Raw genomic sequence first — 57671 nt, forward strand, 5'->3', positions numbered from 1 at the left:
CATTCACAGACGACTACAACGTTAAAGATAAAGGCCGTAACTTCTGGATTGGCGTTACCGCTTACTTCTAAGAAAACTCCCTGAAAATAGACAGCATGCAGTCATGTGCTGTCTATTTTTCTTGCTGTCACTAAACTGCCAACTTCACACACTAAGCTGATGATACCTGCGTAAGCTTATTTGTCGGTCTATGGAACATGTCCTTACAGCCAGTGGTATCAGTATTAGTTATCAAGATGAAGGCGATAAAAATGCGCCGGTGATCATTTTAATTATTGGCTTAGGTGCTCAATTTACCGTTTGGCCAGAGTCGCTTTATTTTGGCTTGGTCGAAAAAGGCTTTAGGGTTATTCGTTTTGATAATCGTGATGCAGGGCTATCTTCATCGTTAGATGAGTTAGGCAAGCCGAGTCTTGTAAAGCATTGGCTTAGCCGCCGATTTCCCATTCGCGCAAAGCTGCCCTATTCGCTCGATGACATGGCTCGCGATGTAAAAGAATTAATGAATGCACTGGATATCAAAAAAGCACACTTAGTGGGGGCTTCGATGGGTGGCATGATTGCGCAAATTGCCGCGGCAAAGTATAAAAAACGTGTACTGAGCTTAACTTCAATTATGTCGAGCAGCTCGCCGTTATCGTTTTCGGGTTCAAACATTAACCTGTTGGTAAAGCTCGCTAAAATACGCCCCCGTAGCAGTAATAAAGAAGCTGCGATTGATTACAATGTTCGGCTAAACCAACTCATTGGCAGCCCGGCCTACCCACAAGATGAACACGCTTTATATGCCAATGCTGAGCGCTATATTGAGCGTGCCCACACGAATCAAACTGGCTTTAAACGTCAGCTTGCAGCCATTGCCGCAACGCCCTATCGCGAGCAACTTTTAAAGAAGATCAAAGCCCCAACGTTAGTGATCCACGGCAGTGCTGATCCTGTTATGCCACTGTCTGCGGGCATCAATACCGCTCTGTTAATAAAGCGCAGTAAGTTAAAAGTTGTGCCCGGAATGGGCCATGATTTTCCACCCGCTTTAATGAAAAAAATGACTAAGTGGATTGCCAAGCATGCTAATAAAGTGAACTGTAAGAATAAATAGAATTCATGGCTATGCGGACCAACTATATTAACAGCTTCCAGTAAATTGAGGCACTCATAAAAGAGTGCCTACAGAATTAAACACTAAAATGATGCCATGGTCCTGTTATAGCTAGTGTTTTAGAAGGTGAGTAAACATTTACAAACAAGGTGCTTCCATCCGGTGAAAAACAGGCACCTGCCAGCTCGGTTTGCGCAACCAAACGGGCAAAATTATAAACTTGGCCTTGAGGTGTAACACCACGAAGATGGTTATCAACCACATCGGTGTATTGGTCTTCACAGACAATTAAATGCCCATTAGGTGACACGGTTAAGTTATCGCCAAAGTTGTAGAGGGTTTTACTGGTACTTTCTACAAACAACGAGATTTTACCGGGTTGCTGTGCTTCTTTATCGGTGCCTTCAAATTCTGATGGTTGATATTTCATAACCTGACCAAGTTGTTTTTTACCACCATTGGTACAGCAAAAATAAAGCTCTTTATCACCCCAATGAATACCTTCACCGCGAGCAAACAGTGCAGCGCCTTGCTTGTATCCACGTAGCCGTAAGTCGTCTTTTGGGCTTTCTGGGTTATCTAGATTTACCCACTCAACCTCAAGCTCTTGATGTAGCCTCATGGCTTTATTGTTCCAGTTACGGCTATCGAATTGTGGCTTACCTTTTACCACCATAGCCTGTAGTTGCCCGCCTTTATGCAGCTTGCCATACTCTTTTGGAATAAAACGATAAAAGACGCTATCACCCTTGTCTTCAGTTAAATAAACAATGCCTGTGCGCGGATCAACGGCAGCCGCTTCGTGGTTAAATCGACCCATGGCTTTTAATGGCTCAGGTTTAATTAAGCCTTTGCTATTTGCGGGTACTTCAAAAATATAACCATGGTCTTGGTTAAATCCATCGGCTTTAGTATCGGTGGTTTCTTCGCACGTAAGCCAAGTGCCCCATGGCGTGATACCGCCAGAACAGTTACGAATAGTGCCGACCAATGACAAGTACTCTTGCTCTTTTTGATGGGTTTTTAAGTTATAAACGATATGACTTGTGCCACCGGGTAACGCCACCCCGTCACTGTTAGTATCAAAAGCCAGGGGCGTTTTATGGTTAGCAATACTTGCTTCAGCTTTCGTTAAATCTTTTGGTTTTAGCTCATGGTTTCGCACTAATACAACACGGTCATTACCAAGTGCAAGGCAGCCCATGCCATCGGCTTTATCAGGTACAGTAAAGCCATCAGACATTTTCTCACCTAAACTTGAAACGACTTGATAACTGAAGCCCTCAGGTAAATCGAGCAATTTATCTGGATCGGGAATTAACGGGCCAAAGCCGACAGCCGTTGTTTTTAAATCACCTAATGACACCTTTCCTATGGCACTTTTTGATAATCCTAAAAAGGCTAACGTGCCTGCCCCTACTAAAAAATCTCGACGTGAAACCATACTAACTCCAAGCTAAACCCAAGTTTATCATACAAATAAAATGGCATTATAAAGCAAAGAAACGATAAAAAGTTACATTATCACAATCTTCACGAAATTGTCATAAAGCTTGATTTTAGTGATTGAACCCGTGCAGCATTAAAAATATTGATTTAGAGTTTTCATAAAACGTGCTTTCTAGACGGCGCTTGCATTTAACACACGTTTTGAAAACTTACGTATAAAAGTTGAAGATGGCGACATGGCATTCCCAATGACGGCTAACGTTTTGATGCAAATTCAGTAACTGAGACATGGCTATGTATCTGCTTACTGCTGCCTATGTTTTTTTATAAATCAGTAATAACAACTAAAAAGCTTAAACTCTGTCGTTATGCACGTTCATCTTTGGGTGATTCCATTACTACATGCGTTGTAATGGTGCGTACTTGTGGGATAGAGCCGAGCACATCAGCATGAAACGCTTTATAAGACTTAAGATCTGCCGTCTCGACTCTCAGCAAATATTCAAACGAGCCAGTTACATTGTGGCACTCTTTTACTTCATCAATAAACTCAAGGGCTTGCTCGAATGCTCGCTGAGATACTGTTGAGTGCTCATTTAAGCCAACCCCAACATAAGCGATAAATCCTAGGCCCACAGCTTGGTTGTTAATCACTGCTCGATACCCCGCAATAACCCCAAGTTTTTCTAATTCTTGCACTCTACGAAGGCATGCCGATGGCGATAAACCCACTTTATCTGCCAGCTCCGCATTGGCAATTCGACCATTGTGTTTAAGCTCATGCAATATTCTGTCGTTAATTTTATCTTTTTTCATTTTACATTGTGAAATTTGAATACATATAGCAACATTAAGCGCAAAAATTGCGCTTATTTCAACTTATAATTGCATAAAATTAAAGTGGAGAGATAGCAATGAGTTTTGAAATTTTAACAGCCCTGGCGTTATTTGCCTTGGTGTCATCAATTACTCCTGGACCGAATAACTTAATGTTGATGAGCTCAGGTGCCAACTTTGGCTTTAAAAGAACCACACCACACTTACTTGGCGTGACGCTTGGCTTTATGTTGATGCTGGTTTTAGTGGGCCTTGGCATCATGCAGCTATTTGATTTATTTCCACCAAGCTACTTGATATTAAAAGTGTTTTGTATTGCTTACTTACTCTATCTGGCGTTTAAAATTGCCACAAGTAGCGCTCAACAAAAAGCCAATAGTGAAAGTAAGCCGTTTACCTTTATTCAGGCTGCACTTTTCCAATGGGTGAACCCAAAAGCATGGGCAATGGCATTAAGCGCAGTAAGCTTGTATGCCCCAGACAAAAACCTCACCTCTGTGTTAATAGTAAGCCTCATATTTGGTTTAATTAATCTGCCATGCGTCAGCTCGTGGACTCTACTTGGCGAAAAGCTTCAACACTGGCTTGCCAGCCCAAAGCGCTTAAAAGCATTTAACTACTTAATGGCAATACTATTAATCGCTTCAGTGATGTTTAGTTTGTTTTAAATGAGCAAGATTTGCTAGGCAGTATTACGTCATTACGTACATAGCCTTTGGCAGTCGTATTTTAAGATTTTAAGATGAGAAATTTACCCTGTGCTAAGATTTATTTATCTAGATCTTTTCAGTGCGATTCATGGCTAGTAACGTAGAGAATTACTTTTACCACGGCTTTTTCGTCTTCTTACTTATTACGGTAGTAACCTGCTCCATTATAGCTACGCGCCTGATGCGCAGTAGTTTTAATAACCGCTCAATTTACCTATTTAATCTATTCTTTTACCTCGGTGTAATTGGCTTTGCATGGCTTTGGATCCAAGATCTATTCAACCTTGCGCCGAGCTTTCGCTCTGGTGTGGTGATTTATATGATCTCCATGACATTGCTGCAATTATCTATTTATAACCACGACGAACTCTGTCGATTTAATAAGATAATTATTGCTCATGGGGCTATTTTTTCTGTATTTGCCATCCTTACTCAAAATATTAACCAACTGGCCTTAGTCGAAGCTTGTTATACATTAAGCGTGCTACCTGCACTGATTTACTACACAACAAAGCGTGCTGTATGTGAGAAAAATATAGGCAATACTGTGTTGTCGATGGCGCAATGTATCTTACTGTTAGTGCCCATTTCACAACTGAGTATCATTACCCATGAGCACAACTTAGCAACCCTTTATTCACTTACTGTAATTGCCCATGCAACTGTATTTGTTATGACAGGTCTTGGACTCATCACGACACTATTAGTTGACGAAAAGAAACGATATTTGGAGCTGTCTTTAAAGGATCCGCTTACCGGACTTTATAACCGCCGCGGACTGCAATTTATTATCGAACAACAGCAATTATTCAGCCCGAACCAAACTTCTAGCCTTTATGCCTGCGTTGTTGATATTGATTACTTCAAGCAAATTAATGATAGATACGGTCACGATGGCGGTGATCTAGTACTCGAAGTGTTCTCTGATTTAATGAAACACCATTTAAAAAAAGAAGACTTATGTTGCCGCCTTGGTGGTGAAGAATTCTTACTGCTATTCTTTGCAGCCGACATCAGCTCAGCGAGACAATTTTTAGACAGTCTTCGTAAAACCATTGAAGCCAGTCAAATAGCTTTTCAAGAGCATCGTATATCGGTTACCGCTAGTTTTGGATTAACTAACTGGCAAGTAAATGACAGCTTTGAAAGCTTAGTGAATCGCGCAGACAAAGCGGTTTATGAAGCGAAAAATAATGGCCGTAATCGAGTCGAAATCAACACCCAAAACCAGAACAAAGAACCAAATAGACCAAATTGGTAAATGCTTTTGTATTAATCTTGTAAATTCAAACTCTACCACTATAATTAGTGCGTGCTTATACTTAAATTGCAATATGTAGTGCTATGTCTTTAAAAGTATTATTAAATTTCAAATTAAACTGGATGTTTTTGTGCGCCAGTTTTTGGCTTTTTGCCCTGCCAATTCAGGCTAAATATGTGGTGGCTGTTGTGGGTAAAACCAAAAACGATAGCTTCTATCAGCAAGCCTTTAAAGGGTGTGAGCAATTTGCAAAACAGCATCTCGATTTTGAATGTATTTACGATGGCCCTAAAGACTTTCAAGATATTCGCACGCAAGTATTAGTGATCACCGACCTCGTTCGCAGAAACAACATTAGTGGTTTATTAATCGCTACTACAGACTCTAATTACCTTGTTGAACGCGCTTTAAAAAAGCTTAAAGACAATAATATTCCTGTAATTACCTTTGACTCTGATTTGCTCGAAGATGATCAGCAGTATCGTTTAGCCTATGTGGGTACTAATAATTTTGATTATGGTGTGGCCTTGGGGAACGAACTAAAAAAATTCACTGACAAAGAAATTAACCAAGTCTGTATTCAATCCGGACATTCCACAACACCTAATTTAAACAAACGCATTGAAGGTGTTCGTTATGCGTTATCAGGGCAAACAGAAAAACGTTTAAGCGGTGAAAATGGCTGGAGTGAATTTGACCGCTGCCCTTTATATAGTTTAGGAAAACGTGAAGTATCACTGGGTCAGCTCGACAAACTACTTAATATTGAAAACCCACCACTTTTTTTAGCTGTAGCAGGTTTTGCCCAATTTAATCCTAACTACGCAAAAGTGATTGCTAAACAGAAACAACGTATTGCCAGTAAAGAGGTGGTCATTGTTTCTGCCGATACAGAACAAATGCAATTAGAAGTATTAAAACAAGGATTATCATCGGCTAATATTGGTCAAAATCCATTTGAAATGGGACGCCTGTCTGCCGAATTGATGTATCAATACCTAACAAAAGGTGAGCGACCAGCCAAGTCTCACTATTACCTAGACTTTCATTATTGTCAGCAAAGTAATGCAGGTACATGCACAGTTAATCACTAAAACTTTGATCTCACTAAAGTGCAATTAACTCGATAAGCGCTAGACTTACCACAACTTGAATTAACTGTAAGGATTTAGCCATGACACACCTAGTTAGTGATTTAATGACGCCAGACCCATTTGCCATTAGCGCGCAAAATACCCTGCATGATGCTCATAATCTAATGAAAGAGAAAAATGTTCGACATATCCCAGTGATCAACGAACACGGCGGTTTAGTTGGCATGTTAACGCAAAAAATCATGATTGCTCAGGTAATGAATATCATGGCGAATTACAGCGCCAGCGCCCTTGAACGCAAAGAAAAGCAAACTAAAGTGGTTGATATTATGGCCACTGATTTTACCAGTATCTCGCCAGAGCAGCCGCTACACGAAGTTGCTAAGTTTTTTGTTGAAAATCGTCATGGCTGCATGCCGGTGGTTGATAAAGATAACAACTTAGTGGGAATTCTAACCTCATCTGACTTTGTTCGTTTAGCGGCGGCATTACTTTCTTAAGTCGTAACTTTGTATCTGCACACTGAATTTTTTACAGAAGGTGTGCAGAGTTTTCATACTCATACCTCATCACAACCACTCCACCTCAAAACAAAATAAAATTAACCCTATAAATTCAACCAGTTAACAAAATTCCATTTTAGGCACAACGTTTGCTTCTACCTAATCAAGCGCGCTTTTAAACTAAAAGCGAAAGGAAATTTATAGATAATCTCGGAGGAGTAATGAGTAATTCATCATCAAAAATCGCAGAATTTACAGCACCCGGTGTTAAAGACCAAGCTGCAGCTGACACGATTGCAATTTTAGACCAGCGTATGGTCGCTTTAATCGATTTACACCTCACTTTAAAACACATTCACTGGAATGTTGTTGGTCCTAACTTCATTGGTGTACACGAAATGCTAGACCCACAAGTAAGCGCAGTGCAAGAGATGACTGATACGATTGCAGAGCGAATTGCAACTATGGGCGGCGTACCTGTTGGCACACCGCAATCAATTGTTGATCGTCGCACTTGGCAAGACTACTCAATTGGCAAAGGCTTAGTCACTGACCATCTAACAGCGCTTGATAAAGTGTATAACGGCGTTAATAAAGATCACCGTGCAGCTATCGAAAAGCTTGCTGAATTAGACCCTGTTTCTGAAGATATGATCACCGGCCAACTGGCTGATCTAGAACAATTCCAATGGTTTGTTCGTGCGCATATTGAATCGTCTACTGGCGAATTGAAAGGCTAAAACCGCAAAGTCTATCCGAAGACCCCTTGCCCAGCATTTGCTGGGCTTTTTTATGCTTTGCTACAGCCAACCTTTATGTTTAAAGAACAAGTAAGGTGCAAAGCCAGACAGCAACATAATGCCAATTGCAAACGGGTAACCCCATGCCCATTGCAGCTCAGGCATGCTATTAAAATTCATGCCATAAATACTGGCGACAACGGTCGGCGGTAAAAACACCACTGAGGCAATAGAGAAGGTTTTTATAATTTGGTTTTGTTCGATGTTAATAAAACCCTGAGTCGAGTCCATTAAGAAATTCACCTTATCAAACAAAAATGTACAGTGAGACATAAGGGTATCAATATCAAGTACAATTTCACGTAGTGACTCGCGGTCTTCAGTTGGTGCACCTAAATGACGCAGTAAAAACGAAATATTTCGGCGCGTATCCATCAAACATAAACGCACCTTACCGTTGTTATCTTCAAGGCGCGAGATCCGGCTGACGGCTTCTTCTAAATCTGAGTCGTCCTCTTCAAGTACATAGGCACTGAGTTTTTCTAACTGGTGATGCATATCTTCAAGCATATCAGCGTGGTTTTCGACTTTTTGGTCAAACAGAGTCACTAAAAGTTGCTTGGGATTATCACACGCCACTTGCCCTTTACGAGCGCGAAGTCGTAATAAACGAAAATCGGCTAATTCATCATCGCGGATTGTCAGCAAACAGTTGTCTTTTAACAAACAAGCCACTGTCACCGTATTAAAGCGCCCTTCATTTGGTGACATAAAAAGCGCATGCACATGTAGGCCTTCGTGGTCGATAAAACAACGGGAAGATGCCTCGATTTCTTCAACATCATCAGCACCGGGTAAGGTGATATTAAGCGTGCTTGCCAGCGCTTGTCGCTCTTCTTCAGTCGGATTTATGGTGTCAATCCAGTGGGCATTTTTAATAGAAGTAACAAGAGGCGTATCTGCAGCTGGCTCAGTTTCTGTGATCACACCTTGGTCTATAGAAAAAAATCGTAACATTTGCCCTACCCTGATAAATCAATTTAAAACAAATACTATAGCTGTTCACGTTAATGAACAATGACCAATCATGTAGAAGAAAAAAAAAGCCCCAAACGGGGCTTTAAGCATATTCAATAAAAAAACTAATTACGAACCAAGCTGTTGCATTGGTTCAATTTCTTCTTTATTTGCACTGATAAAGCTTTCAATATTATCAACTTGTTCATGACTAAAGCCTAACTGCGCTTTTACTGCAACCGTGCCATCTTGTTTTTCAATTAAAATAAACTCATTCACACCTAGCGTTCTAGAAAAAACGGTATGCACTTGTTTTTTTATTAATATCTACAACTTTTACTTTTGTACTCGTTTTGTAGAATGCAAGAGGACCTGAAGGTGTATTAATCCAATCAATTGCCCAATAATAATGACTGTTGTTCTTGAATCCATTTTTTCTGTATAACGATTCTTTGAAAGATACATTGTCACACTCATTGTATAAACCTTTACTACGGCAGTTAGAGTGCTCTGCAACATTTTTACCCGAGATGCTCACATCTAAAGGAACAATCGTGCTGTCGTTAATGTTTAACAAAATATAATCATCAACTTTATTAAAGCCTAGTGTGTTTCCTAAACTCTTAGTTGACTCAAATAAACCTGTTAAAGGGTCATTGCTTTTAGTTTTATCTTTTTCTAACAAAATAAAATTTGTTGATGCAACATCACCATTTTGGTGTTTAGCAATATGGTAACCATCTAATATCGAAATTGATTTTACGTTGTTAGAACCAATCACATAGCGAAAAGCAGAGCCCGCTCTCCCCACAATAAAGCCATCGGATGTTGGTGTTACAGATGTACCTGTAAATGACTTACCTGTCACCGTTTTTACTTTGAATGAATCATTATCTTTAGTAACAGTTGCTAGTTTAACAGCACCTTCACTTGAACCTGCTTTACTGTATTTTAGAGTAAACGTGCCATCAAAATTCTCAATTGCATACGTAAATTGGCCAGTGAGACGATCAGCACCTAAGTTAGCCACTTCCCCTTCATAATCATGAAACATTGAACCATTTATCAAAATTCCATCTTTTTCACGCATAAATGTTGCTGGCCCACCGGTTTGATCAACGTTTTCTTTCTGAGCCAATAATTCACTTTCAGAAATAACAACTTCCGGCTTCTCAACCTTTTGCTGCTGATGTTGCTGGGCTTGTGGAATTACACTCGTTAAAGTTGAGCCCTTCAATTTATTAATAAAAGCTTGCTGCATTTCTTTTTGCATTGCTAGCTCTTCAGGCGTTGTGCCACAACCAGATAAAACAGAGACACTAATTGCCAATAAAGAAGGGTAAAGTACTTTTTTATACATCAAAAAATTCCATATTTTTAGGAGTGCTTAGTCAATCTGAACGGTTAAAGTACCCAAACAGAAAACATAACCAATTGATTGAAAAGGAATTATTGATTCACTGTTGCAAAATTGCAACAGGTACAACCACTTAAACTGAACAAGCGTTCAAAAAGACAGCAAAACATCTAAAATTTACATTGAATTCCCCACAAAAGGTTCAACCTCATGAAATAAAAGGGTTTTAAATTTTCCATAAGTTGATTCACTAAAGAATAGAGGGGTATTAAGCTAGGCTGAGCTTTCAGCAAGTATGGGAACGAGTTAAAAATGTGACAGTCAAACGTTGCTTATTTCGCTTTTTTGAAGCGCACCACAAGCATACCTATCAAGATGATGCCAAGGCCTATTAAGCAAGGTACAAAAGCGCTTTGCAGGGCAACATCAAACGCTAAAAAGTCGGGGGAACCGGTTTGCCAAAGCGTCCATTCATACCCGAGTTTTGATGCAATATGTTCACCACCGCTGCTAAGTACGATGATTGCATCATTGTTATCTGGGTTAATGCGAAGCGTGCTATTTATTGCCGGCTCATTTGCGCCATCATGGCCAAACACAAAATCTCCCGATGCTGTTGGTGCATAAAGCATGGTACCAAGCCCCCAAATTGGTGCGCCTAAGCTAATTGCCAAAGGCGCTCGCATGGAGCTGATCATTTGTGAGCTTAACTGTCCTTTTTGAGGTGATGTTAATGCGTTAACTAAAGCTATTAAATCATGGCTACTTGCCAGTAAACCTGTTGCCGCTGCCGATGCGTATTGAAAATGCCCAGCAGCTTGCCCGCTTTTATCATAAGCAGGTGCGATGCTATCTAACTCGCTAAGTACATCGTAACTGGCATCAGTCATGTTAACTGGCTTAAAGACGTTATCATTCATCCAAGTTGCAAAGTGTTGATTGGTTTTCTCTTCTACCAGCAGCTCTAGCATCAAATAGCCGCCCCCAGAATACTGAAAATCGCCCACAGGCTTGGTGACTTTAATTTCGCGCACACCTGTTGATGATAGCGGCTTGTTTAGCGACTCAAGCAAGCTTGGTACGGTTTCATTTAGCTCAATATCAGCAAAGCCTAAACCATCACCAAGCCCCGCAGTATGCGATAACAGATGTGCAATGCTAACTGTTTGATTATCAAACTCTGATTCAGGTAACTGCCAACCCGTCAGTTGCTCATTAATCGCGTGATCTAAACGAATTTGCTGTTGCTCTGCCAGACTCATCACGCCATAGGCAGTAATAAATTTACTGAGCGATGCTACGGGGAACAGAGTATTTGCGGTTATTTCATCTTTGCTTTTTGAGTAATCTTGAAAAACCACTTGGCCATTTTCAATCAAAACATAAGCGATGTTTGCGTGTTTGTTGGCAATCAGCGCCTGACTGTTGGCAATAAATTGCTCAGTGTTGCCCGTTTCGGCGATGGGTTTTAAAAACCAACCACTAACACCACCATACACACAGGTTGCAGCCCAAACAGATGACAAAAATAGTGTTAACAAAATTGTTTTAAACCAGCTCATACTCTATCCCTTGTATTACAAAGCGACCTTAAACTACTTCGATTTGTTCAGGTTTTTTGATAAAGAACACCATTAAAATTAATAATGCTGCTGGGAATAAGAACACATTCAAATAAGCAAAAATAACCGTTAGCTGTAAGATGCACATCAGTAACAGTAGAATAGAAAACACCGTTAGCAACGACGACATTCCATGGCGTTTTGTTAGTAATAACGCGGCGGTGATCAAACCCACTAGCGCATACAAGCCTAAACTCCCAGCCGAGACCACCATGGCAATAATTGAAATACTTTCAACCGCATCGCTCGATGCTTTATCGCCAGCAACGGCAAGATAAACATCGCATAACACAGTGGCATGAAAAGCCAATACCAGCACCGCAAGCACACATAGCAGTATGCGAACGCCTTCAACATCAAACATATCTTTTAGTGCCTTGCGTAAACTCAGGTACACATAGATTTCAAGTGCACCAATGAGTACAAACACAAGGTCTGAAAAGTTTAAGCTTTGCAAATCGAGCTTAAGCGCTTCGCCTAAGCCATCAAGTGTTTCGCCAAATACTGAAATCCAGTACATAGGAAAAATTATGGCAAGTAACCCCGCTGCTATGCCGGGTAGTAAATAGTCACGGTTGAGCATATGCCCTCCAAAATCCTGTTGCGTTGTAAAGTTATTCGCTATCGCGTTCGTACACCAAAATATCGCCGGGTTGGCAATTAAGCTCTTCACAAATAGCTTCAAGGGTACTAAAGCGGATCGCTTTCACTTTTCCGTTTTTTAGTAATGATAAATTGGTCATAGAAATACCAATGCGCTGAGATAGCTCCTTCAGCTGCATTTTGTTCTTTGCCAATTCTATATCTAGGTTGATTCGTATTTTCATAGCCTAAAAAGTACGCAATGGATTTATGATTGTCAAACTTTATTTTACGATTATCATAAAATAAAGAATGAAAAACATAATTAACACGTTTTATTTAACTCCGTTTTAAGACTAAAAACCCAGTTAAATCAGCAGTAGGTTCATTCATTGTTGTTTTTTGTAACACTTCTCACATTTTCTTTTCGGCGCGAATCACCTAACCTGAGAAAACACATGCAAGGAGAGAACAATGAAAGACTTACAAAAATTAGTGGGTAATTTAAATAAATCAGGTGCGCTGAGTGGTTTTTTAGGAGGTGTTGCTGGCGGCGGACTAACGAGCTTAATGGGCGGAAAAAGTAAAAAGAGCAGTAAAAAAGCTGTAAAATATGGTGCGCTTGCTGCTGTTGGTGGCCTTGCTTGGAAAGCCTATAAACAATACTCAGAACAAAAAGCGGCTCCAGTTCAGCAAACGAGTTCACGTGGTTTTGATTTTACCCCCGCTACGCTGCCTGAGCAGTCATTTACTGATGCAATCGACGATAATCACAGTGATGGGCAATTATTACTCATGCGTGCCATGATTGCTGCCGCCTATGCTGATGGCCACATTGATGAAACGGAAAGACAAAAAATTTTCGCACAAGTAGAAACAATGCAATTGTCTGTGCAAGAAAAGGCCATGCTGTTCGATGAGCTAAGAAAACCAATGCAACTATCAGAATTAGTTGCCGCTGTGCCAAACGCACAAATGGGTATTGAAGTCTATGCAGCCAGTGCCAGCGCAATTGATTTAAGCCAAGCAATCTCTAAACACTACTTAGATACGCTGGCTAATCAATTATGTATTCCTAGAGAATTGGTAATGAGCATTCATAGAGAACTTGCCGAGTACCAATAAAAATGGGGCCTACTAGCCCCGTTTTTAGTATTAAGCCTTTGCTAATTAGTGCGGTTTTTTAGTGCCGTAACGCACCATATCTTTACCGTTTTCATACACATCATTGCTTACGTAACGGCCAAGTAAAAGCTGATGTTTATCATCAAGTACCGCGATAAATGGGCGGCCATCACTATTGTTGGTTGCAAGGGCTACACCGGTTACATTCTCAAGTCCTAAACCGCCATTTTCAACTAGGCGTAAAAACGTTTCTAATTCGTCTAATGTTTCAATTACATCGTTATCGTTAATCATCTCAAATACTCAGTGATTGCTAATGGGCGTAGCATAGCAGGATTAAAAATAAGGTGCGAACCAGTGCGTAAATTTGCCACCATAAATGTCGATTTTTTGCAATATTTCGCCTATCGCCATCGTTACACTTATTGCTCTTCAAACAGCTTAGGAACCACCATGAACCGAGCCAATTATTTTGCTTTACAACCTCAATTAACAAAACATCTAATTGATCAAGAACAGTTAATTAAACAAGCAGCCGAGGCAACTTTCGGCTTAACGACTTGGGAACTAGTGAAATTAAGAGTATCGCAGCTAAATCAATGCGCGTATTGCATTGCTATGCATACCAAACAAGCCAGAGAGTACGGTGTAACTAACAACCGTATTATTGCTTTAAGTGCTTGGCAAGACATGCCAATTTACTCACAGCACGAGCGACTAGCCTTAGAATTGTGTGAAAAATTGACACAAGCACACACCATTGATGATACTTTCTACCAGACCCTAGAAAATCAATTTACAGAGCCAGGCTTGGTTGCACTCACCATCGCTATTAACGCGATTAATAGTTGGAATCGTGTAGTGAAGATATTTAAGCCTACTGTGGAGTTTAATGAATAACCATTTAACGCTAGAACTAAAAACCCCAGAGGGCAATCTTGCCGAGAGTATACAGGCTATATGGTATGCCAAAGCACACTTAGCAGGTGAACAATGGCTGGCTTGTGATGGTGCAACTGGGGTTATTTTTCCCGTTACAGGTGAAGTTTTATTGGATGATGAATCTCTTGCGCATCCCTATGCATTTCAACAAACCTCAACTCATGCTTCTAAGCTCAGCTTTTCTAAAGGTGCTCAATTTTGTGGTATTCGCTTTAATCCAACCGTATTGCCAGAGCTAAAAAGAAACGACCATCCGCTGATTGCTACGCCTTCACTGTGCGCCATAGCTGAAGGCCTGCAAGATAACGCCAGCTTAGCAGCGTTTGTTGCGCTTATTAGTCGCCACTTTACTAATAATAAAAACATTAACCAAAGTAACAAACACTCAAAACACTTAATCCGTAACCTTATTGAGTTAACACCACTTGAAACCGCTTATCAACTTGCCCCTCTCAGTCAACGCCAGCTTGAAAGGCAAGTAAAGGATCAATGCGGTGTCACCCCTAAGTATTTTGAGCGAATATACCGGGTAAAACTTGCTAAACAAGCGATTAAAGATAACCCTGAAATGAGCTTTGCAGATATTGCACTTGAGTGTGGCTTTACCGATCAGCCTCATTTAATCAAAGAATTCAAAGCAATAATGCACATTACCCCGGCAAAATACCGCAGATTACTGAAAGACTCTCAAACAAAACAAACAAAGCTCATTTTGCGTTAGTCATCCTCAAAACGCAGAATATCACCAGGCTGACAACCTAAGTGCTTACAAATTGCATCTAAGGTCGTAAAGCGCACAGCTTTAGCTCGTCCAGCTCTAAGAACTGATAAGTTTTGTGGCGTAATACCTATCGCTTCAGCTAATTCTGCAGACTTCATTTTTCGCTTAGCTAACACTACATCTAAATCAATAATAATCGCCATTAAATCACTAACTCTTGCTCTTTTTGTAGCTGCTGCGCTTGACCCATGATCCAACCAATAACATAAATAATTAATCCCATCACTAAGCCTATAATATCAGTATCTTGTATAGCCACGACCCTTCCGATATCTGATCCTGTTGCCAAGTTAAGAAGAGTTATAAGTAGTGACGGGTAGCACACAACTAGTGCAAATTGCGCCAATAATACGCCACCTAACCATTTAAAACATTGTATATTTTCAATAGCGAAGAAGGATCCACGTCGGTAAAGCAAAAATAACCGAATCAAAATTATGTTGATCAGAATAAACGGTAGCAATTGCACAAGACCAAGCCATAAAACACTATCAAAACCATGCTCATTTAATGTTTGTGCAACTCCTTGCCAAGAGCCGCTGACTTCAAGACCAATCCACATATGCGCACCATTACTTTGTGTAAAACTTAAAACATTACTGTCACTGAAAAGCACAATAATGCTTGTTACTAACAAGCTAATAAGCGTAAAAAATAGCAGGCTTAGGATAAACGAACTCATCCAAACAATTTTTTTCATGACGATTTACTCAATGTTATTTGTTTTAGAAGTTGCTCATAATGAGTCGCTAACTGCTTACCTGTTAACGCATTAGAATGGTGCTTCCCTTTTGCAATGTAAATCTGCTTTTGCTGAGATTTTGCATGTTGATATAGTGATTTAGCTAACTCAGGTGGAGTTTGGGTGTCTTTTTCACCGGTGATTATTAATAGCGGTGCTTGATAAACTTGTAACGCTTTTAAATTATCGACTTGTTTAATCTCTTCACTAAACTCAACACTAACAAACGGTTTAGCAAACCACGGAATTCGTACTGCTGTCATCTGTTCAACATTTGTCACACTCCCTTCGAGTACCAGAGCATCAACGTTACGCTGACTGGCAAGATAACCTGCAATCATACTTCCTAAAGAATGACCATGGATAACCACAGGCAAAGTATTTAGGTCTGATCTGCCTTTTACATAATCAAATACCTGTAATGCATCAGCTTGCAGATTAGCTACGCTAGGTACTCCAGAACTAAGCCCATAACCACGATGATCCATCATTAAAATATTAACTTGAAAAGGTAAAAGTAGCTTTGCCGGTTCCCCACCTGCGGCACTAACGCGAAACTGGTTACCACCGAAGTAAATTACCGTAGCACGAGCATCTGCAACTTTAATAAGGGTACCCTTAAGTCTAGTACCCTCATCGGTAGTTAAAGTTACCTCCTGCGTTTTGGCGGTGGCATTAACACTTTGTATATCCTGCATCGTTATTTTTTTATCCGGATATAAAAAGTGAGATTCCTCAACTTGAATTGTCGTACAACCAGTTAATAACAGCACAATCAGCGAAACCACTGCAATAGAACCAAATTTCATTTTCACGATCCTTCTAGTAAAAAAACTACTATGGCACTAGATAAGTTAAAAAACAAACTAAAATTATCGAAAAACGATAATTAATTATTCAATATCGAACATTAAAAGCCCTTCCTTTGAGAAATAACTTTGAGCAAAAGCGCTATCTCCTTTAATTCATTATTTTTCAAATTCTGTGTTGAGCGATTTTATTTGCGCTCGGCATTTATCCATAGGATAGTTAACGCAAGCCTACTAAACGTGCTGTAACTAAATAGGATAATCATGAAAAAAGTTTTACTTGCCACCAGCTTAATTGCCTCGTCATTTACTGCATTTGCAGCCAATTTAACCGTTGAAGAACTGCGTATTGAAAAAGCCAGCAAAGCAATGCCAAAGGTGTTGAGTGCTTTTTCTGATGAAGTGAATCAATTTGAAAAACAGTGGCAAGCTGCCGCCAGTTATCAGCAAGCAAGTGATCTTATTGATGATTACGCTAAACAATTATGGCGCGATGCCAAAGCACGTATCATTAAAACCAACAGCTTCGACGACCGAGAGCTGTATTGGGCTCGTTTACTTTCAAGCAAGATTATTCGTACCAGCAAACCCCAGTTTGCAATGACCGACAGCGAACAAACCGCGTTATTAACAATGCTCGAAAATGGCAGCCGTGGCCGCACCGACCTTGATTACAGTAAAAAAACCGACAAACGCATTTTAATTACCGGTTTTGATCCATTCTTACTTGATCGAAATATTAATCAAAGTAACCCGTCAGGTGTTGCGGCATTATTACTTGATGGCCAAGTTATTAATTACAATGGCATTAGCGCTGAGATCAATACTGTGATGGTACCAGTACGCTACGAAGATTTTGACCAAGGTATCATCGAGTCATTACTTGCGCCGTATTACGCACTTAATAATGTTGATATGATTGCCACTATCAGTATGGGCGGTAAAGACTTTGATCTTGAACGCTTTCCTGGTAAACGCCGCAGTGTAACGGCGCCAGATAACGCCAATATTGTTTATGGCGGTACAGCGACTGCACCAAAAATTTCAAGCCTGAATGATCGCCCTCTTCCGGGCAATGAGTTTGTGACTTTTAGCTTACCAGTTAAGCAAATGCAACAAGCCAAAGGGCCATTCCCAATCAACGACAATCATAAAGTTGTGACTCTAGAAAAAGCATTTGAGCCAAAATCACTTAAAGAGTTAGAAGGTGCGATTGCGGTTAAAGGTGGCGGTGGCGGCTACTTATCTAATGAGATTTCGTATCGTAGTATTCGCCTACGTGATGAGCTTAATTCAGACATCCCTACAGGGCATATTCATACCCCACGTATTCAACAATTTGAACCAGAAACAGAAGCTAAAATTGTTAAGCAAATTAAAGCCATGCTAGAGCACAGCTTAGTTGCAATTTAAAGCGTGAAGCTCAGCTATAAAGCAATAGCTGAGCTTCACCCTGCAACACAGCAGTTGCGGCTTTGCTTTTTCGCTTTATAAAGCGCGTCATCCGCTATTTTAAACAAGCTATCTGAATCAAACGCCTCATTAGCAGCCTTACTGGCAACACCTATCGATAAAGTAACATAGCTTAAGTCTGTGCGACCTTGGTGAGTAATGTGAGCTGACGCAACAGCAGTTCGTAGCGTTTCAGCCACTTTGAGTGCCTGATGCTTATCGGTATTGCTAAGCACAATTACAAATTCTTCGCCGCCATACCGGGCAACAAAATGGTTGTCTGGATTGGTATTATCTTTAAGTATATTGGCGACTTCACATAGCGCTTTATCACCTTGGTCATGTCCATAAAAATCATTGTAGAGTTTAAAATGATCAATATCGGCGACGATCATTGAGATAGGCTGCGATGCTAAATCAGCATCGCTGGCAAGCATTGTAAAATGTTTATCTAATGCACGACGATTGGCAAGCGTCGTCATTGAATCGGTGTTACTGATATGCTTTAACTTCTGGTGGCGCTCTAGTATTTCTGCACGTTGATTTTCTATCAGAGTGAATAACTCATTCATACCTCGCCCGAGCTGGTGCAATTCGTTATTACCAAAATACTCATCCCGAGCGCTAAAGTCGTTATTTCTTATTGCTGAATTTACCAATATGTATAGCTTTCTGAGTGGTCTTAAAACCTGTTGATTTATATATAAATAAAACAAAATAAACACAGAACCAGAAATCAATAAACCGGTAATTAGAGAGCTATCAAACAAGCTTCGGTCGTAAGTCCGTTCACGAGATGCGATAGATAGTACAAACAGTAAGTCCCCTGCTTGGTCATTGACTCCTAAGTAAAGCCGCCGATTGTATTGAGTAGTCTCGAGTGCACTCCTTTTTTCACCAAACACCCTAATTAGATGTTCCTTATATTTTGGTGCTTCATCAGTGCTATAAAAGCTAATATCATTTGCTAACCCTGGTGTTAGATTTTCGACAAAGTCTTCATCAATAAAGCTCCAAAGCAGTAACGTAGCCACAAATTCACCGGTGCCATCGGACTTCGTTACATTGTAAGCGACGGTCACGGCTGGCGTTTTATCTATGGTAATAAACCGGACTTTATGAATTAACTCAGATTGGCTACTAGCTATATCGCCAGATAAGATTATTAGATTGTTTTTTATCAACAAATTAGGGGTTTCTAAAATCGTTGGTGAGTAAGGCTTATAATCATTATTAAAACTGCCACCGCCGATAATATTTGCCTGTGTATCATATAAATACCAACCATTTACGTCTAAACGTTGTAATGCATCTGCAATAACATAGTCAGTATTGAACCACTGAGTATCACGTTGCTGTGCAGCTTTATACATGGTATCCCAAGCTGAGCTATCGAAGACCATTTTTGACAGCGCATCAACCTCTTGCTGGAGCTGTGACTCCACCCGCTGAATATCAATCCGATCATTTTGCCTTGTCATCGCTTCAAAGGTTGGCAATATCCAAAAGTGTCTGATGATTGTTTGCGCTAATAAAATAGCAAAGCAAGCAAAGGTAAAAGCAAGAAGTAAACGTTTTTTCAGTCTCGTTACTATAACCATAAAGCAGTACACCAACCACAAAAGAACAACTTAAGTACTACCAGTATAATCCCCTTTTGCCTGTTTGCTTGTTAGTCAGCTAATAATCTGTCAATAAAGGATAAAGTACGATGCCCCTTACTCGTATGAAATTGTAAATCTAATTTTTACATCTAAACTCTTATTATGAGGAATCGTTAGATTTACACATGAAAGGTATTATTTTTACTGAATTTATAGATATGGTTGAACATGAGTTCTCATATGAACTAGTGGATAAAATAATCACAGAAAACTCACTGTTCACTGATGGTGCTTATACGAGTGTGGGCAACTATAATAATAAAGAATTGATCATGCTAGTCACTTCACTAAGTAAACATATTGATAAGCCTGTTGATGAGCTTGTACATGCCTATGGTAAGTACCTGTTAGGTCGCTTCTTTGTATTATTCCCACATTTTTTCAAAAACGTCAGTAACACCTTTGACTTCCTTGATACTATTGACCGTCACGTTCATATCGAAGTCAAGAAGCTATACAGTGATGCAGAGCTGCCAAGCTTTTGGACACAACGTATTAGTGATACACAAATGCAAATGTTCTATCGCTCATATAACCCTTTTGCTTGTTTAGCTGAGGGGTTAATCGAAGGAGCATGCGAACATTTTAATGAAACATTGACCGTTAAAAGTGAGATTGAACCTGATTATCAATCGGCCATTTTTACCATAACAAAAGTAATCTAGCGTGGATGAGAACCTTTTTAAACGTCGATTAGAGCGAGAGCGCCGAGCTAGAATAGAGGCTGAAGCGCTTCTTGAGCAGAAGTCATTAGAGTTATATGAAGCGAATATGACTCTAAAAAAAGCAGCCGAAACACTAGAGCAAGAGGTTGCCCAGCGCACTGATGACTTAAACAAAGCCAAAATAGCCGCTGATACTGCAAATAATGCAAAATCAATGTTTCTAGCTAATATGAGCCACGAAATTCGCACTCCGATGAATGCTATATTAGGCATGGCTTACCTTGCCTTAGATACTGAGTTAACTGACAAACAATATGATTACATTGAGAAAATTCAATTATCAGCTAAGTCTTTACTAGGGATCATTAACGATATTTTAGACTTTTCAAAAGTCGAAGCGAATAAATTAGAATTAGAAAGTAATGATTTCAATATTAATGACCTTTTATCCACTTTGGCTAACTTAGCCAGTAGCTTGATTGAAAAACATAACATTGAGGTCATATTTGATATTGATGATAATATTCCCGAATACCTCATTGGCGATACGTTAAGGTTAAATCAGGTACTGTTAAACCTACTTAGTAATGCAATTAAATTTTCAAATAATAAAAATGTTAAGTTAACACTCTTATGTGTATCGCAAACTGATGAGAATATTCAAATTGAATTTAAAGTCACTGATCAAGGGATTGGTATGACTGAGGAGCAGGTCAAGACGATATTTAAGCCATTTTCTCAAGCTGATATTTCAACAACAAGAAAATTTGGAGGTACAGGCCTTGGCTTAGTGATCAGTAAAAAAATAGTTGAATTAATGGGTGGCAATATTCACGTTGATAGCCAGCTAAATGCTGGCAGCTGCTTTAGCTTCACCGCATCTTTTGGTAAGTCGGCTGTAAAAAGTAACTATAATACAAACGATTACAAAAACAAAAGTGCGCTAATAATTGAACAAGACCATGTAAAAGAAAGGCACCTTTTTAAATTACTCGAAAAGTTGGGCATAAAAGTTGATAGTATTTCTTATCATGATGACAAACTATTAAACATAGATCCCTGCCAAGACTATGACTTTATTTTCCTTGATTGGCATATTTTTAATGATGAACACAGCTCCCTTCTCAATAACCTAAAAAAACAACTTACTATCAATATTAAGAAAATAATTATTCTTGCCTCATTTGAAAATCAAAAAGTAAAAAGTAGCTTAACTAAGCTTGATAAAAATATTGATGAAATTTTATTAAAACCAATTATCAAAGCTAACTTATGTAAATCACTGGATCACGTCTTAGGTATCGAGAAAAAGAAAACAAACAAAATTGATACCAGCTGTTTTAAAAAACTCGCTGGTTCAAGAATTTTATTAGTTGAAGACAATCCGCTTAACCAACAAATTGCATCACAAATACTGCGCTCAAATGGCTTTATTGTTGATATTGCCGAAGATGGTATTGCGGCCATTGAAGCTGTCGAAAAAGACACATTCGATTGTATTTTGATGGACTGCCAAATGCCAAGAATGGATGGTTATACCGCAGCGAATAAAATTAAAGAGCAGTCAAAGTTTGCCCATATCCCTATTATTGCCATGACCGCCAACACCATGGAAGCCGACCTCACCAAAGCCAAAGAGTCAGGGATGCAAGGTTATATAGCCAAGCCTATAGAAGTACAAACTATGTTTGAGGTCATTGCAGAGCATTTAACTCAAAAACCACTGTGAACGCTAATCAGTAAGCTCCACGATTTGTTGTTCAACTAATGAGTTGTTCTGCTTACGAAACTCATTAGGGTTTACCCCAACAATGCTTTTAAAAACACGGTTAAAGGTAGCAAGCGAAGAAAAACCACTTTCCAATGCAATACTAAGAATACTCCAATGACTTGCTTCATCCTTTAGTAATAGCGTTTGTGCGTACTGAACTCGGTACTGATTTATAAATAAATTAAAATTAGTGGCTTTAAAATGATGGCGAATAGCGCGGCTAATCTTGTACTCAGGTACTGCTAATACTTGTGCAAAATCAGAGATTTTTAAATTACTTTGTAAGTAAAGCTGCTTGTTGATCAGTGCTTCTATACCCGTGATAATCTCAGGCTCTACCTCTTTATTTTCAGACAACTCAGTTTGTTTGTGGGCTGTGCTTGCATCTTCAGAGTTCACTACTTCAGTATCAACAGATTCAGGCACGCTACTATGAGCACGTTTTTGCAAAAACATCACTAACTGCATCGCAAGTACAATCAATAACGCAGATGAGGTAATTATAAGCGGCTCAAAGCGTTGAAATTCGCTTTCACTAAATAAAAACTTAGGCAAAATGCTGGCATTAAATACCGCTAAAAAGTAGCAACTAGCAAAAATTTTTGCCTGCAACTTATGTGTGTCGGTTTTATCTTTGTAACCTCGTAATGCTTCCCAAAAAGACAGCACCAGAATACTGGAAGATAGCAGCACTGTTATTTCGGCCATACCTTGCTTTAACCGCCACATAAATTGGCTATCAGGGAAAACCTGCACATCAATACTTACTAAATAATGCCAAGTTTGGTTGAACATAATTAACCCCGCAATCGCGCCTGCCACTGCAATATGTACGGTAGAAATAGGTTTGTGCTCACGAAATAAAGTACGTGAAATCAGCCAAGACATATTACAGGTAGCACAGGTAAATAAGCCAATTAAATAGCTGTAAACACCTATACTTGGTGCACTGATTTTTTGCACACCAACCATGCAAAGCGAGCCACAAAATACAGCAAACAGATAATGAATGAGCTGCTTATCCTTTTTCATGCCATTTAGCAGCATTAGCCCCATACAGACAAAAACGAGCACGTAATAAGGGGAAGTATTTTGCATAACTCGGCATACCTTAAATTGGGTGTTTGATGAATTATTTACCAATCAGACAAGTTTACTGTCTCAAAATCAACATAGCAAAAAGAGTTTGTTAGTGAATGTGTCAATCCCTGTTTTAGTAGTCATAAATAAATACAGTTTTTCATTGCTCAAATTTCGAATTTGAGAAGAAATCTTGCTCTAGCCCTTTATATTTGCGGTATTAGAAAAATGTAATGGAATTGGTTATGTCTAACAGAAATAGCAAAGTCACGCCTTTGAAGGCGCTCGAATACAGTAAAAAACTTTGGTTTACTAGCCTGCTAATGGCACAAATTTGCTTTGTGGTTTACCTCATTCTTGGTTATGGAATGACAGGATTAACAACAGGCCTATCAGGTTGGAACCGACTAAATAACACCGCCTATGTTGCCAATGATGCTACCGGGAATTTAATGTATGCAGTGCATGTATTATTTGCAGTCGTGATGATCCTTGGTGGAAGCTTACAGCTCATTGAAAAATTGCGAGCAAAATACAGAACATTTCATCGTTATAATGGCCGTGTCTTTGTTGTTTTAGCTTGCTGTATTTCATTTGCGGGCATGTACTTAATGATAGTAAGGGGCACCGTTGGTAATACCTTGATGCATGCACTGACGATGTTTGGCGGCTTTGTGGTTATTGTATCAAGTATATTCGCGGTTAAAACTGCGCGGGCTCGTGACTTCAACGCGCATAAAACTTGGGCGATACGCTTATACCTTGCAGCTAATGGTGTGTTGTTTTTTAGATTAATGATATTTGCATGGTTTTTAGTATTTGGCACCTTAGGCGTTGATACCGCGACCTTCACAGGGCCAGCAGTGATTGCCGTAAGCCTTTGCTCTTATTTAGTTCCTCTTTTAATCGCTGAGCTTGTCCGCTATGCAGAGCAAACTCCCCATACATCTATCACTCTCGCTACTGCATCTTTGATGGCGTTAATATCTGTCGTATTTTTAATCGGCTTATTTGGGGTGACGCTGGCAAACTGGTACCCTGCCATCACCGCTTAACCAAGCTTTAAAGCTAAAAAAGCCACCTATATAGGTGGCTTAATACTTTTAATCTGCATTACAGTAAATTAATACAATTCAAATAACGGGCGGCCGTTTTCGTCGAACTTAACTTCCAGAACACGAGCGTGGCGGTTTGGATCGTAAAGCGGATCTTTTACAATCTCTTCAAGTGGACGCGTATCTGTTTTTGGCACCACACTTGGCTCACCTACTGCGTGCTCATAGTCACGGGCATGGTAAACACACAGTGGTGTTTCTCCATCTTCAGCAACAGTAAAACAGTTATGACCAGGGCCGAAAATTTTCTTTTCAACACTTGTTTCAAGCACTGGCATACGTGTTTTAGTCCAAGAATTACGATCAAGCAAGTCACTGTTTTCGTCAGCTTCCATATAGCCCATGCAGTAACATGCACCAGTTGCGCTTGCAGAAAAAGCAATGAAGATTTTCCCGTTATTTTTAAGCACTGCTGGGCCTTCGTTTACCCAAAAGTCGACACGTTCCCAATCATAATCAGGGGTTGTTAGCATAAACTGTGCGGTTTTTAGCTTAATTGGCGATTCCATTTCAGCTAAATAAAGATTTGATGCCGCAAATTGGCCACCAGTTTTCTCTGCCCAGCAAAAGTAACGCTTACCGTTATTTTCAAAAATGGTGGCATCTAAAGAAAAATCAGTGAACGACTTTTCATCGCCGTCAGCTGCTTGCATCATGCCAAGCTCAACCCATTCGTCATTTAATGGATCTTGACCCTTACACTCAAGTACATACGGGCGTAGTGCCCAGATATCTTGTTCTTCGCTGGCTGCAAAATAGATATACCACTTACCATCGAGGTAATGAATTTCAGGTGCCCAAATATGTCGGCTCATTGGGCCGCTGTCGTGTTTAAACCAAATATCAAAGGTCTCAGCGTCTTTTAAGCCCTCTAAAGTCGCAGACTTACGAAGTTCAATGCGATCATAGGTGGGTACAGAACCGGTAAAATAATAAAAGCCGTCGCTGTGCTTATGCACAAACGGGTCGGCACGTTGCTCTACTAGCGGGCTATTAGTGTGTAATGTCATATTGAAACCTGATCATTGATTTTTATTTGTATTATTTTATTACTTTTGTAAGAACCACAAATATAGCATTATTTTTAGCAAACGGTAAAAGGAAATGTAAGGTGCAGCAGATTTTTAGAGGTAAACTCAATATAGACAAGAAAAAGCAAGCTTAAAAACGCACAATTTAGACGACTCTAAGCTTGCTCTAGAATAAAAAGGGGGACATCACTCCACCCTTGATTTAGGTATCGCTATTGCGATTTGGCTTTATATTCTTCAGGTTTTTTCGATAACACAACATCAACGGGCATAACATCACCCGAAACTTTCTTAACGGTTAAAGTATGTGGCCCCGCTGCCAAGTCATGCTTTTCAAAAACAATGCTTTGTACTTGTCGATAATTGTTACCGTCAAAAATTGAATACGTCCCTTGTGATTGACCATCCAAGATCACTTCTACGTCACCTTGGTTTGCAGCTTTTGAAGTAGCAAAGACAATACTCGAGCCAGTAAACTGGTAACTAAAATAAGCTCCATTTACTTCGGTTATGTGCATATCTTGCTTATACTCTCCAGTATTCGTTTGGCTTACAGATTGCCAGTTCCCATTCTCACTGTATTGGATACGTGGATCATCATCGTTGACTAATTCAAGGCCTGAGTAAGTTGTATCTTGCGTTGTACCCACTGTATTACCGACTGTTTGGATCTGCACCAAGCGGTCGACTAACCAAGTGCCATTTGGATTAATCGCAACATCTAAAGTGGTAACGCCCCCGACTTGCGAAATAGCTTTCACCCGCTCGGCGACTTCTTCATTGCTGTATTTTAGGCTTCGTTTTACTTGACCCCAACCACCAAAAAGTGGGTCTTCCAGTGATGTATATGTAAAGCCATGCCACTGCACTTTAGTGCCAAGTGCTGTTGTCACTTCGCCTGATTCAGGAATGGGCGGAAGCTCATTATGCTCACCTTGGGTGTAGTTACTTTGTGGGTCATTTGGAATGAAGCTATAGTCAAATCCATCACTAATAGTGATAACAGCATTAGGATTACCACTTCGCACTGACTCAGCTAACTTATCAGCAACTGGGTAAGCATTGTTTGCAGCTAATTCTTGCTCTGACTCATCAGCTTGGTACCAACCATCAAACCACCAACCAGCAATATTATCGCCCCATTTTTTTGCTCGCTCACTAATAAACCCTTTTAAAAACCAATCTGGATAAGGCGCTTTCACTTTTGTGCCCGTCCATCTATCTCCTAAATGAGAAGGTAGATATGCAATTAGCTTGATGCCTTTTGCTTTAAGTGCAAGCGCCAAATCCAAAACAAGGTCTCGTGATGGGGTGTAATCAGCTTGATTCGAGTTAAGTTGAGTTTTACAACCTGGAGCAACCTCAACCTTTGGACAAGCAGGTGAATGTAAATCGTATATCTCACTGGTTGTAGACAAATAACCGCGATTCTGGGTCAAGGTAAAAATCACATACCTGTAACCTAGTTTTTCTGCCTTTTGTGCATAAGCGTCAACATCAAATCCATTTACATAGTTATTCCATTCATCATAATCGGTAATTTGATACCAAGCGTTATCTAGCGTCCCACCTGCCAGATAATGATGGCTAATGCCCCACTTGGCATCTTGCATCCACCTAACCTCTTTAGGTAACTCTGATGAGCAAGCGCTCAATGAAGCAAAAGCTAGAGCAATGCTTGGAACGACTTTGAGGAGTTTATTATTCATTATTTCTAAACCACTGATGATTAAAGGCTATAATATGAGTCTACACAACCGCTTTTAATTAACAAATAAATTACAAAGTTACACATCACTATTCTCTCTATGTTTTATCTGTAAGACATTAAAAATAATTACGTTTCAGATATAAAATGGCTATAAATAAACAGTATGCTGAAGTGTTTAAAATCTATTTTTTAAACAAAAAAAAGCCATGCAAATGCTCTTTACAAGAGCACTGCATGGCTTGCGACACAACTAAAAAACTCTTTTGTTATACTTCTTGCCTTAATGAAGCTATTACTTTTGGCATCTTAATTTTTACCACCCAACCAGATGCAATTATGAATATTAAGTAATAACCAAAGGTAGACCAATCTTCAAACAGGGCGTTACCTATGCCAAGCAGTAGGGAATAAATAAAGATAATACTCGCGACACAGGCAATAGCATTATCTTTAATTCCAGCTGCTATTGGCTCTATACCTGTGATGTCTCTAACTTTTTTCCATCCTCTACCGTGAATCTTAAGGCGGCTATAAAATTCAATTGTTTTCGGGCTGGGTGTTTTGCTCGTTGTAAGCAATGTCACAATTAAGCTAATAACCAAAGTTGCGCATGTGGTTATCAGCATACGAACAGCAAACCATTTAGCATCGCCTTCATCAGGTAAAATATACATCATTGCATTACCTACAATTACTGCAGATAAAAGTGCACTTATTTCTGACCAAACGTTAATGCGCCACCAATACCAACGAGCTATTAATACAACTGAAATCGGAATAATGATAACGGTAATATACTCATAGGCTCCCAAAATACTCTCCAGCTGAGTCGTGACTATTAGAGCAAACAGAGTTAGTGCTAGCATGCTGATGCGTGCAACTTTAATATAATGCGCTTTTTCACGTCCTTTCACTAAATAAGGCTCGTAAACATCGTTGACCAAGTATGACGACCCCCAGTTTAGCTGCGTATCTAAAGTACTCATGAAGGCAGCAAGTAACGACGCCACCATAATGCCTTTTAAACCTACAGGTAAAAACTCATCAATCATCATAGGATAAGATTGTTCGGCATCGGCGATCGCTGGGAAATACACTAATGACGCCACACCCACAATGATCCACGGCCAACTTCTCAATACTAAGTGACAAAACGCAAACCAGTACAAGCTCAGCATGGCATCTTTTTCGCTTCGCGCAGCTAATGTTCGCTGAAGGAAAAAGCCAAACCCTGGGGCATAGTTTAACCAGCCTATGCAAACCAAAATTAAGAAAGTGGCTGTTTTTAGATCCCACTCAAAATCAGGGATCATTTTTAACGTATCACTATTAAAGCCAGGTGACGCTTCAACTGCAGCTACGATACCTCCATGATCTTGCAAATCAACATAAACGATAACAGCTAAAACCATCGAACCAATGATAGCGAGCGCAAATTGAATTAGGTCGGTGTACACAACACCATATAAACCCGACATAGCGGTATAAACAACAGCAGCAACCGCTAATACTATAAGAATTAATGTCGTCGCAGTAATGTCGCCAAATAAAGGAATTGCAAATAAGGGCTCTGGTGAGAGCCCTAAAATTACCACTATAATTTTTGACATTGCTAACGTAACCGAAGCAATAATGATGCAGTTTACAAATACACCATCAAATATCGCTTTGAATATACGCAAAAAATCTGTGGCTAAGCTCTTATCATAACGCTGTGAGATTAATTCAATCTCTGTCAGTGCTTTAGAGCGACGCCATAAATTAGCAAAGAAAAATACAGAGATAATTACCCCGATTACGCTAACCCACCAGATCCAGTTTGCATAGATGCCCTGCTCACGCACGGCCCCTGCCACAAACAAGGGGGTGTCTGACGAAAACGTCGTTGCCACCATGGATGTGCCAGCGATGTACCAAGGTAATGATCGACCTGCAACAAAAAAATCAGCCGTACTTTCACTGGCCTTTTTTGTAAAGAGCATCCCTATAACAACGGCTGCTACTACATAAAACGCAACTATTAACCAATCAATTAAGACCATGTGAATCTCCCAATGCTTTTAATTTTTATTTAGGTAGCTATCAAATTTTTTCCATGTTTCAGTCATGTCTATAATTGTGCCGGTTTGGCGAGCTTCATCTAGCTTGATAGCCGTTAAGCCAGCCTGTAAAGCATCAACAATTGAAACTGGTAACGGTGTTCCATTTTCAAAGTAAGCAATCCAATCGGCAGCCATTTCCTCTTCAGCACCGTAGTGCATAGAAACTGAATCATCATGTATGTATGACTTATCGATAAGAGCGCCTGAGGTAATACAGTCATGTACTTTAAAGTAATTTCGTACAAAATCCCCTTCAGCCATACCAATCGTGCCAAACACACTGAAGTGACGATAATCATTCGGTACGTTCAAATTTGTATGAAAACTTAAATTTATGCCGTTTTCATACTCAATCAGCGCTGTTTGGTGATCCACCAACTCCGAGTCGTTATCAAACACTTCATCAATACCATTCCAACGTGACTTACGTTGATGATAAACAGGGTGTTTACCAAGGTGTTTGTTTTCTGGCGTAAATGTTTTACGACCACCAAAACTAACAAGTTTTTTTGGACGGCTCTTCACAAGACCTTGGTAAAGATCAAGATCATGACAACATTTCTCAAGTAAGAAGCCCCCAGACAAACCATGGTGTCTACGCCAATCACGCATAAAAAATGCACCATGTTCTGGTGGAATATGCTCAGATGCTTCAATACTTGTAATGTCACCCAATAGCTTTGAAGAAACTGCTGCAATTAAATCTTTGTATAAAGGAGCATAGCGTAAAACCATGCCTACCAGAATTTTATCGAACGCATTATGCTTAGCGATAAGTTCAAGTACGTCATAGGTTTGCTGCTCTGACATGACAATTGGCTTTTCTGCAAAAATCAGTAAACCTGCTTCAATTCCTAATCTAAGGTGCTCTAAATGCATATGATTGGGTGATCCAATCATCAACATATCTAGCTGCTCATTAGCTAACATATCCGCAAGATCATCATAAGATCGCATTGAAATACCATGGGACTCCATGTACTCAACTTTTACAGATTCCGGATCAGCAAAAGCGACCAAATTAAAGTTTGGGATTAGCTCATGCATAACTTTGGCGACATAACTCAAACGGTCACCTAAACCACAAATACCTACTTTCACAATTTTATTCCTAGCAACTGATGCACTGTTACTTACGTTAGTAACGGACGACTTACTAGGTCAATCACTTGTGACTTTGACATGAATGAGATTTTTTTAATGAAACTAAACGCAAGCAGGGTTTCAAATACAAAACATTCACATTTAAAACATGAAATTTACAAAGCAGACTGTTAACTATTGCCTAGCTATGTTTTGGTTCAATGGAGACTAAACGTTGTTTAAAAAACGTTTGATGAATAATTTATAGGCAGCTTAACGCTATAATTTTTATATAAAAATAAGAATTGGTTTATTGACCAAAACGAAATAGATGAGATATACACATACTTTTACCGCTTTTTTCAGCGATATAAAAGTGCATAAGTTAACAAAAAGTCTACACTTATGTATGACCACCAACCTCTTTTTATAAGTGATTAGACGTACCCAATGACTGAGAAAGATACCAAGTATAAAGCACCTGCTCTTGAGAAAGGCATGGCCATTATAGAATTACTGGCAAAAACTCCTGAAGGCCTTAACCTTACGCAAATTTCTGATTCATTAGGGAAATCTAAAGCTGAAATATTTCGTATGGTCGCAGTACTAAATGATTTACATTATCTTGAGTTTTTTCAGCAAGAACGTGTTTACAGACTGTCCCTAAAACTATATCGACTAACCCACCGGTACGCCCCAGTCCACCATTTAAACAACGTTGCATTTCCGATCATTCAAACGCTGTGTAGCGAAATTCAACAATCTTGTCATTTAGTCGTGTACTCCGATGGCGGCGGTTTAATACTTTCGCACCAAGATTATGACACCAACAGTAACTGCTTAACCTTACCAGTCGGAGGGCGAGGCCCGCTCACTGATAATTGTGCTGGTCATGTGTTACTTGCTTTTGCATCTTATGATAATCGCGAGCGCATGCTTAAAGCATATCAAGAGAATCACCCCGAGGTTTCACTTGATTTGATGGCACTGCGAAATATTTGGTTAAGGGTAAAAGAGCAAGGCCACGAAGCTATGCCGAGCCCTGTTTTGACAGGCGTATACGATATCGGTGTGCCTATATTTGATTACTACCATAATGCAGTGGCCGTATTATTAACATCGATACTTATGTATCGTGATGAATCTCGTAATGCTAATTTTGATGAGGTAATTAGAAAACTTAAAGACACGTCATTGTTAATCTCAAAGAAAATGGGCTTTAACGACGAGAATTGACGGATGCACAACTAATTATGCACTTACCTCACCTCCCCACTTTTAAATACTTATTTGTCTTTTGGTACGTGCTGTTTTTCTGGTGAAAAAGCGTTTTTCAGGAATATTCAGAAAACGTCCTGTTAACAGGTTTGCAACCAACTTGTTTCATTTATAAAACATTAATCTTGGCAAAATTTTAACTAAGAAATCTAAACAACGTAATCACTAAAGCGCGTTGACGGAATTTTAGTCTTTATATATCACTGAATGGACATTTGAACATTCACGATAACAATACGCTTAGAGCGATGGGGGTCAATATGATGAAATTCACCAGAAGCCAAATAGCCTTATCTGTAGCGCTCTCTCTAATGGGAAGCACAGTAGCGGCGGAGGAGAATACACAAGCACAGGATGCTAAAAATGATGATATCGAAGTAATTGCAGTCAGCGGCGTAAGATTGAGCTTGAAAGAAGCCATCGCGACAAAACGCGGTTCGGACAAAATTCTTGATTCAATTGCTGCTGAGGATATGGGTAAATTTCCCGATGAAAACGTCGCGCAGTCGCTGCAACGTGTTCCGGGTATTTCGATAGACCGTCCTCGTGGTAGCCCAAATGGTGGCACGAATGGTAGTACAGATGGTCGCCTTGGTGGTCAATATGTACAAATCCGTGGCTTACCAGTTGACTTTACACAGGTAACACTAAACGGTCGTTCGTTATCGTCTGGCCGTAGTATTGGCCGTCAATTCTCTCTTGATGTACTTCCTTCTGAGTTAATTGGACAACTGGACGTGTATAAAACCGTTTCAGCAGACCAACTTGAAGGCGGTATTGGTGGTAACGCAGATATTAAAACGCGTAAACCGCTTGATGCTGATGAAGTAGGCTTTTCGGGTGCTTGGTCAGCCGAAGGTGTTTACAGTGAACTTGCAGATTCAACAGATCCTCGCTTGTCAGGTATCGTGAACTGGAAATCTGACGATGAAAAGTTTGGTGTACTTGTAGGTGTTACCTATTCAGAACGTCAAACGCGTGAAGATGAATACTTCTCTTGGGGTAATGTAAACTTTGGCCCAGGTACAGGAGACGGTGTTGAAATTCGTCCTGATCTTGCCACAGTTCCAGGTGGTACTAACGATGGTAGTATCGATTACCCTAACTCTCTATACCCAATTGAGCCACTAACTCAATACTATGGTGATGAGAGAACTCGTACAGGTTTAAATGCAGTTATTGAATTTCAGCCAAGCGATGAGTTGAACATTACATTCGATGGTTTATATGCAACATTCGATGTTGATGAGACAGCACTGCAACTGCCTGCTCGTTTCCAATTCCGTGGCCCACAAGATCCAAGTCAATGGGTAGCTGCCGATATTAATGATCCTAACGGTCGTGGTGTAGGTGGTATTTTCCCATTCTTAGTTACTGAAGCTGTTGTTGAAAACGATAATCTTGTTTATGCCGTTGCACCACAAACACAATTCCGAAGTGTATCAGAATTAACTAAACTTGAATCAGATACTCTAGCACTTGGTACACACGTGAACTGGGCACCAAATGAAGATTGGGTACTTGATTTTGATATCGGCTATTCAAAAGGCGAGCAAACACGTGATCTGAAGAGCGTACTACTACAAGCCTTTGCAGACGTAGTATATGACGCACGTAATCCAGATAATGGTATTCCTGATCTATATGTTACAGGCACTGATCTGAATGATCCTGACAACTACCGTGTTGCATTTGGTAATTCAAATGCCCGTGATGTAAAAGATACGTCTTTATCATTCGCTTTTGATGCCAAATACTTCTTAGACAATGACTATTTCACAAGTCTTGAAGCTGGTGTACGTTACACACAACGTGCAAAAGAGATCAAAGCATATGTAGGTAATAGCTTTACAGGTGCTAATGGTGTTCCTGCGGTACTACCAACATCTGCAATCAACTTACTTGATTTCCCTGTTGACGATTTCTTAGGTGAAGCGCCAGATGCAAATGTAATACGTAGCTTTGTTATTGGTGACCCAACTGATTTCCACAACAAGTATGGTGTTGAAAGACAGTTTGATAGCATCAGCTCATTCAAAGTTGAAGAAGACATTGCCGCGGCTTACATCAAAGCAAACATGGCCTTTGACGTTGCAGACATTCCAGTAAAAGGTAATGTTGGTGTACGTGCAGTCAAAACTGATGTAGAAGCAACGGGTGCACTACCTGTAGAAATCATCATCCGCAGTGCCGGTGACTACGATGTTGTTGGTGAAACAAGCTCAACGAGCAGTAATTACACAAATGTCTTACCTAGTTTAAGCTTAAATGCTGAATTAACTGACGAAGTGTACTTACGCTTTGGTGCAAGTAAAACTGTAACACGCCCAACGCTTTCACAGCTTTCACCGCGTTTTACATTTAGTACTACAACTCTAACAGGTTCTGCTGGTAACCCGGCCCTTGAACCGTTTGAATCTGATTCATTCGATTTATCACTTGAGTGGTACTTCAACGACACAGGTCTTCTAAGTGGTGCATTATTCCAAAAAGAGATCGATGGTTTCGTATTTAATTCAAGTGCGCCAGAAACAATCGCTGGAATTGATTGGGCATCTGTAGACCGTCCACGAAATGCGGCTTCTGCAACTATCTCTGGTGCTGAGTTAAGTTTCCAAACAACGTTTGATTTCTTACCTGCTCCATTTGATGGTCTAGGCATGTTAGCAAACTACACTTATACAGACAGTGACACTAACTTTGGTGATGGCTTTGAAGGTCAAACATTCAGCTACACAGGTCTATCGAAGAATGTATATAACTTAGTTGGTTACTATGAAAAAGGTCCAGCATCAGTTCGTTTATCTTACAACTATCGTGAGAAATACTTACTTGAGCCATCATTTGGTTTCTTCGCAGGCCCTCGTCATGTAAACGACTACCAACAGCTTGATTTAAGCTCGTCATATAAAATCAATGACAATTACTCATTGACATTCAATGTGACAAACTTAACCAATGAGCGCTTCGATCGTTACTTTAATAACGATGAGTCAATCATTGCGACAACCAACTTTACAGGTCGCCAATACTACGTAGGTATTCGCGGTACCTTCTAACTCATTATGTTGTTGTAGGTGATATACCTAAGCCAAAGCCTCCTAACGGAGGCTTTTTTTGTGAACTATTTATCTTTCGTGATGCCAATATTTAACAGCAGACATAAAAATGCTGCACCACGTTAATTGATACAGCATAAATAAACTACTTTTACTTATAGCTTAAGTTTACGTCTAAACGCGACCATGGCTAACAGCAAAGATATTAAGTAGTACACGCTACCACCAGAACCTGAATCAGAACTTGAGTTGTCAGCTTTGCCAACTACGTTAATCATGACAGTTTTAGCCTCTGAAGAAGCAAATCTGTCTTTTGCTCGGTAACTAAAGTTAACAGCATAAGTCGACTCACCCGCAGGCTCGTAGACAAACAAGCCTGTGTCCTTATCAAAACTAAGCTCGCCAGAACTTGGGCTTGTTACTAGCTCAAATTCTAACTCATCACTGTCTTCATCATTGCCAATAAAACGACCATTAACTACCGTTGAGTAATAAGTTTCATAACTTAAATCTGTAGCTGTTGGTGTGGTATTTGTTAATTCAACAACAACATTGGCAAGTGCCGTCTCTTCAAGGGAGTCTTGCGCGGTAAAAGTAATTGAAACTGGCTGTAAAGATTCACCACTCGGCGTGTATTTAATTTCACCCATGTTTTGATCAAGTAACTCAATATGACCATGTTGAGGCTCATTTTTTACAGTGAAAATAAGTTGCTCATCATCTGCATCAGAGGCTGGCAAATTAAGTATCAAGGGTGTATTCCAGTGTGTTTTAATCGTAGAGTTTTCAACGACCGGCGCCTGATTTGTTAAGGTAGCTGTGAACTTTGCGAGCTCAGAACGTGAACGGCCTTTTACTGTATAAAACGCTAATTCATCAACACCTACAGCGCCGTTAGGCGTATATGTGAACTGCCCTGTTTTGCGGTCAATAAACGTTAATTGGCCAAGGCTAGGGCTATTTTCAAACACTACAAAATCAATATCACTCAAATTAAGATTAACGTCGATTGCTGCAAGCACATGAGATGTTACCTCGCTATCTTGCGGTGTAGCTAAAGGTGCTGCGGCTTCATTCGAGAACACCTCTATAGATTTTCCTGAAAGCAGTGAATAGTCCACACCTTTGTATGTTGCACTCACAATAGAACTGCGTTGATTTGCACGCGCTACTTCATAAAGCAGTTCATCATTAATTAAGTCGTACTCTCCAAACTTATCTTCACAACTAAATAAGATGAAGCCTGCGCGTGTAGATACTATATTGTTTAATGAATTGTCACATAGTTGCGCAACTTCTGACATTTCTCCTGATTCTTTGAACGAGAATAAAAGGCCATACTGGTTGGCAACATAAAGCGCTTTTTTACCATCAACAACAACACCCTCTAGCGACTTAAAACTGTCGTTTAAAGAGTAATTAGTGACACTATTATCAGTGTAATTATATTTAACTAATTGGTTAGCTGTTAAAGCAAATAATTCTTTACTGCTTTGCTGTGTATCTATGCCTGCGACTATGCCAGAAACCCCACCCCAAAAGTTCTGTAAGCGAGGTGATTGCTTAAGTAGCTCACCCGTTTGCCCATTAAAAACTCGTATATAAGAGCCTTCACTGCCGGTGTGTGATGCGCCGTTACCTACAATCAGCTCTAATAGACCATCGTTATTGATGTCATGGGCTTCAATCGTTGAAATTTGGTCGCCACTTTGAAAAGGAACTGTATACAGTAAGTTTCCATTTTCTGGTGAAAATACTTGTATATTTCCAGTGTAAGTTTCTGAGCCAGCAACAATTAAATAGTTTTTGCCATCATTGAATAAATCAGCAGTAATCACATACTGGTAGTCATTCCAGCCATCGGTCAAAGCAATGCTAGGTAACACCTGCTCTTTTGTTTCTATATCAATAACTTGAAGCTTATTTGTGCCATTCTCAGAAAAAATAACATCAATTCCACCTTTACCGTCAATATCAGCAAGTCCTAGCAAAAATTGTGAATAGACAGTGATCGTTTGCGACCATTGCATAGACTTATCTTCAACGGTATGAATATAAAACCCGTCATCACCTGAAGATGTGTAACCCGCTCCCCATGCAATATCTGTTTTTCCGTCAAGATTAAAATCATCCACCAAAATACTTGAAACACTGTGTTCAGGGTTATTGATTTGCCAAAACTCCTCGCCAGAACTTAAAGACAAAGCATGAATTTGCCCCCACTGACCATCGCCATATACTAGCTCTTGGGCACCGTCATTATTGATATCTGCAACTATAATTTTTGAAATATCTAAATCACTATTGGCTGTCCACACAATACTGTCTGTATTTGGACTGATTAACTCAATTGAATACCAGCCTTGACCATTAATGACTTCATCTAAGCCATCTTGGTTAGTATCAACACTTTGTAAATGGATACCTGTTAGTTGGCTGTTCAGTGTTTTTATATAATCTATTGTATTTTCAGAGATACGATACAACTTGCCATCTTCAAGCATTAATTCGTGAACATTTTGCTCGGTAAACGAACCAACAACAAATTTGTTACCGTAATACTCAAGCTCTGAAATAACAGAAAGGTCTGACTGGTCTAGTATTAAAATCTGGCTATTGGCAATAGCAATAAGCTCGTCCTGACCATCGTTATTAATATCTCTTGCCGTAACTGATTGGCTAGAAACTACATTCTTAGTACTTTCGACTTTCATTGTTAGTAAGTTAATTTTTACTATCTGACTGCTCGTCATAAGTATTAAATAATATGTATCATCGGCAATGCTTTTTACCAATGTACTATCAGTGATGTAATCCTGAGAATCGAAACCTTCAACGACTGAATATTGATTATCTTTATACTCAATAATATTAAAATCGTTTTGTTGCACCGAAATAATTTGCTTATTACCGTTACCGAACAAGTCAACAGCATAAAGACCATTGAGACCTGTTGAATTACTTAATGAAAAACGGCGAAACACCGAGGTAAGCTCTATGTTTTCTAATTCTGATGTAGTTGTTGTCGCTAAGGTTTTACTCAACGAAGTAGTCGGCGCTATATTTTGCTGTGCGCGACTTGTAAAATAAGATTCGTCATAATTAATTGGTTGCGAATTTGAATAAGTCGCATCGCCAAATTGATTATATTCAGGTGTGCTTTTAGTCGCACTGATAGCTTGCGTGCTAAGTAAAAGCATCGCTAGACATGTTAGTTTGGTCATTTCCCTATCCTTAAGGTAGTGCTTTAGCTCTCGATTAAACAATAGCCGGAGGTGAGTTCACTTTAGATGTTGGTATTAAGTTCTATTTTTAATTTAAAAACCGTGCATTTTCCCTTATCAGAAACACACGGTCAAGGTAATTGTATCCTTCATGTTAAAATTGCTAAAAAATACAACACAATTCTTGCTTCACTTAGCGAACTTATTCCCTCATCAACCAATACAACACCCCGTTATTTTCGCTCCTCGTCTCGTACTTTTACATTGAATTTAATTGCTTTGAAATTAATAACCTCACGGTCAACCCTTTGTTATGTTCCCCGCATCATCAAACACATAGATAGCATTATTAAAAACTGCCACAGCAAGCTGCTTTAGGTAGTACTGAAGTTAAAGGCACTGCTTCTGTGAATATGCAGTTTTTAGGAGCAAAGACTCAATGCGCTCTGGCATCTAGACTATTTTGCCATTGCCCACTTTGCTTATTGCTTGGGCTTTAGACATTAAAAAAGGCGTAACAGTTAATCACTATTACGCCCCTTCATATTAAGTTTTAACTAACTCAAAGTGCTAATGCTAAGATTGATTTCACCTTTTCTAAATCAATATCACCATGCTCACCTAATTTCGTTAGCTCGTTTTTCTCTAAATTAGCAACAACGGCCTCAATAGCTTGCTCGTCAAGGTCATAATCAGCTAGACGTGTTTTCACCGTCATGGCCTCAAAGAAGTCCTGTACAGCTTTAATCGTTTTATCGATTTGCTCAGCTTCGTCGCTATAATTTAGTCCGAACACTCTTTCACCAAGCTGCTGAATTTTAATTGATTTCTGTTCTTTTTGAACATGCATTAAGGCAGGTAGAACAATCGCCAACGTTTGTGCATGATCAAGGTTATAAAGTGCCGTTAATTCATGGCCAATCATATGTGTAGACCAATCTTGCGGTACACCTTGACCAATTAAACCATTCAGTGCCATCGTAGCCGACCACATCACATTAGCTCTAACATCGTAATTTTGTGGCTCGCTCAGCGCCTTTGGCCCTTCGCTAATCAAGGTTTGCAAAATACCTTCTGCAAAACGGTCTTGTAATGGTGCATTAACAGGGTACGTTAAGTATTGCTCAATCACGTGAACAAACGCATCAACCACACCATTACTTACCTGACGTGCAGGCAACGAAAACGTGTATTCAGGATCAAGTACAGCAAAAACAGGTTGTACTGTTGGTGACGAAAAAGCGCGCTTTTGTGAAGTCTCTTTTTTAGTTACCACTGAGTTACCATTACTCTCAGAGCCTGTTGCAGGTAAGGTTAATACCGCACCGATTGGTAAAGGATTGCTAAACTCTGCCCCTTTAACAAGGATATCCCACGGCTCCCCTGCATAGTTATAGGCTGCAGCAACAAACTTAGCGCCATCAATAACACTGCCACCACCAACAGCTAAAATAAAGTTAACATGGTGCTCTTTTGCCGTTGTAACCGCTTGCATCAGTGTTTCGTAAGTTGGGTTTGGCTCAACGCCACCAAACTCTATAACGTCAACATCGGCCAGTGCACTCATAGCTTGGTCGTATACGCCGTTTTTCTTTATTGAGCCACCACCGTAGAGTAACAACACCTTTGCATCGGTTGGTAAGCGTGATGAAATTTCGCTAATTTGACCTTTACCAAATAAAATTTCTGTTTGATTTTTATAAATAAAGTTTAGCATCGATTTGCCTCCTAAATTTTTGATAGGTAATACTTTTACAAATTTACTTTGCTAACATTTTTAATAGTTTTTCAGCTAACAACGTATCTGAAAATGGGTTTTGCCCCGTAATGAGTTCGCGGTCAACAACCACGTTAGGCTGCCACTCGCTGGCAAATGCCATATTTCCACCAGCGTTTTCCATTGCCATAGCCGGATAGAACTTAAGCTTTTTACCTTCTAAACTGCTTTCAAACACTCGCTCTTCTGGATCAGAAAATATTGTCATTTTATAGCCATCATAAATCCAATTGCTTGCTGACGCCGTCTGCCCAGTTTGGATTGCACTGTAATACGCCTTAGGCTCAGTTTGTGCCGATAATAAGGTAATTGGGCCGTGGCAAATTGCCGCCGTAGGTTTACCGTGTTGATTAAAGTGGCGCAAAATTTCACCGACTTCAGGATTATTTGCTAAATCAATCAACGGAGCATGACCACCAGGGATAAACACTGCATCATATTGGCTCAAACCGCCTGCCAAAATCTCACTCAAACTAGCGGTATCATTAATATTGGGTAACGATGCAATAAATTTTTGGCTCTCTCTCATTTTCTGCTCATCACCAGCAAAGTAATCTACGCTGATTGATTTTTTATCAACCTGCGGAGCATTCCCCTTTGGCGTTGCTAACACAAGCTCATAGCCCGCATCTGCGAGAGCTTTTGCAGGTACACCAAACTCGTTAAGGTAATAACCTGTCTCAATGCTGTGCCCACCAGCAAGTTCCATGGTTGTCTCGCTTGATAAAATGACTAATACCTCGCCTTCACTTGCCACAGCAAATAATGACATAGTCGAAGCTGCTACGAATGTTAAACACTGCAAAACCTTGTTCATGATTTATCCTCTTATTTGAATGCATCTAGAATAGGCTGTTTGCGCGCTTGTGTGAATTCGGATAAATTAAGGGAAGCAATCAGAAAATTTATGGCTCGCCTATTTTATGTCTTACCTCACACAGCTAAAAACCTTTGTGGAAGTTTATCGCTGCAAAAATATAACGAAAGCAGCAGCTAACCTCGGTTTGTCGCAACCTTCGGTTTCGGCCCATATTCAAGCCATGGAGTCAGTCGTTGGTAAAGCGTTGTTTGAACGCAAAGCTCGCGGAGTTACTCCGACCGCCGCTGCGCACGATTTAGCTCTGCAAGTGTCTGGTCACATTGATATTTTAGAGCAAAAAATTATGTCAATCCGCGCCCGCTCAAGTGCCGTATATGGCACTGTAAATATCGCAGGGCCTGCAGAATATATTAGTAGTGTGTCAGGGCCACAAATCGCCAACTTATTGCAATCTGGCAATGTAAACCTTGTTCTGCATATTGGTAATAAGGTGAGTATTTTTGATGCCTTGCAATGTGGTGCAGCAGATATCGCTATTGCCGCCTCCGAACCCGATCCTTCACTTTTTGATAGCTTAGTGCTTGATAGAGAAAAGCTTATTTTAGTAATGAACCGCCTTCACGGACGAGAAATTAAAGATAGCACTATCACCGCAGACCTTCTCTCAAGCTACAATGTTGTCGCTTATGATGAAGAGCTGCCTCTAATTAGGCAATACTTTGAGTCTGTGTTCAACGCAAAATGCCACTCAAATGTGATAGCTATTTGCCCTGACATTCGTGCAATTAGCAATATTATTCGCTCAGGTATTGGCTACTCTGTGTTGCCTGATTACCTATGCCGCGATCAGATAAAAGCTGGAGAGCTTGTACAACTGGGCCCTGTAGGCCCAGAAAACATAATTTACTTAGTATGGAACAAAGGCGCGTTAAAGCATCCTCGCATTGCATTTGCCAAAGATGTTATTTCAGCCTTTGCGAATATTAATTACTTTGCAAACTAAGCAAAGCTTGATTTGACTCTAATAGCTTTACTCGCGGGGCAAGGGCATTTAAAGCGATTAAGTGAAGCATTTCAGTAACGGTTGTACACGCATCCGTTAAGACTTCCACGTCGTATTCTTTTGCTTGCTCAGATATCGCCGTATGAGTCACACAGTTTTGAGTCATCATACCTGCGATCAAAAGTTTTTTAATACCGTGCTGCTTTAAAATATCATCGAGATTTGTTTGATAAAAACTATCTGCATAGTGTTTTACAACCACAGGGGCTTCTGGTGCTGCTTTTAAAATATCAGGATGAATATTGACCCCTATCGTATCTTGGTTAAAAAAAGGAGCCAAGCCTTGTCGTGATTCAGCAATATGTTGAATATGGATAGGTAAAATGCCACATTCTGTTGCTTGTTTTATTACCTCAACAAGCTGATCTTTTACTTGTTTAGCCCGCCATAGAGGAAATGCACCACCTGCAAAATAATCATTCTGTAAATCGATAATCAATAAAGCTGTATTTGTCATTGTGAGAACCTTTTAGAGTTGTGTTGTGGCACAGTTTGCTTAATTTTTAATGCAGCAAACAGTGACCCAAACACTATTTATCGATAATATTGGGCCAAAGTATCTGATAAGGCTTTACCTTGAACGTTGCAGTATTAGCATTTCCAAATATCAGCCCATTTCATCTTGCAGTACCATGCATGGTGTTTGGTGAGGGTGCTCGCTCGGCAGGCATCAAAGAATTTAACTTAGCAGTGTGCAGCGAAAGTAAAGCTGTAATGCCTTCAAGCTCGGGGTTTGATATTCAATCGCGTCACTCAATTTCAAAGTTTGATCAGGCAGATATTATAATTATTCCGTCTTGGCCATTCCCTGAAACAACTCCCTCTAAAGAATTAACAACCAGCTTGCTAACAGCGCATCAGCGTGGTGCTATTATTGTAGGACTTTGCTTAGGAGCTTATGCGTTAGCGCACATTGGGCTTTTAGATAATATTGAAGCAACCACTCATTGGGCCTATAGCAATGACTTCAAAGCACGTTTTCCTAAAGTGAAACTTAACAATCAAGTGCTTTACCTTAAACATAACCAGCTTTATACATCGGCAGGAACCGCAGCAGCCATTGATTGCTGTTTACACTTAGTTCGTCAGTACTTAGGTAGTAAGCACAGCAATGCCATAGCAAGGGTAATGGTAACAGCTCCCTATCGAACAGGCGGGCAATCGCAGTTCGTCGCTTTACCAGTACCAAACAATGTTGCAGACGAGCGCTTAGCGTCATTACTTGAACAAATACAAAAAAATCTGTGTGCCACACACACAATAGATGAACTTGCAAAACAAATGCATATGAGCCGACGTACCTTCACCCGCCATTTTCAGTCTCTTACAGGGCAAAGCCTAGGACAATGGCTTTTGAATCAGCGTTTAAACTATGCACAGCAATTACTAGAAGCAACCGATTTATCATTAGAGCACTTATCAGAAAAATGTGGTTTTGGCTCTGCTGTTACTTTAAGGCATCACTTTCGCAAGCAATTTGGCTTATCACCTAGAGATTGGCGTAATGCATTTCGCCAAGCTTGATAGAAGATAACTTATTTAATTATCAATGATTTTGACTACCCTAGAAGGGTATTTAAAAGCGCTCAAATCTATTCAAGCGATTACCTACATATGGTAAATAAACTTAGCTCTATAGACATATAAAACCGCGCAAAAATGCGCGGTTTTATACTTATGTGCACCAACACAACCGCTAACAGACACTAATCAAATGTAACAGTTACTTCATTTGAGCATACATCTGCTGATTGACAAACCTGATAAGAGTACGAGCTTTCTGTTGCTCTACGTTCAAAATCTAGGTATTTGCCGGTATTTTCTGTAGTACTGATCAGCTCGCCATTACGATAAATGTTAACGCTATCGGCACTACTTCCTTCCCAACCAAGCTGCACACGCATGTAGCCAAGGCGTGTTTTATTAGCGCGCACTAATTCAAGTTCAATTACATCAGAGCTCACTGACAGTTGTTGGGTTACAGTATCGGTATATCCTTCACTATCCGTCACTGTTAAAGCTACAGAGTAAGTTCCTGATTCTGCATAAGTATAAGTTGGGCTAGCATCAGAGCTTGTTGCGCCATCACCAAAGTCCCACATCCAACTGACAATATCACCATTTACATCAGAACTCGCATCTGAAAACTGAACATTTAAGCCATCTGCAGTAAATGTAAATCCAGCTTGTGGTGGTTGAGGAGAGACTTCTCCAATCCCAGTTAAGTTTAATGACCAAGCATTGAGAGTACCTGTATCAGAGCTGGCATTATCAGACACAAAGAGAGTCCAGTCACCTGTGGCAACTTCACCATTGAAAGCCGCCGAATTATAGGTTTCATTGATGTCATCAGCACTACCACCTGACCTATTATGTAAGGTTACCATCGTACCTGATGGAGATGTTAAGGTAACAATTAAATCGCCAATCCAAGTATGTGTTATATCTACAAAGGTATTTGTATCAAAAACGGTGATGTCATCATTAATGGTAATAGTAGATGTAATACCCTGTGAGTTAGTATCAGGAATAGCCATCGGGGTGTCATTTTGATAGCTAAACTCGGTTAAACCTTGCGGCAATACATATAATCCGACAACTTCTTGTTGCTCCAAATCACCCGATACAGCGTTTATAGCTACACTGTAATCTCCCCATGTGGTTTGTTCAGTTGTAGGAACGGTTAAAGTAACAGACTCGCCGGGCTGAGCTGTATTTGATGATAACACAGCACCGCTAATAGGGCTGTCTACCGATAATTCAACCACACCTTGCCATTGTGCAATGGAGCCAATACTCAACTCGTAGCTTGCATTCTCACCTGCTACAATTTCTTGATTCCGTGGTGCAACAGACAATCTAAAACTAGGCTCAGGGTCTGCATCGAGTAGTGCCTGATGAACATTTAAACGGGTGCCAGCAACTGTCAACCCAGCTAAATTTGCATTAGCATCACCGCTACTCATTAGTAACTGTTTTAATTCTAGCGCTGTTAAATTAGGATTAATTGATAGCACGAGTGCTGCAGCCCCAGCAACATGTGGTGTAGCCATTGAAGTACCAGAATAAGAAGCATAACCGCCCCCTGGTACTGTTGATAAAATTGCACTACCTGGCGCTCCCATATCAACGCTTGTTAAGCCCCACTGCGAGTCCCAGGCCATTTCATCTGTATGCGTTGTATTTGCCACTGCCAAAATTGAATCATGTTCATAACTAGATGGGTAATGAGGGTTTACATCATTGTCGACGCCATCGTTACCTGCCGCTGCGACAAATAAAATATCTGCATTTTCACTGGCTGTAATAGAATCAGCTAAGGCTTGGCTATAGCCACCTCCTCCCCAACTATTATTCGTTACCCTAATATTATGACCGGCATTTTTAAGGGCTACAAAATAGTCAACACACTCAATTGCATCTGACGTAGAACCCGTTCCCGCTGAGCTCAAAAACTTACAACCTGCGATAGATACTTCATGATTTACACCCACAACTCCTTGGGTATTATTACCAGAAGCACCTAACGTACCTGATACATGCGATCCGTGCCCCTGATCATCCATAGGATCACCATTTCCTGTAATCGCATTTATGCCATAAACATCATCAATGTAGCCATTACCATCATTATCGATACCATCCCCAGCTATCTCGCCAGGGTTTACCCACATATTTGCTTGTAAGTCAGGATGATTATAATCTACACCAGTATCAATAACCCCAACGATTATCTCACTTGAACCTGTGGTTATGTCCCATGCTTCAACTGCATCGATATCAGCATCAGCAACTCCCCCTGTTTGCCCAGTGTTATTCATCCCCCAAAGTTCAGCAAAACGAGTGTCATCAGGAATACCTAATACCCGTAACTGATAATCAGGTTCTGCATATTCTACTGCTGGATGCTTAGATAAGGCTTCTAATGCAACTTTTTGGTTTACTTCTGAAAGCTTAAAGTTTGCTAACCGACCACCTAAAATGTGTTTGTAACGGTCATCGATACCATCTGAATTTAAGTCTCTTATTTTGGCTTTAACTAAAGAACGTGCTTGTGCTCGAACTGCTGCAGGCGTTCCTTTTTTAAATACTACCAATATGCTATTTTCATCCACACTTTTTGTCGGTTTATTAGGCTGAGTGCTTGCATGTGCACCAACCGTAAGGAGTGGAATAATAGCCAGTGTTAAAGCTGATAATTTTGTTTTCATAGTGCTATTCCATAAACAGACGCTGTGAAAACACAGCGTAGAGTATTTCTTCTCTGAAACACCGATACACAATCTTGTGGCAACAAAACCTTTTTAGTGACTGTTTAAAAAATACGCAAACCTAAACAAAGAGAACTTAAAATTTTCATTCTTTTTTGTGATCTAAAATGAAATTAAATCTAGAGTTTCAAGCTTTTTTGTTAGCTTTAACCTGCCGAAACTCATGCCATCTTTCTCATTCTTTTTTTGTACTAGATCCAATTTTCATAAAGGTCCCAAGCAAAAGTAAGCCTAAGCAATTGACTTAAATAGATTAAAAAAATCACAAAAACATTCCATTTATCACTTCGTAAAGTAAACATAAAGTTAATACTCTCGGTTGCGAAATTATCTTCTTTCATTCGCTACAAGCGAAACGACGTTTTGAAGTAGCCATTTTCACAGCCGTTTTTGGGCTTCTCTGTATTCGATATACAAACAAAGGTTCTTTTTTCTATACGAATGATGCCATACGCAATCACGGAAGTTTTGGTGTTTCACCACCAAGTAAATAGCACAAACATTTTGGATTCGCGCACACCTGTTAAGTAGCAAAAATACAAGCCGGCAACCTTGTAAAAACGCTTTGTGTATCGCGGCTAAAAATATTTTATTGATTAAGGAGATTAGCGTGAAACTATCTAAATCGATTTTAACCTGCGCAATAGCAATGGCTTTATCTTCTGCTGCGTATGCTCAAAATACAGATAAACCAAGTTCAACATCTGCGTTGACAAATGTAGAGCGTGTTACTGCACAAGGGAACCTGCTCGTCATTTCTCAAACGTCTATCCAAGGCTTAGGAAATGCAGCAAGTACATTACAACAAGGTAATTCAAATCAAGTTGAGATAATTACAACGGGTGATGGCAATGAGACCGATGCCGTTCAAATGGGCAATGGGAATCTTATTCTTGTAACAACTTACGGTGATAACAACCAACAGTCTTATACGCAAGATGGTGAGCAAAATGGAGCTCTAACTGAAGTAATAGGTGATAGCAACCAGCTTTCAGTAGTTCAAAATGGTGCAAGTTTTTTTGGTATTACAAATGAAGTAATCAATATCATAAATGGCGATGAAAATGACATTACTGTAACACAAGATGGCGATGGAAATTGGTTTTATAACTACAACATGCAAGGCAGTGCTAATGAAGTAACTGCTGAGCAGTATGGTATTTGGCATGAAGCAAAACTATATGCCATCTATGGTGATGAAAATACCATAGAAATAGAACAAGACGGTTTTTGGAACCAGCTTACTGTTAACAACATCACTGGCAACATGAATGAACTTACCAGTGAGCAAATTGGCTCTTACAATGAAATTAGTATCACTGAACTCTATGGCGATGAAAATGAAATCAGTATTGAACAAAATGGTGATGAAAACCAAGTAAGCATTGATTCAATCAACGGCAATGAAAACAATATTGAAGTTGAGCAAAGAGGAAATAACAACGAATTCAATTCAGGTGTGTTCACAGGTAATGATAACGAAGTTGATAGTATTCAATATGGTGATGACAACATAGCAACCGCGGAGTTAATTGGTGACGAAAATGACATGTTGTCTGTTCAAAATGGCAATAACAATACCACTTACTTTGGGGTTATCGGCAATAATAACGAATTTATATCACTTCAAGTAGGAAGCGATAATATTGCTCATGCCGTTAACTTTAATGGTTCAAATAATGACATTGAAATGGTGCAAACAGGGGATCTAAATACCGCAATAATTGAGTCATCTTATCCAAATACCAGCATTGCTAGTAATGCGAATGAAATTGTTATATCACAAAATGGCTATGCTAACGAAGCTACCCTTAGCTTGAGCTCTATTATGGAAAGCTCGAATAACCAAGTTGATTTAGCTCAAAATGGAGAGCTTAACGCAATTGATCTTATGATTGAGGGTCTTGGTAATAGTATTGATATTGCGCAAGAAGGTAACTTTAACTTAGTTGCAGGTATTAGTGAGGGTGCTTTTATTGTTTCAGGAGACGAAAACTCTGTTTCAATCAGCCAAGTAGGTGAAGGTAACCTAGTTGAAGGATCTATCATGGGAAGTGGTAACGTTATATCAGTTACTCAGATTGGTGACTTCAATTCAGCAACTGTCATTCAACAGTAATAGAGTATAAGGAGGGGCCCTCCCCTCCTTAGATGCGATTATGAAAAATATCAACTACTTAACTTTAACCATTATTTTGCTTTTTTCAGTATTCCAACGCTGTGATGCTAATGAAGTAGAAATTGACGGTTTAGTGCTTGATCGTAGCATCAGTCGCTTTGGTCATCAGTTTTACTATGGCTTTTCGCAATTGTGGCTAGACCTACCTAACAGCTCTGATACTCATGTTGTAATTAAAGAAACGGTACTTCCTCGCGCCGGAACTCGACTTGAAGTTTTACTTAATAACGAACTAATTTATGTCAGTTTTATGAGACGTAGAGGCGGCCCTCTAAAAGAGAGAGTAGAAAGCGCAATGTTTGCGGCAATGGATGCAATTGCGCGTGCACGCTTTAAACAAACATCTCCAGATTTAGCACCCAGTGGATGGTAATAACAATGAAAAAAATAATTTTCGCGACCTTATTTTTAACCTCCCCATTAATGCTCGCTACTGAGCTAGTTTACAAGCCCATTAATCCATCGTTTGGCGGTAATCCATTAAACGCAAACATGCTTTTATCTAAGGCTCAGGCTCAAAATAAGCACAAAGCACCTATTGATGAGAAAAGCTACGCAGAAAATTTTCAGGATTCTTTAGAGCGAACTTATCTAAACAGAATGGTCCGTGAAATCACTGATATCGCTTTTGGTGATGATGTTGAAGAGAGTATCTTTAACCAAGACTCTACCTTTGTTAGTGGTGACTATGAGATTCAAATAATCACCAGTTCATCTGATGCTATCACGGTGCAAATCACCAATTTAATTGATGGCACTATCACAATTATTGAAGTGCCGAGGTTCGGATAATGATACGCATACTAACATTACTACTCTCTTTAGTATTTTTGACTGCTTGCTCAACATTCAAAGCAACACTGCCTCCTGCACAACAAATTGCTACAGAAATAACACTAACAGACACCTTTGCTGAACTAAAAGCATTGCCAAAACCAAAAGGAGCCATTCCTGTTTCTGTTTATTCATTTCGAGATCAAACAGGTCAGTATAAACCTCAAGAAAATGTAAGCTCCTTCTCAACGGCTGTCACTCAAGGCGCTAACTCTATCCTTATGCAAGCGTTACATGAAACTGACTGGTTTATTCCTGTTGAACGTGAAGGACTACAAAATCTACTCACCGAACGTAAAATTATTCGCGCAGCTATGACCGACAACGAAAATTTAACACCTGAATTACCACCACTAACAACTGCAAAAATAATTTTAGAGGGAGGTATTATCAGTTACGACACAAATATCAAAACAGGTGGCTTAGGCGCTGAGTATTTTGGAATTGGTGCATCAGAAATTTATCGTGAAGATATTATTTCTATTTACATGCGTGCAGTTGATGTGCGAACTGGTCAAGTGCTGCTGTCAGTAGCTACAAGCAAGAAAGTTCTCTCTAAATAAATGCGAGCAGGTTTTTTCCGCTACATCAGTTACAAGCGCTTGCTTGAGGCTGAAGCAGGGTACAGTGATAACGAACCTATGCATATTTGCGTCTCTCAAGCTATTGAAAAAGCATTAACTTTGCTCATAAATAAAGGAATAAACAAGGGTATTTGGTCACCTCAGATTATTTAGTAACAACTCTTGCTCACCTAGTTACAATGGATGCAGCGGGCATAAAGCGCTGCGCCCAATTTGCCAATTCGATACGATTACGTGACTTCGTTTTGCGAAATGCGCTGTAGATATGTGTTTTAACTGTGTGGCAACTAATATTCAAGGTGTTTGCAATATCCTCATTTTTTGCTCCCTTTGCCAGCAAAGAGATCACTGACTTTTCGCGAGCAGTTAACACATTTAAACTTACCAAATCGGTATGCGGTGTTTTTATAAAATTGGGCACTTGCTGAACGAGTTCTGATAAAGTTTTAGACATTGTTTTTCGACAAAACCAAAGCTCACCAGACAAAATCCGTCTCACTCCTTTAAAGGTATTTTCAGGCTCATCATTTTTATAAATAATGCCTTTTATATTTGCCAATAATGCTGTTTGTTCGTGTACTTTAGTCGGCATGGCATTGTATAAAGCAACATGATTACTTTTCGCCAAATCGATAATTTCTTCGTTTAACAATTCTGAACAACTGCTATAAGCCGCATCAACTAAAAATAATGCAAAATTAGCACGACTGTCGATAGCAGGTAATCGGCTATCAACCTTAACCTTTGGGGTGACAGTCTCTAACACTTTAAGTAACAACAAAAAATCATCGTTGTATAAATCTGTGTGATATTTAGTAAGTACAAATAAAGATTTACTGATCATTACTTCATCCTTTGAAGTACCCATAAAAGGGATAAAAATAGTGTACCTATTTTTCTTAATTGAGCAAGAATCTCTGAGAGAAAATAAGATTTTCAATAACATTACATTAACTTTAAAAAGTTTTAATAAGAAAAATAAACTAGTCGCAAATCAAAACTTTTAGCAATGAGTGAGCTTATGTATACTTCCAGCTTCTGAAAAATGACCTTGGGTTAATAATGAAAAAGCTTTCTAAAGTACAATTAAAACAACAAGCCCTTGTATTAAATGTTGCCGATGCTCTTGAAGAGCAAGGCCGCGCTGAGCTTGAAGGCATGTTGCAATGCTGGTTCGATGTGGAATACCACTTATTTCCAGGCTCATTGCTTTTATGTTTTCAATTTGAAAATCAACAAACTCTTGATGCTGCCACACCAGAATTATTAAAGTGGCAAAAGCGCCTGAGTGGCGCAATGCTGAAAAAGGGCGTGATTTTAAAAGACATGCGCAGGCATTTAGTATTTACCCTAAAAGGGCCAGACGATTAAGCAGCAACTGCTGCAATAATCGTAGGCCTAAGCTCTGTTGTAAATAACTGACGTTTAGTTAAAATTTATAATTTAAGCTCAACTTGTAATTTACCGGCTCCCCTGGCTGAGTCCAAATAGCAGAGTACGAATTAGAATAATATTTTTTATCCAGCAAATTATTTACATTAAATTGCAAGCTTAAGTCATTAGTCACATTGTATTTTGCAAACATATTTACCAAAGTGTAAGAAGGTAAGTAATAGGTAGGATCAATGGTTTCTCCAAGCCTCTCGCCAACATATTGTACAGCAAGCCCAACAGTTGCATCTAAATCTATTAAGTCGTTTAGCTCTCTCTTAATTTGAGCATTTGCACTGTGTTTAGGGATATTAAGTAACGGACTGCCTTTTGGCAGCTTTACCCACCAATCTGGGTTGACTGTATCGTTTGCTGTTTTAGCGTCTGTGTAAGTATAAGCAAAATCAAATAATACATTGCTTGTAATGTTGCCATGTAAATCTAGCTCAATGCCATCACTTGTCACTTCACCTAGCGCAGTAGATACACCAGCTTGTAGGTCTGTAGTTAGCATATTGCTCTTTTCGGCACTAAATACTGTAAAACTTCCACTTACACTATCGGTAGTAAACTTAATACCCGCTTCGAAAGATGTTGTTTCTTCAGGCTCAAATGCATCTCCTTTACTATCGTAACCGCTGTTAGGTCTGAAGCCTTCAGAGTAACTTGTGTAGTATTGGAGGCTGTCTGAGTAGACATAAACTAGACCGACACGCGGGCTAAATGTGCTTTGATCACTTTTAGACTGTTGCTGATTAATATGATTATCTATTTGTTGATCAAACCAATCAAAACGACCACCTACTTGCACTTTCCACTGCTCAGTTAGGTCTAGTTGATCTTGAATATACACTCCATAACTATGTTGTACTTCAGTACTGTTGAATAAAAGAGACCCTTCAGGCGCTGCTTTTCCATACACTGGATTATACATGTTAATTGCGTAACGGGTGTCTTCAAGTGTTGGACGATATCGATACCACAGTTTATCAAAATCGAACTTGCTGGCATCTGCTCCAATTAATAAGTGGTGTGTCAAACCTGCAAGCTCAACACTACCGCTAAGTTCTATTCGCGCTGAAAGGTACTCAGTTTGAAAGTCGCGCTGATTATGCTGCCTACTTAATGTTTCGCCATCTTTGAAATAAATTTGTCTACTTGGAGCAAGTTCGGCATCACTCGACTCACTTAAAAATTTTGAGTCACTGTAACTTAAACCATTCAAAAGAGACCACTGTCCAATTTGCTTCTCAAACGTAAGTTGATGAGAAATAGCGTCAACTTCTGTAGGTTTATCACTTGGTTCACCTAAAAAAGTGTCAATTGGTAACGCATCTATTTTTCCCTCAATGGCGACAATACCACGATCGAAGGTTGTACTTTGATCTACATACTCAAGCTCATAATTCAACTTTGATGTATCTGAAATTAACCATAGAATTGAAGGCGTAACGACCGTTTTGCTTGACTCATGATGATCTCGAAAACTTTCACCCTCTTCAACAGCACCATTAACTCTAAAAGCAACATTGTCTGAAACAGCATTGGTGTAGTCAGCCTCTGCTCGGTAATTCTGCCAACTCCCTGCTGTTACTTTTGTATAACCCTGCTTTGCAAACTGTGGTTTTTTAGTGATTATATTAATTGTTCCCCCAGGCTCAGAACGACCATAAAGCGCAGAGCCAGGTCCTTTCATCACTTCTACGTATTCGATATTACTTGTATCACGTGTACCACTGAAGCTTCTGCCAGATGAGTAGCCGTTAATTAAGAAACCTGATGGAATACTCTCATCGCCAACTAACCCGCGTATTGCAAAGCTTTCCCATAAACCACCAAAATCATTTTGCTCAGCAATACTTGGAGTTAGGTCAAAAATATCGGTCAACGTGTTCACTGCCGCATCATCGAGGTTTTCAGCAGAAATAAATTCAACACTCTGTGGTTGCTCACGCATAGGAACATCACCACGAAACGCTTGCCTAACACCTGAAACTGATATTTTTTCTATGTTCGGTGATGCTGTTTTGGCATAAACAGCTGGAGTCAAAATTGTGCTAATAGCAATTGAAAGTACAGAACAGTGGAATCGGTTAATTATAGTCATTTTATCTCTTGGGTATAAATACAGCTTAATCGGTTAAGTCTTTAAAGATGATAAGTAATGGTAACAATTATCATTTATATTATAATAACTAAATGTAACCCAAAGTGCTACCTTAATTAAAGCTGGAATGTCTTTGTACGATTAGTGAGAAAACCTACAGGTTAGAAGAGATACTCTAAGTCGATTAAACAGGTGTTTTAAGAAAAATTACTAACGCATTTTTCTATGCTTTGAATGTGTTAACTTTGATTGTTCAAAATTTGGAGGCAATACATTTTTCTTGTGAGATAAGTTATAGCCCATGGTGATAAACCTAACCAGCAACAAACTTTTATTAATAATCACTAAAAACCAAAGAATGCACCGAGGCACATAGCAACAGATTGTTTACCATAATTAATCTGTACGCTATATGTACTCGGTGATTGAAGAAATTAAAGTGAAATAACTTTTACGATTAAGCGTTGCAGCTTACACACTGCCAACGCCCGCGTACTTAACGCCAGATAACAACGCCATATCTTTGTGCCATGTTGCTAGATCATTAGCATTAAACTTAGCTAAAGAGTCATGCCCACATGCCCTAGCCATTACCGACATTAACTCAGTGGAGGCTTCAAAAAAGTTCTTCAATTGATTTGCCGACTTTTCAATATTTAAGCGCTGACGTAAGTCTTGCTTTTGTGTGGCAATCCCTGCTGGGCAGTTATTGGTATTACACATACGCGCAGCAACACAGCCGATTGCTTGCATTGCACTATTTGAAATCGCCACCCCATCAGCACCAAGAGCGAGCGCTTTTACAAAATCAATGGGTAAACGTAAACCACCTGTAATGATCAAAGTAACATCACTTGCACCTTGTTCATCTAAGTACTTTCTTGCTCTGGCAAGTGCAGGAATAGTCGGTACACTAATATGATCCCTAAAGATCTCAGGAGCTGCACCAGTACCACCACCACGACCATCAAGAATGATGTAATCGGCGCTCGCATCGAGCGCAAATTGAATATCTTCCTCAATATGATTAGCACTTAATTTAAACCCGATTGGGATACCGCCAGTTACCTCGCGAACTCTATCAGCAAATTTTTTGAAATCAGCCGCACTGTGTAAGTCTTTAAATGTTGGGGGTGAAATCGCCGAAGTACCCGCTTCAATCCCTCTAACCTCAGAGATTTTGCCAACATTCTTATTGCCCGGTAAATGCCCCCCCGTGCCTGTTTTTGCGCCTTGTCCGCCTTTAAAGTGAAAGGCCTGCACGTTTTTTAATTTGTCTTCGCTATAACCAAAACCTGCACTTGCTAATTCATAAAAATAGCGTGAATTGGCTTGCTGCTCTTCAGGAAGCATACCGCCCTCACCCGAGCAAATACCCGTTCCGGCAAGCTCTGCTCCTTTTGCTAACGATACTTTAGCTTCTTCTGATAAAGCACCAAAACTCATATCTGAAACAAACAGCGGAATAGCCAGCTTTAATGGCTTTTTCGCTCGCGGACCAATCACAAGTTCGGTATTAACAGCTACATCTTCCATTAACGGTTGCGTTGCCATTTGTGCCACCATTAGTTGTAAATCATCCCATTTAGGTAATTGATATCGCGGCACACCCATCGACACCATAGGGCCATGATGACCAAGCTTTGATAACCCTTCACGTGCCAGTTGATGAATAAGCTCAACGGTGGGCTCCTCTTTGGTTGCAGTAGCTACAGGTGAATCAGAGGCTTGAATTTGTACGCCAGGCCCTTCTTGACCAACTTGGCTTTGATCAAACTGTTTGTGACTACCATCACAAAATGGCGCATTGGCAGTGTGCTTACATTGGCATAAATAGGCATCGCCCGACTCTTCTGCTGTAAATGCTTTGGGTTTGAAATCGGTTCCGGCATGTGAGCCATCACAAAATGGCTGGTTTTTAGAACGCCCACAGGCACAAAAATAGTATTCTTGCCCCTGCTCTAAGGTGACTTTTTTCGGCGAAACGGCTGCAATTATGGGTTTGCTCATTATTGTTCCCTCACGGTTGCTACATTACATTGCTATGTTCAAGTTACTGGGATTGAGGTAAGTATTAATTTAAGGCTTACTTGCTTTACAAAGGGTAGTTCAGCTCAGTTAAATAACGAGCTTTTAAGCGCCTTGGAGTTTACTTAGCTATCGATAACCGACTATATAACCGCAACAAGCAGCCAAGATATCAGCCATTTCATATTTTAAGGTAAGAGGTAAATCGGTTTATGAACCGCTGTGAGGTAATTTTCACAAAGAGGATAAGAGGCGCTGCGCGCTACACGGAGAAAATAAAAATACGAGCTTCTGCATAAAAGAAGTGATGAACAATCTGTTTCAACCAAAAAAATGTATCTTTAAATATTTATTAAGTGAAAAACAATTCCGTTCCTTTATTATTGACAAACGTTTTATTTAATTAGACCATGACCACCTATATTAAACCTTTTAAAGGAATAACAGGTGAATATTCTAAACAGGGATAGTTTTAAGCAAAAGCAACTTAAAACCAAACTAAATTTTTTTCTTGATCAAAAAAAGTTATTTGAAGAAATAGACAAGGATATCCAGCTCTCTGGCGCTGGTGTTATATATATAGATGAAAATTTTACAGTAGTTACTCTTAGGGAGTTCAAACCTATATGCCGTCTAAATCCTGTAAATATAATTCTAAGAGAACCACCAAAGCATATAAACAAAAGCGATTTTACAAACGAACTTAGACATAGCTCGGTTAACCCTAGAGAAAGTAGATTCGTATCCGAAGTTACAGGGACAGTTTTTGCGTGTACTGGTGCAATAATTTCTTGGGTTGTTTTTGTCGCCTCTGGTTTAGCTACCCCAATATCTTTTGGAAGCAGTGCAGTAGTCTCTGTTTTATCCTTTAGCGCTGCATCTGCAACAACACTCCAATGTGCAAACGGAATACTGAGAAGTGGTGCTGAAAAGTATTCTCCAGAATTTAATGATTGGCTAGATTCTGAGGACTGGTATGTAAACACAATCAAGGCACTAGACTATATCTCTTTAGCTGGAGCTACAGCTGCTAGTGCTATCGCAGTAAGAACTCTCAAGATTGCAAACTCTAGCGGTGTGAGCTTTAGACAACTATTGTCAAGTAAAAGCAGACAAGAAAGAAGCCGGATTACTAAAGAAATAATAAGGCTTAAGGTACCAGGGATATCTAATAAAATGCTTAAAAAAATGATGAGAAGTAATATTGTTCCGAAGAGGTTTAATAATATACAAATTAACAATGAACTAAGAACGCGTTTACGTGATTCTGTCGCAGCAGCACTTGCTTTTACTGGTAGTGCATATAACGGTGAAATAAAAGGAATTGCAATTGGTGTATATGAGAGCTTAGAAAGTGAAGGCTGAAGATCTACCCTTAAGTGACTCCGTCCCAAAGTTAAAATACATTTTAACTTGCGCTATATCTATAGTTGCTAGTGTTTTTAGCTACTCATCAGCTGCGTTCTTAGTATTAATGGTTCTTTGGCCTTATGAATCCTTTAAAGATTTGACTCCTAGAGTAATAATTTTCTTTTCTGGAATTTGTGTATGTATAACACTAGGTGTACTTTTATCTATTGGAAAAACCTGGGTCATAAAAATTTTTAAAGGGCTAGTTATTACAGCGATTTCAATATCACTTTTTACTTTTTTTATAATTTTATTCACTGAACTTTATGCCCAATCTGTTAATGCTTTAAAGTTATCTAGCTTTTTTATTTTGTTTAACTTATTACTAGCGGTGTTATTCTTTAGTAAGCAACTTAAAACTAGCTCCCTCGTTATTAAAAGGTATAAGAGACGTCACAAAAAGCAATTACAGTATATTAAAGAGCAATTGTAATAATAACTGTAACTACGAATACTTTTCCATTAATAAACACTAGACTCTTAGGGAGGAATTATCTCCCTTTTTACTTCCATTAAGCTGTTTGCGCAACAAACAAATTGAACCACAGAGTTCACCGAGCCGCTTCACGCTACACAGAGAAAAACAGCATTTAAAAATAATAGTCACATAGAGGGTAAGAGGCGCTGCGCTTTAGATGAAAAACAAAATACTCTTTTGGTTTATCTCATTCACTTCTCATTGTTTTCTCTTTGTGCATCAAAAATAAATTGAACCACGGAGTGCACCGAGGTGCTGCGCGCTACACAGAGATAAACAGCATTTAAAAATAATAGTCACATAGAGGATAAGAGGCGCTGCGCTTTAGAGGAATTATTAAAAACAAATTTGGTGGTTTTATGGGTTACTAATTCTCTTCTCTTTGTGCAAAAACAAATTGAACCACAGAGTTCACCGAGCCGATTCGCGCTACACAGAGAAAAACAGCATTTAAAAATAATAGTCACATAGAGGGTAAGAGGCGCTGCGCTTTAGATGAAAAACAAAATACTCTTTTGGTTTATCTCATTCACTTCTCATTGTTTTCTCTTTGTGCAAAACAACAAATTGAACCACATAGTGCACCGAGGCGCTTCGCGCTACACGAGAAAAACCCTAAATTACGCGGAGTAAACCCGCTGCTACTAGTTAACTTGTTGGGTTTCACTCCGTTTTACCCAACCTACCAGCAAATAGCTCCTTTCCCGTTTACTCTAGAAACTCGCTAACTCATTCCATCCCCTTTAGCTTCACATGCTCAACCAGCTCGGGGAAAAACGCTAAA

At 39.6% G+C, this 57671-nt stretch carries 51 protein-coding genes and 1 pseudogene (2 of these 52 cut by a window edge); 25 read left to right on the forward strand and 27 right to left on the reverse strand.

Features of this window, described 5'->3' with window-relative positions; all coding sequences use genetic code 11:
• Both L1267_RS09130 and L1267_RS09135 read left to right on the forward strand, forming a co-directional pair.
• Positions 1–71, forward strand: partial view of a TonB-dependent receptor domain-containing protein gene (locus L1267_RS09130; RefSeq protein ID WP_235382628.1) — the 3' end only. 2299 nt of this gene lie to the left of the window's left edge; only the last 71 of its 2370 coding nucleotides appear in the window; the start codon falls outside the window, past its left edge; the stop codon is at positions 69–71.
• Between the two features lie 119 nt (positions 72–190).
• Complete coding sequence (locus tag L1267_RS09135) at positions 191–1099, forward strand: alpha/beta fold hydrolase (protein ID WP_235382629.1); 909 nt, start codon at positions 191–193, stop codon at positions 1097–1099.
• 76 nt (positions 1100–1175) lie between these two features.
• Here the strand turns inward: L1267_RS09135 and L1267_RS09140 are convergent, their stop codons facing one another.
• Complete coding sequence (locus L1267_RS09140; protein ID WP_235382630.1) at positions 1176–2543, reverse strand: alkaline phosphatase PhoX; 1368 nt, start codon at positions 2541–2543, stop codon at positions 1176–1178.
• Positions 2544–2914: 371 nt separating this feature from the next.
• Positions 2915–3364 (reverse strand): Lrp/AsnC family transcriptional regulator, encoded by a 450-nt coding sequence (locus L1267_RS09145; protein WP_235382631.1) that lies wholly within the window; start codon positions 3362–3364, stop codon positions 2915–2917.
• Positions 3365–3462: 98 nt separating this feature from the next.
• On the opposite strand from L1267_RS09145, the gene L1267_RS09150 reads away from it, so the two are divergent.
• From L1267_RS09150 to dps, 5 genes are all read left to right on the forward strand, one after another.
• Positions 3463–4053 (forward strand): LysE family translocator, encoded by a 591-nt coding sequence (locus L1267_RS09150; protein ID WP_235382632.1) that lies wholly within the window; start codon positions 3463–3465, stop codon positions 4051–4053.
• A gap of 223 nt (positions 4054–4276) precedes the next feature.
• Entirely contained in the window at positions 4277–5356 is a 1080-nt protein-coding gene (locus L1267_RS09155; protein WP_168246742.1) for a GGDEF domain-containing protein, read from the forward strand.
• Positions 5357–5439: 83 nt separating this feature from the next.
• Positions 5440–6450, forward strand: coding sequence for a substrate-binding domain-containing protein (locus L1267_RS09160; protein WP_235382633.1), 1011 nt, complete (start codon positions 5440–5442; stop codon positions 6448–6450).
• An 80-nt stretch (positions 6451–6530) separates the two neighbouring features.
• On the forward strand, positions 6531–6950 hold the full coding sequence (locus tag L1267_RS09165; RefSeq protein WP_054551886.1) for a CBS domain-containing protein: 420 nt from the start codon (positions 6531–6533) through the stop codon (positions 6948–6950).
• A gap of 224 nt (positions 6951–7174) precedes the next feature.
• Positions 7175–7693, forward strand: a complete 519-nt coding sequence (gene dps, locus L1267_RS09170) for a DNA starvation/stationary phase protection protein Dps (protein WP_135925754.1) — start codon at positions 7175–7177, stop codon at positions 7691–7693.
• A gap of 60 nt (positions 7694–7753) precedes the next feature.
• Here dps and corA read toward each other — a convergent pair whose 3' ends face one another.
• From corA to L1267_RS09200, 6 genes are all read right to left on the reverse strand, one after another.
• Positions 7754–8710, reverse strand: coding sequence for a magnesium/cobalt transporter CorA (gene corA / locus L1267_RS09175; RefSeq protein WP_135925755.1), 957 nt, complete (start codon positions 8708–8710; stop codon positions 7754–7756).
• 129 nt (positions 8711–8839) lie between these two features.
• A complete protein-coding gene (locus tag L1267_RS09180) occupies positions 8840–9019 on the reverse strand; it encodes a hypothetical protein (protein ID WP_235382634.1) in 180 nt (59 codons plus the stop codon).
• Positions 9000–10070 carry a hypothetical protein gene (locus tag L1267_RS09185; protein ID WP_235382635.1) on the reverse strand — a complete coding sequence of 357 codons (1071 nt, stop codon included), beginning with the start codon at positions 10068–10070 and terminating at the stop codon, positions 9000–9002. The genes L1267_RS09180 and L1267_RS09185 overlap by 20 nt, the downstream gene beginning before the upstream one ends.
• Positions 10071–10399: 329 nt before the next feature.
• Positions 10400–11629: a serine hydrolase domain-containing protein gene (locus L1267_RS09190; protein ID WP_235382636.1), complete on the reverse strand. Its 1230-nt coding sequence runs from the start codon at positions 11627–11629 to the stop codon at positions 10400–10402.
• A gap of 28 nt (positions 11630–11657) precedes the next feature.
• Complete coding sequence (locus tag L1267_RS09195) at positions 11658–12272, reverse strand: hypothetical protein (RefSeq protein WP_138556617.1); 615 nt, start codon at positions 12270–12272, stop codon at positions 11658–11660.
• A gap of 31 nt (positions 12273–12303) precedes the next feature.
• Complete coding sequence (locus tag L1267_RS09200; RefSeq protein ID WP_130050899.1) at positions 12304–12516, reverse strand: helix-turn-helix domain-containing protein; 213 nt, start codon at positions 12514–12516, stop codon at positions 12304–12306.
• A 229-nt stretch (positions 12517–12745) separates the two neighbouring features.
• On the opposite strand from L1267_RS09200, the gene L1267_RS09205 reads away from it, so the two are divergent.
• On the forward strand, positions 12746–13396 hold the full coding sequence (locus L1267_RS09205) for a tellurite resistance TerB family protein (protein WP_138556618.1): 651 nt from the start codon (positions 12746–12748) through the stop codon (positions 13394–13396).
• Positions 13397–13441: 45 nt separating this feature from the next.
• Here the strand turns inward: L1267_RS09205 and L1267_RS09210 are convergent, their stop codons facing one another.
• Positions 13442–13690, reverse strand: coding sequence for a hypothetical protein (locus L1267_RS09210; RefSeq protein WP_135925759.1), 249 nt, complete (start codon positions 13688–13690; stop codon positions 13442–13444).
• Between the two features lie 159 nt (positions 13691–13849).
• Here L1267_RS09210 and L1267_RS09215 point away from each other — a divergent pair, with 159 nt between their 5' ends.
• Entirely contained in the window at positions 13850–14296 is a 447-nt protein-coding gene (locus tag L1267_RS09215) for a carboxymuconolactone decarboxylase family protein (RefSeq protein WP_138556619.1), read from the forward strand.
• Positions 14289–15059: an AraC family transcriptional regulator gene (locus L1267_RS09220; protein WP_235382637.1), complete on the forward strand. Its 771-nt coding sequence runs from the start codon at positions 14289–14291 to the stop codon at positions 15057–15059. Before L1267_RS09215 ends, L1267_RS09220 begins: the two co-directional genes overlap by 8 nt.
• Here L1267_RS09220 and L1267_RS09225 read toward each other — a convergent pair.
• Genes L1267_RS09225 through L1267_RS09235 form a run of 3 tightly spaced genes read right to left on the reverse strand, consistent with a single transcriptional unit; the run spans position 15056 to position 16670 of the window.
• A complete protein-coding gene (locus L1267_RS09225) occupies positions 15056–15262 on the reverse strand; it encodes a helix-turn-helix domain-containing protein (protein ID WP_054560721.1) in 207 nt (68 codons plus the stop codon). The two genes, L1267_RS09220 and L1267_RS09225, sit on opposite strands and share 4 nt — an antisense overlap.
• Positions 15262–15819 (reverse strand): DUF2975 domain-containing protein, encoded by a 558-nt coding sequence (locus L1267_RS09230; protein ID WP_062565018.1) that lies wholly within the window; start codon positions 15817–15819, stop codon positions 15262–15264. Before L1267_RS09230 ends, L1267_RS09225 begins: the two co-directional genes overlap by 1 nt.
• On the reverse strand, positions 15816–16670 hold the full coding sequence (locus L1267_RS09235; protein WP_235382638.1) for an alpha/beta hydrolase: 855 nt from the start codon (positions 16668–16670) through the stop codon (positions 15816–15818). The genes L1267_RS09230 and L1267_RS09235 overlap by 4 nt, the downstream gene beginning before the upstream one ends.
• Before the next feature lie 264 nt (positions 16671–16934).
• Between L1267_RS09235 and L1267_RS09240 the strand changes: the two genes are divergently transcribed.
• Entirely contained in the window at positions 16935–18083 is a 1149-nt protein-coding gene (locus L1267_RS09240; RefSeq protein WP_235382639.1) for a hypothetical protein, read from the forward strand.
• Between the two features lie 35 nt (positions 18084–18118).
• Here the strand turns inward: L1267_RS09240 and L1267_RS09245 are convergent, their stop codons facing one another.
• Positions 18119–19723, reverse strand: coding sequence for a sensor domain-containing diguanylate cyclase (locus tag L1267_RS09245; protein WP_235382640.1), 1605 nt, complete (start codon positions 19721–19723; stop codon positions 18119–18121).
• A gap of 188 nt (positions 19724–19911) precedes the next feature.
• On the opposite strand from L1267_RS09245, the gene L1267_RS09250 reads away from it, so the two are divergent.
• Both L1267_RS09250 and L1267_RS09255 read left to right on the forward strand, forming a co-directional pair.
• Positions 19912–20451, forward strand: a complete 540-nt coding sequence (locus L1267_RS09250; protein WP_235382641.1) for a heme NO-binding domain-containing protein — start codon at positions 19912–19914, stop codon at positions 20449–20451.
• 1 nt (position 20452) lies between these two features.
• Positions 20453–22180: a response regulator gene (locus tag L1267_RS09255; protein WP_235382642.1), complete on the forward strand. Its 1728-nt coding sequence runs from the start codon at positions 20453–20455 to the stop codon at positions 22178–22180.
• A 3-nt stretch (positions 22181–22183) separates the two neighbouring features.
• Here the strand turns inward: L1267_RS09255 and L1267_RS09260 are convergent, their stop codons facing one another.
• The gene (locus L1267_RS09260) at positions 22184–23320 is read right to left on the reverse strand and encodes a helix-turn-helix domain-containing protein (protein ID WP_235382643.1); all 1137 of its coding nucleotides are present in this window, start codon (positions 23318–23320) and stop codon (positions 22184–22186) included.
• Positions 23321–23547: 227 nt separating this feature from the next.
• On the opposite strand from L1267_RS09260, the gene L1267_RS09265 reads away from it, so the two are divergent.
• Complete coding sequence (locus tag L1267_RS09265) at positions 23548–24357, forward strand: DUF2306 domain-containing protein (RefSeq protein ID WP_235382644.1); 810 nt, start codon at positions 23548–23550, stop codon at positions 24355–24357.
• 68 nt (positions 24358–24425) lie between these two features.
• Here L1267_RS09265 and L1267_RS09270 read toward each other — a convergent pair whose 3' ends face one another.
• The 4 genes from L1267_RS09270 to L1267_RS09285 form a co-directional block, all read right to left on the reverse strand.
• On the reverse strand, positions 24426–25427 hold the full coding sequence (locus L1267_RS09270) for a family 43 glycosylhydrolase (protein ID WP_235382645.1): 1002 nt from the start codon (positions 25425–25427) through the stop codon (positions 24426–24428).
• Positions 25428–25660: 233 nt separating this feature from the next.
• Positions 25661–27157, reverse strand: a complete 1497-nt coding sequence (locus L1267_RS09275; RefSeq protein ID WP_235382646.1) for a hypothetical protein — start codon at positions 27155–27157, stop codon at positions 25661–25663.
• Between the two features lie 268 nt (positions 27158–27425).
• Positions 27426–29201, reverse strand: a complete 1776-nt coding sequence (locus L1267_RS09280) for a sodium:solute symporter family protein (protein ID WP_199526781.1) — start codon at positions 29199–29201, stop codon at positions 27426–27428.
• An 18-nt stretch (positions 29202–29219) separates the two neighbouring features.
• A complete protein-coding gene (locus tag L1267_RS09285) occupies positions 29220–30362 on the reverse strand; it encodes a Gfo/Idh/MocA family protein (protein WP_135925770.1) in 1143 nt (380 codons plus the stop codon).
• Positions 30363–30794: 432 nt separating this feature from the next.
• Here L1267_RS09285 and L1267_RS09290 point away from each other — a divergent pair, with 432 nt between their 5' ends.
• Entirely contained in the window at positions 30795–31580 is a 786-nt protein-coding gene (locus L1267_RS09290; RefSeq protein WP_135925771.1) for an IclR family transcriptional regulator, read from the forward strand.
• A gap of 302 nt (positions 31581–31882) precedes the next feature.
• Positions 31883–34681 carry a TonB-dependent receptor gene (locus L1267_RS09295; protein WP_168246743.1) on the forward strand — a complete coding sequence of 933 codons (2799 nt, stop codon included), beginning with the start codon at positions 31883–31885 and terminating at the stop codon, positions 34679–34681.
• A 155-nt stretch (positions 34682–34836) separates the two neighbouring features.
• Here the strand turns inward: L1267_RS09295 and L1267_RS09300 are convergent, their stop codons facing one another.
• From L1267_RS09300 to L1267_RS09310, 3 genes are all read right to left on the reverse strand, one after another.
• Entirely contained in the window at positions 34837–37905 is a 3069-nt protein-coding gene (locus L1267_RS09300) for an Ig-like domain-containing protein (RefSeq protein ID WP_235382647.1), read from the reverse strand.
• A gap of 562 nt (positions 37906–38467) precedes the next feature.
• Positions 38468–39622, reverse strand: coding sequence for an iron-containing alcohol dehydrogenase (locus L1267_RS09305; protein ID WP_135925774.1), 1155 nt, complete (start codon positions 39620–39622; stop codon positions 38468–38470).
• Between the two features lie 43 nt (positions 39623–39665).
• Positions 39666–40499, reverse strand: a complete 834-nt coding sequence (locus tag L1267_RS09310) for a type 1 glutamine amidotransferase domain-containing protein (protein ID WP_235382648.1) — start codon at positions 40497–40499, stop codon at positions 39666–39668.
• Positions 40500–40605: 106 nt separating this feature from the next.
• Here L1267_RS09310 and L1267_RS09315 point away from each other — a divergent pair, with 106 nt between their 5' ends.
• Positions 40606–41505: a LysR family transcriptional regulator gene (locus L1267_RS09315; RefSeq protein WP_235382649.1), complete on the forward strand. Its 900-nt coding sequence runs from the start codon at positions 40606–40608 to the stop codon at positions 41503–41505.
• On the opposite strand, the gene L1267_RS09320 is transcribed toward L1267_RS09315, so the two are convergent.
• Positions 41486–42022 carry a cysteine hydrolase family protein gene (locus tag L1267_RS09320; protein WP_235382650.1) on the reverse strand — a complete coding sequence of 179 codons (537 nt, stop codon included), beginning with the start codon at positions 42020–42022 and terminating at the stop codon, positions 41486–41488. The two genes, L1267_RS09315 and L1267_RS09320, sit on opposite strands and share 20 nt — an antisense overlap.
• 119 nt (positions 42023–42141) lie before the next feature.
• On the opposite strand from L1267_RS09320, the gene L1267_RS09325 reads away from it, so the two are divergent.
• A complete protein-coding gene (locus tag L1267_RS09325) occupies positions 42142–43089 on the forward strand; it encodes a GlxA family transcriptional regulator (RefSeq protein ID WP_235382651.1) in 948 nt (315 codons plus the stop codon).
• A 182-nt stretch (positions 43090–43271) separates the two neighbouring features.
• Here the strand turns inward: L1267_RS09325 and L1267_RS09330 are convergent, their stop codons facing one another.
• Complete coding sequence (locus L1267_RS09330; protein WP_235382652.1) at positions 43272–45776, reverse strand: S8 family serine peptidase; 2505 nt, start codon at positions 45774–45776, stop codon at positions 43272–43274.
• Between the two features lie 670 nt (positions 45777–46446).
• Between L1267_RS09330 and L1267_RS09335 the strand changes: the two genes are divergently transcribed.
• From L1267_RS09335 to L1267_RS09350, 4 genes and pseudogenes are all read left to right on the forward strand, one after another.
• Positions 46447–47955 (forward strand): curlin, encoded by a 1509-nt coding sequence (locus tag L1267_RS09335; protein ID WP_235382653.1) that lies wholly within the window; start codon positions 46447–46449, stop codon positions 47953–47955.
• Between the two features lie 40 nt (positions 47956–47995).
• Positions 47996–48388 carry a curli production assembly/transport protein CsgE gene (locus L1267_RS09340; RefSeq protein WP_235382654.1) on the forward strand — a complete coding sequence of 131 codons (393 nt, stop codon included), beginning with the start codon at positions 47996–47998 and terminating at the stop codon, positions 48386–48388.
• A gap of 5 nt (positions 48389–48393) precedes the next feature.
• Positions 48394–48807, forward strand: a complete 414-nt coding sequence (locus L1267_RS09345; RefSeq protein ID WP_235382655.1) for a curli assembly protein CsgF — start codon at positions 48394–48396, stop codon at positions 48805–48807.
• Positions 48807–49586: pseudogene (locus L1267_RS09350) on the forward strand (CsgG/HfaB family protein). Before L1267_RS09345 ends, L1267_RS09350 begins: the two are co-directional and overlap by 1 nt.
• Positions 49587–49599: 13 nt before the next feature.
• Here the strand turns inward: L1267_RS09350 and L1267_RS09355 are convergent.
• Positions 49600–50277 (reverse strand): response regulator transcription factor, encoded by a 678-nt coding sequence (locus L1267_RS09355; protein WP_235382656.1) that lies wholly within the window; start codon positions 50275–50277, stop codon positions 49600–49602.
• A gap of 218 nt (positions 50278–50495) precedes the next feature.
• Between L1267_RS09355 and L1267_RS09360 the strand changes: the two genes are divergently transcribed.
• Entirely contained in the window at positions 50496–50804 is a 309-nt protein-coding gene (locus tag L1267_RS09360; protein WP_054560743.1) for a hypothetical protein, read from the forward strand.
• A 58-nt stretch (positions 50805–50862) separates the two neighbouring features.
• Here the strand turns inward: L1267_RS09360 and L1267_RS09365 are convergent, their stop codons facing one another.
• Entirely contained in the window at positions 50863–52971 is a 2109-nt protein-coding gene (locus tag L1267_RS09365) for a TonB-dependent siderophore receptor (RefSeq protein WP_235382657.1), read from the reverse strand.
• Between the two features lie 471 nt (positions 52972–53442).
• Positions 53443–54981, reverse strand: a complete 1539-nt coding sequence (locus tag L1267_RS09370; RefSeq protein ID WP_135925786.1) for a glutamate synthase-related protein — start codon at positions 54979–54981, stop codon at positions 53443–53445.
• 465 nt (positions 54982–55446) lie between these two features.
• On the opposite strand from L1267_RS09370, the gene L1267_RS09375 reads away from it, so the two are divergent.
• Both L1267_RS09375 and L1267_RS09380 read left to right on the forward strand, forming a co-directional pair.
• Positions 55447–56364 carry a hypothetical protein gene (locus tag L1267_RS09375; RefSeq protein ID WP_235382658.1) on the forward strand — a complete coding sequence of 306 codons (918 nt, stop codon included), beginning with the start codon at positions 55447–55449 and terminating at the stop codon, positions 56362–56364.
• A complete protein-coding gene (locus L1267_RS09380) occupies positions 56354–56842 on the forward strand; it encodes a hypothetical protein (RefSeq protein WP_235382659.1) in 489 nt (162 codons plus the stop codon). Before L1267_RS09375 ends, L1267_RS09380 begins: the two co-directional genes overlap by 11 nt.
• A 774-nt stretch (positions 56843–57616) precedes the next feature.
• Here the strand turns inward: L1267_RS09380 and L1267_RS09385 are convergent.
• Positions 57617–57671 carry the 3' portion of an acyl carrier protein phosphodiesterase gene (locus L1267_RS09385; protein WP_235382660.1) on the reverse strand. 527 nt of this gene lie beyond the right edge of the window, so only the last 55 of its 582 coding nucleotides appear in the window; its start codon lies beyond the right edge, outside the window — the gene reads right to left on this strand; its stop codon occupies positions 57617–57619.

It is taken from the genome of Pseudoalteromonas sp. OFAV1 (assembly GCF_021532595.1).
GTDB lineage: Bacteria > Pseudomonadota > Gammaproteobacteria > Enterobacterales > Alteromonadaceae > Pseudoalteromonas > Pseudoalteromonas lipolytica_C.

Bases quoted from the DNA above. Each gene is read 5' to 3' on its own strand.
- L1267_RS09135 (WP_235382629.1), top strand. From the start codon at position 191: ATGGAACATGTCCTTACAGCCAGTGGTATCAGTATTAGTTATCAAGAT.
- L1267_RS09140 (WP_235382630.1), bottom strand. From the start codon at position 2,543: ATGGTTTCACGTCGAGATTTTTTAGTAGGGGCAGGCACGTTAGCCTTT.
- L1267_RS09145 (WP_235382631.1), bottom strand. From the start codon at position 3,364: ATGAAAAAAGATAAAATTAACGACAGAATATTGCATGAGCTTAAACAC.
- L1267_RS09150 (WP_235382632.1), top strand. From the start codon at position 3,463: ATGAGTTTTGAAATTTTAACAGCCCTGGCGTTATTTGCCTTGGTGTCA.
- L1267_RS09155 (WP_168246742.1), top strand. From the start codon at position 4,277: ATGCGCAGTAGTTTTAATAACCGCTCAATTTACCTATTTAATCTATTC.
- L1267_RS09160 (WP_235382633.1), top strand. From the start codon at position 5,440: ATGTCTTTAAAAGTATTATTAAATTTCAAATTAAACTGGATGTTTTTG.
- L1267_RS09165 (WP_054551886.1), top strand. From the start codon at position 6,531: ATGACACACCTAGTTAGTGATTTAATGACGCCAGACCCATTTGCCATT.
- dps (WP_135925754.1), top strand. From the start codon at position 7,175: ATGAGTAATTCATCATCAAAAATCGCAGAATTTACAGCACCCGGTGTT.
- corA (WP_135925755.1), bottom strand. From the start codon at position 8,710: ATGTTACGATTTTTTTCTATAGACCAAGGTGTGATCACAGAAACTGAG.
- L1267_RS09185 (WP_235382635.1), bottom strand. From the start codon at position 10,070: ATGTATAAAAAAGTACTTTACCCTTCTTTATTGGCAATTAGTGTCTCT.
- L1267_RS09190 (WP_235382636.1), bottom strand. From the start codon at position 11,629: ATGAGCTGGTTTAAAACAATTTTGTTAACACTATTTTTGTCATCTGTT.
- L1267_RS09195 (WP_138556617.1), bottom strand. From the start codon at position 12,272: ATGCTCAACCGTGACTATTTACTACCCGGCATAGCAGCGGGGTTACTT.
- L1267_RS09200 (WP_130050899.1), bottom strand. From the start codon at position 12,516: ATGAAAATACGAATCAACCTAGATATAGAATTGGCAAAGAACAAAATG.
- L1267_RS09205 (WP_138556618.1), top strand. From the start codon at position 12,746: ATGAAAGACTTACAAAAATTAGTGGGTAATTTAAATAAATCAGGTGCG.
- L1267_RS09210 (WP_135925759.1), bottom strand. From the start codon at position 13,690: ATGATTAACGATAACGATGTAATTGAAACATTAGACGAATTAGAAACG.
- L1267_RS09215 (WP_138556619.1), top strand. From the start codon at position 13,850: ATGAACCGAGCCAATTATTTTGCTTTACAACCTCAATTAACAAAACAT.
- L1267_RS09220 (WP_235382637.1), top strand. From the start codon at position 14,289: ATGAATAACCATTTAACGCTAGAACTAAAAACCCCAGAGGGCAATCTT.
- L1267_RS09225 (WP_054560721.1), bottom strand. From the start codon at position 15,262: ATGGCGATTATTATTGATTTAGATGTAGTGTTAGCTAAGCGAAAAATG.
- L1267_RS09230 (WP_062565018.1), bottom strand. From the start codon at position 15,819: ATGAAAAAAATTGTTTGGATGAGTTCGTTTATCCTAAGCCTGCTATTT.
- L1267_RS09235 (WP_235382638.1), bottom strand. From the start codon at position 16,670: ATGAAATTTGGTTCTATTGCAGTGGTTTCGCTGATTGTGCTGTTATTA.
- L1267_RS09240 (WP_235382639.1), top strand. From the start codon at position 16,935: ATGAAAAAAGTTTTACTTGCCACCAGCTTAATTGCCTCGTCATTTACT.
- L1267_RS09245 (WP_235382640.1), bottom strand. From the start codon at position 19,723: ATGGTTATAGTAACGAGACTGAAAAAACGTTTACTTCTTGCTTTTACC.
- L1267_RS09250 (WP_235382641.1), top strand. From the start codon at position 19,912: ATGAAAGGTATTATTTTTACTGAATTTATAGATATGGTTGAACATGAG.
- L1267_RS09260 (WP_235382643.1), bottom strand. From the start codon at position 23,320: ATGCAAAATACTTCCCCTTATTACGTGCTCGTTTTTGTCTGTATGGGG.
- L1267_RS09265 (WP_235382644.1), top strand. From the start codon at position 23,548: ATGTCTAACAGAAATAGCAAAGTCACGCCTTTGAAGGCGCTCGAATAC.
- L1267_RS09270 (WP_235382645.1), bottom strand. From the start codon at position 25,427: ATGACATTACACACTAATAGCCCGCTAGTAGAGCAACGTGCCGACCCG.
- L1267_RS09275 (WP_235382646.1), bottom strand. From the start codon at position 27,157: ATGAATAATAAACTCCTCAAAGTCGTTCCAAGCATTGCTCTAGCTTTT.
- L1267_RS09280 (WP_199526781.1), bottom strand. From the start codon at position 29,201: ATGGTCTTAATTGATTGGTTAATAGTTGCGTTTTATGTAGTAGCAGCC.
- L1267_RS09290 (WP_135925771.1), top strand. From the start codon at position 30,795: ATGACTGAGAAAGATACCAAGTATAAAGCACCTGCTCTTGAGAAAGGC.
- L1267_RS09295 (WP_168246743.1), top strand. From the start codon at position 31,883: ATGATGAAATTCACCAGAAGCCAAATAGCCTTATCTGTAGCGCTCTCT.
- L1267_RS09300 (WP_235382647.1), bottom strand. From the start codon at position 37,905: ATGACCAAACTAACATGTCTAGCGATGCTTTTACTTAGCACGCAAGCT.
- L1267_RS09305 (WP_135925774.1), bottom strand. From the start codon at position 39,622: ATGCTAAACTTTATTTATAAAAATCAAACAGAAATTTTATTTGGTAAA.
- L1267_RS09310 (WP_235382648.1), bottom strand. From the start codon at position 40,499: ATGAACAAGGTTTTGCAGTGTTTAACATTCGTAGCAGCTTCGACTATG.
- L1267_RS09315 (WP_235382649.1), top strand. From the start codon at position 40,606: ATGTCTTACCTCACACAGCTAAAAACCTTTGTGGAAGTTTATCGCTGC.
- L1267_RS09320 (WP_235382650.1), bottom strand. From the start codon at position 42,022: ATGACAAATACAGCTTTATTGATTATCGATTTACAGAATGATTATTTT.
- L1267_RS09330 (WP_235382652.1), bottom strand. From the start codon at position 45,776: ATGAAAACAAAATTATCAGCTTTAACACTGGCTATTATTCCACTCCTT.
- L1267_RS09340 (WP_235382654.1), top strand. From the start codon at position 47,996: ATGAAAAATATCAACTACTTAACTTTAACCATTATTTTGCTTTTTTCA.
- L1267_RS09345 (WP_235382655.1), top strand. From the start codon at position 48,394: ATGAAAAAAATAATTTTCGCGACCTTATTTTTAACCTCCCCATTAATG.
- L1267_RS09355 (WP_235382656.1), bottom strand. From the start codon at position 50,277: ATGATCAGTAAATCTTTATTTGTACTTACTAAATATCACACAGATTTA.
- L1267_RS09360 (WP_054560743.1), top strand. From the start codon at position 50,496: ATGAAAAAGCTTTCTAAAGTACAATTAAAACAACAAGCCCTTGTATTA.
- L1267_RS09365 (WP_235382657.1), bottom strand. From the start codon at position 52,971: ATGACTATAATTAACCGATTCCACTGTTCTGTACTTTCAATTGCTATT.
- L1267_RS09370 (WP_135925786.1), bottom strand. From the start codon at position 54,981: ATGAGCAAACCCATAATTGCAGCCGTTTCGCCGAAAAAAGTCACCTTA.